This window comes from Stenomitos frigidus ULC18, assembly GCF_003003795.1.
Lineage (GTDB): Bacteria > Cyanobacteriota > Cyanobacteriia > Leptolyngbyales > Leptolyngbyaceae > Stenomitos > Stenomitos frigidus_A.
This window is the reverse complement of record NZ_PVWK01000160.1, coordinates 1-57099: the sequence shown is the minus strand read 5'-3', so window position 1 is coordinate 57099 and position 57099 is coordinate 1. Positions and strand designations below refer to the sequence as shown.

The window sequence follows — 57099 nt, the reverse complement described above, 5'->3', positions numbered from 1 at the left end:
GATCGCCTGGCTCAAGTTTTAGACCGCTAATCGGTAGCGCGAGACAGGGTAGGATAACGAGATGGTTTGCGTCCCAGAATAGTGCGATGGCGAGGGTCACTGGCAACGGTGGTGACAGGGGCAAAGCCAACCGACTGCAGTGCCGCTTCGACATTGAAGGTGTAGTAATCATCTGACCAGGGTTCTGTACTCTTCATGAGTGTGAACAACACGGGTGGCAGGTTCTGAATGACTGGTGACTGGGGATTGTTATCCACGATCGCCAGATATCCACCAGGATGCAGAAGCCGTAACGCCTCTTTAAAGATGGCGATGGTTGCCTGCCGGGGTAACTCGTGAATCACAAACTGCAGAGTGACTAGATCAAAAGAGCGATCGGGTAGACCTGTCGCTTCGGCGTTGGCATGCAGCCATTGCTTAATCTCACCCTTTTCATCGCGATGCTGAGCGACGGTCAACATGTGGGGCGATAAGTCTAAACCAGTGGTATAGACAGGCGCATCCTGCCGACCTTGATAGAAGCGATGTAATGCCAGAGTCGAAAGTCCAACAGAGCAACCGATGTCGAGTATGTCTTGCACAGGCTGCATGCTGTGTTGGGCAAGCACCTGATGGAAACTGCTGCGGAGCCTCTCCTGAGCCTCTTGCCAGGTTAACGGTTCATCTTTCCAGACTCGGAGTGCCATGGCATGAGTCGCCGATTCTGCCTCAAAGGCGGCTTCCCAACAGAGATTCCCCTGCTCATACGCATGGAACGGCACTTGATAATAGTCGGGATAGCGGACTTCAGTATTGATGACCTGTTCTGCCCGCTGCTGCAACCCTGCTGCTGTCAGTTCCTCGTAGCGCTTGCGCCAGGGAACGCCATTCTTTTCCGCTGTTTGAATGAGCACCTGACGTGCCTGCTGCTTCATCACTGTATAGACAGACTTGGTTTGAATCAAGCGGTTGACACAGCGAGAGAGAAAATCATCGCCTGCCCAAGCAGGTTTGCTCTGAAGACTCATGGCATCGCAACACAGTCGGAACGTTCCTCATTGTAAAAGGTTGCGTTGACACTTTTCCGCTGGTCGCTGTTCTTAGGCGGTTCGCGAACCGCCCCTACGCAATTCATCCCTCAAAGCAGCAATGCCTCTTACAAATATAGGACTTACGCATTTGCCCCCAAACCCCCAATTCTGGGGGCTTTAATAAACTCAGTTCCCCCAATCTTGGGGGGTAGGGGGCGAACTTCGACAACTTTTGTGTAAGTCCTGAAATAGAGTCCTTGAACCACTCCACGAGGACAATCGCGCTCATCGTTTAGAAAATCTGATGGTGGTCAGAACAAATTCTGCATAGCAAAAATCACTCATCTATTGACGTTATGTAACAAAAACGTTATATTGATTTACATAAGGCAACAAACTTAAAGAGGAACTGATTATGTACACCACCAACGAAAACGGCATTCTCAACAACTACGCTGCAGAGCCCAAGGTTTATTTTGCTGAGTATCCCTCTGCGGAACAGCAACAGCGTTATACCGTGCAAGCAGCGATCGCGGCTGGTCTAGTTGTCCTTAGCTTGTTGACTGCTTTTGTCGTGAGCTAGAGCGTTTAGGAGTACTCTTCCTGCTCCTGATTGCTGGCTACGTCTGTATCACTATTTGGCTTTCTTAGTTTTTGCCCCAGCTTTATCGCTGGGGCTTTTTGTTGGTCAGCGATCGTCAAGGCGGTTGTGGAGAGCGTCCAGTTCCACTTCAGTCAGAGATGCGGCTTACTGGTGCAGTGCCCTTTGACTTGATTGCGGCTGTAGTCACGATCGCTCTCATTGCTTTTGTCGTAACCTGGCAAAGTGCCGCATGCGCTTAACGCTAGTGTTGCCTCATCTGGGGTGTTGTCTCATCTAGGAATGCGATCGCATTCCTAGATGAGACAACAATCGGGCTTCCTTAACTCTGATGACACCCTTACTGTCGACTAACGGAACCGTCGTGGGGTATAGGTTTGACTACCAGAGGGCGTTGTTAGCGTGGCAGTCCCATTCTGAGTCGATGTGGTGTAGGTATTGCCATTGACAGTCGTGGTGTTTTGACCGCTATAGCCCGTGGTTGAGTTATAGCTGCTGCTGCCGCTGGTTGTCGCATTCACAGGCTGACCGTTTGCTCTTGTAGCGCTGGTGCTGCCGCTGTAAGTCGCGCTCCCCTGACCATTTGTTTGGAACTGTGCCTGACCGCTGCCATTAGCGCCATTTGGTCCGGTAAAAGAGCCTTGTCCGTAGCCAGTGGTGCCCCCTTGACGGTTGGGCACCACAAACCCGGAACCCGAAGCGTTACCACCCCGTACACCCGTCACTTGACCCGCAGAAGCAGGCAAGCTACTGAGCACGAAAGTCAGACCGAGCAAGGAAAGCGATAGTAGGTACTTCATGAGTGTCTCCTTATGACAATGAATGAGATGAACGTGGATAATGAACGTGAGTCGACTGTTAGAGATGAAACAGAGCTTTTACCTGGGAAAGTGGCAGATGCCACTGGGCTTCGGGTTGCCAGGTATCAACATCGAAGGTAGAACGCTGTCCATGCCAGTAGGCAGCCCATAGCCGTTGGCGAATAGCGGTATGCAACAGCGGTAAGGGCACGACTCGCCGATGGATCATGCGGAGTAAGCCACCCATTAGCAGCAGGTGGGCTGGATGAAACTTGGCGCCGAGTAAGAAGGCTTGTACTTCTGCTTCACCGATCGGGTCTGCACCATACCCCGTCAGCACATGCACGCTGTCGTGAAGCTGCTTGCGACGGGGACCTGTTTGGAACGGAGCTAACTTCTCCTGGTCGAGGAAGTCAGCCAGCGATCGCCCCAGTGTGCCAAGAGGCAAGTCGCGGAGTTGCTCGATCGGTACGACTGGCGGGACATTAAGACCCAGGCGATCGCCCATCTGATCGACAAGGTGCAGAAGGTAGTCAAGGAACGCGTCATTGGCGGTCGCTGTAGACGATGAATGCATAGGAGTTTGACCAAAGCGTGAAAGGGTTGGGAATAGGAGATTGAAGGCGAGCTTGAGTTCAATGCTTTGTAGCGCTTAGCGTTGGCGTTGTTGCCGCAGTGAAGACAGGTTTTGTCGAAGCTGCTGCTTTTGTTCAGCCGTTAAGATCTGGTCCAGTTGAGGACGGGTAGATTGCATCATCTGGCGCACTTGGGTTTTCTGTTCTGCTGAAAGGTTCATCGTGGCGATCGCGCCTTGGAAGCTGCTGCCTTGCACCAAAGCGGCTTTGAACTGCTGGCGCTGTTCTACGGTCAGGATTTGGTCCAGTTGAGTGCGCACTTGGGCATATACCTGCTTCAATTGCACTTTTTGCGTCTGAGTGAGGTTAAGCTGCGACAGATTAGGCAAGCCTGATGCTGCAAGCACCTGCTGCAGTTGCGCTTTTTGATCGGCAGAAAGGTTCATTGCGGCGATCGTCGCTTCCACGGATTGACCTTGTTTGATCGCAGTAGCAAACTGCTGACGCTGCTCCGGTGTGAGAATCGTGCTGATTTGACTCCGAAGCTGCTGACGTCGCTCTAAGCGATCTGCTGGAATGACTGCGGCATTAGGGGTGTTGGCAGGCAGCGGGCTTGGCGTTTGAGCGACTGCCAGGTTGGCAAGTATAGGGGTTGCAACAACAAGACTGCCTGCCAGTAGCGCAATCAAGTTTCGTTTCATGGGCTGTTTCATCGGTTGGCTCCTCAGTTCGATGCTCCCATCCTATGAGTCATAGCGGTTCCACACCTGAGGCAGGTGTCCTCATTTGAAGCGGGACATTTGTCCCACGCTGTAGCAGGACAGCGCACCCTTGTATCCCTTGCCTGAGAACGCGTAAGGTAGGTGGTTGTAGGATCAACGCAGCATGAAGCTACCCGCTCACCATCGAGATGATTCACTCCGCTTTCTGCTCTATTTGGAGTGGATACTATTGGGCATTGTGGCATTGAGCGAAATTCTGCCGCGATCGCCCTTTAGCCAACTGCCGCGATCGCCCTTGCTCAATCTGATTGGTCTCGGTGTGTTTGTGCTGATGGGGTTAAAGCTGCCGTCCCGCCCCACTGCCAAAGTTTTCTACACCGTGGTTGAAATGGGGTTGCTGCTGTTCCTGACAACATTCGGTGGCATTCGTTTGTTTACGCTTTTGTACGTGGTGCTGATTGTTCGCAATTGCTTGGTGTTTGAGGGGTACTACCGTTCAGTGGTAGCAACGATCGCGGTTGGGCTTTGCATCAGCCTACAGGCACAACGATTCCGGTCATTAGAACTGTTTCGCATCCCTATTTTTGTCGATCGCGGTGGCTTTCTGCTGTTGAGTTTTATCGTCATGTTTGGGCTGATTGTGATCTTTCTGCAAGCGCTTGTAAATGCGGCCTTATCGGAACGGCGTAGTCGAGAGCAACTGGCGATCGCGAACACACGCCTGCGCCAATATGCACTTCGCATCGAAGACCAGGCAACGCTGCAAGAACGGAATCGTATCGCGCGCGATATTCACGATTCGTTGGGGCATTCCCTCACTGCCTACAACCTGCATCTGGAGGCCGCGCTGCGCTTGTTGCAGTCAGACCCCGAAGAGGCAAAAGCGCTGCTAGTCGAAGCCAAGCAGATTGGCTCTACCGCACTTCAAGAGGTGCGACAATCCGTCTCAGCACTGCGGTCTGATCCCTTGCAGGGACGATCACTGGAGGCCGCGATCGCCACTCTCATCGAAGAGTTTCGCCGCTCTACAGGCATTACGCCCAACTGCCAACTGTTGCTTCACAAACCGTTGTCTGGCGATATTCAAAGTACCGTTTATCGCATCGTGCAAGAAGCACTGACCAACATTTGCAAATATGCTGCTGCCACTGCGGTCGATGTCACCATTCAAACGATCGTCGATCGCCTACAGGTTTCGGTGCAGGATAATGGTCAGGGGTTTGACCCGAACCAGACGACTACAGGCTTTGGCTTGCAGGGCATGCAGGAACGCACAGCAGCGATCGCGGGTCAGTTTGAACTCATTGCAGCACCCCAACAAGGCTGTCAAATCCGCGCCACCTTTCCCTTGCAGCCGCCATCCTGATGAGGCTTACTGAGCCCCAATAGCCTTCTTCATCCCTTACTCCTCACCCCTCACCTCCATGATTCGCCTGCTGCTCGTTGACGACCAAGATCTGATCCGTCGAGGGATGAAAGCCTTGCTGAAATCAGATGACACCTTACAGGTAGTTGGAGAAGCCGCCAACGGGCAAGACGCGATCGCTCTCGTCGCCGCCTTAACGCCGGACGTTGTCCTCATGGATGTGCGCATGCCTGTCATGGATGGCGTCGCCGCAACCCAAGCCATTTGTCAGCAGTTTCCCGGCACCAAAGTTCTGGTGCTGACCACTTTTGACGATCAGGAGTACGTCACGCAGGCGTTGCAAAAGGGCGCCTCTGGCTATTTGCTGAAGGATACGCCGTTTGAAGAATTAGTGCAGGCTATTCGATTTGTGCAAAAAGGGTACACCCAGATCGGTCCAGGGCTTTCTCACAAGGCGATCGCGGCTCCACCCGTGCCACCCAATCCACCCTTAGAGTTGACGGACTTAACGCCGCGAGAGCAGGAAATTCTACAGCTGATCGCCCAGGGTTCTAGCAACCGCGAGATTGCACAGGTTCTCTTCATCTCCGAAAAGACCGTTCGCAATCACGTGACAAATATCCTGAGTCGCTTAGGTTTGCGCGATCGCACTCAGGCAGCGATCGTGGCACTGCAAAAACATCGACTCAACTAAATGGACGCTGTCTGCTTGTTCTTGAGACTACGAAGTCGGTTATCATTCTGGACTATATTGAGCCTCAATCTCTAGCCCCCGCCTCAGGTGTCCATCTCATGCGAAAAAGCCGCTTCGTGTTTGCCCTTTTGTTTGTGCTGACCATCGCAATGCTCATAATCATGCCAGCGTTAGCGCAATTTGCTCCCGGCAAAATGCCTCCAGCGGCTGTTATGACGCGATCGTCAGAGACGATTGCACAAACACCTGCTGCACCTACCGCTAAACTACCCAACGTGGTGATTTTGGCCACGGGTGGCACGATCGCAGGCACAGGTGCGACTTCAACCACAACCGTTGGCTATCAAGCGGCCAAACTACCCGTAGCTGCGCTCATTAGCGCTGTACCTGAGCTGAAAAAAATCGCTAACGTAACGGGTGAGCAGGTGCTGCAAATCGCCAGCGAAAACATGACGAATGCGGGCCTGCTGAAGCTTGCCGATCGTGTGAATGCAGTATTGGCAAAACCGGATGTCGATGGTGTGGTGATCACTCATGGCACCGATACGATCGAAGAAACCGCTTATTTTCTCAATCTCGTGACGAAGAGCCAAAAGCCCGTTGTCATTGTCGGATCGATGCGTCCCGCTACAGCGCTGAGTGCCGATGGGCCCCTCAATCTCTACAATGCAGTGGCGATCGCAGGCAGTCCAACCGCTGTGGGCAAGGGCGTACTCGTCAGCCTCAACGACCAAATTTCGGCTGCCCGTGAAGTGACAAAAATCAATACAACCAGTCTTAACACCTTTCAGACTCCTGATCTGGGCTATCTAGGCTATGTCGAATTGGGCAAACCCTACTTTTACCGTACGCCAGCACGCAAACATACCACTGCCACCCCGTTTACAGTCACCACCAACACAAAGCTACCTCAGGTTGACATCATTTATGGCTATGGCAACAATAGCCCTGTGTTACTTAACGCAGCTATTGCTGATGGTGCCAAAGGTATTGTTTATGCGGGTGTCGGCGATGGCAGCATCTCGATGCAATTGGAGCCTGCCGCGATCGCGGCTCGTCAAAAAGGGGTAATTATTGCCCGGAGTTCACGCACCGGTTCTGGGCGTATTGTGCGAAACGGCGAAGAGAAAGACGATGAACATGACTTCATCGTGACGGATAATCTAAACCCCCAGAAAGCCCGCATTTTGCTGATGCTGGGTCTCACAATCACAAGTGACACCAAAGCACTGCAAGAAATGTTTTACACCTACTGAGTCACATAAATTGAATAAGGTTGTATTTCTAGTAGCGATATGGTGGCGCCATGTCCCCGACCGACTACTGGATAGCTCTGAGTGTAGCCAATTGGCGTGGCTTGCTCCTAGCAGCACGAAGCGACCTGGAGCAGCTATCCCAGCCTTTTGCTCCTCCCCCAGAGAGAGAAGAAACAACCAACACAGCGATATAGATCCGCCAAGATGTAGATGTCGATAGGTAGGTCGATCTGAGTAGATAGAGAAGCTTCGTTGCACTGTGCAACAAGCTTTTCAACTCTAACTTCTATAGCCTGGAGGAGCCTGCTATGAAAGATGTTTTAACTGCTTTACGTCCCCTTCGCTACTTTTTAACCCTTTGTCTTTGCGCTGTCTTACTGTTTTCTTACGTGACTCCCGTTTTTGCTGCACCCATCAAAAATGAGCCAAATGCAGCCGCAAACCAAGCTGCTAAAGAGTACGAACAAGAATCGCGTAATGCGATCGCTACGGATCATCCCCCCAACCTGAGCGAAACGCAAGCGAAAACTAGAGGTGGTGGCCTCAATGAAGTGCAAGGCAAAGCGGGCCTCAAAGAGATGAAGCGCCCCTCAAACTCAGGGAGCATCCCCTCGGTCGAGAAAGACATCAAAAACGTGCTTGAGAAAGTTCAGGACAAAGTTGGTGGTTAGTCAGCTGCTTGCTAGCTGAAGCCGCTTCGCTAAAAGTGCACGCAGTCGATCGCCGATCGACTGCGTGCACTGCTTTTGTAACATCTGAAACTAAAGATGCACTTCGGCTGGCTCGGCGTGGGCGTTGCCCGAGAAAGCCTAAAGCTGTGCTAAATAGGTAGGCTCACTTAAACGTAGGAGGCGTTTCAATGCGTAACCCATGCTACCCAAAACCTGGGTGCTTTAAAGAGACTGCCGAAGCTTATAAATAATCACGCTTCCCTATTCATCTAGGCTTCACTCTTTGTTCTGTGGAGGTTCGATGAAAGCGCGACTGTCCCAAAAAATAACGTTTAGAAGCTAAAACTTAGTTGTAGCGACGTTTGCGTCGAGCCACAATTGCCTTCCTTTTTTTCTTTTCAATTGGTGTTTCGAAGTGTCTATGCGACCGTAGATCAGCCAAAATGCCGGCTTTGGAGACCTGACGTTTAAAGCGCCGCAAAGCAGAATCGATGCCTTCGTTTTCACCGAGAACTACCTGAGTCATTCCTTTCAACTTCTCCCGAAAAATGATTGTATGAATGAGCTGCCGAACTTACGATGAGCAATCCACTGCTCTCAGACAAACCCGTTTAAGCGTTGGTTGCCTTCCCGGTTACAGGTCGAGTCAAGCCTTTGGAGGCGGCATCCTTAATAATCCATAGCACAGCTGACAAGAGGCTACTCGACCAAGCTTACCGACAGATCAATTCAAAGGGTACGTTAGCACAAAAAATTGCTTTCGTCTCCCCAAAACTCATTGATACGCAATTTGATTGATAAAAGAAAGATCAATCGTACTAAAATTCGTGCTCAGCGCTAAATTGAGCGTTTCCATCGCTTCGACGAGCCACTGCACACCATCACGGCGACAAAATTCATAGTGGTTGAACAAAATGGAAAAGCGCTTTTCCAGGTAAGGCTTTACCTTGCGACAAATTAGCACAATTTTTAGCAAGAGGCCCGTCGTTAACGTAGAGCCGATATTGGAGATTAGATCAACAAAGACAAAATGGTTGGGTCTCTGAGGGCTCTCAACCACCAGGAAGTTTAGCAACTGGCTACATGTTCTCACCAGCAGGAAATCGTTGAGTTTTTGGTCATCGCTTTCTGGCAGCGTGTTTTTTAACTGACTGTAGAGTTGATTGTTGAACTGTCGCCGACCATATTCTGGGTCTACGGACGCCGTAATGTACTGGTAAAGGTCATCCTTGAACGACTGGTAGGTGGGTGCCTGGTTGGTGTGAGTCAGAAACCGTTGCGCTAAGTCACGATAAGTGCCAGCGCTTTGAGATTTACCAGCAAACTGCTTCAGCGCGCGGCACAATTCTTGATCGCTCAATAAGGTTGGATTTTTGACGGGTTGAAGAATCCGGTGAGACGCCAGCAAGGGTGCATTACGGTCAATCTGCGATCGCCTCACCTGATAAGTTACGTATTGTGACAAATCAACTTCGTATTGACGCTGTGCCTTCGTCTGAAGTTGCCGAATCGTTTGTTGATGCTCATAAGGGCTGCCCTCAGTCAACAGACAGTGCTCATAGAGATAGGGATAGCGCTGAATGAGAGCACCGATCGGCTCATGAGCAGGCGGAGGGGTCTTTAGGTCAACCGCCTGGTTCATCACCTGCCCCAAGCGACGGAGCGTGACATATTGCTCACTGTCAACAAATCCCTTCACCAACTCGCGCACGCGTCTCACCGATCGCGATCGCGAATATTCAGTGACGGGTCGAGAGGGCGTTGTCTCAAAAATCGCGATCAGCTCTGGGATGGCAGCCTGAAGTTGGGGGCGAGTCTGCCAACGGTTGATCAAGATGTGACAGCAACGGTTGAGAACAAAGCGAAATTCTTGGTCAGCGGCTTTGGATGTAGCAATTTTGTTGATTGCGGCCGCAATGTCTGAGTCAGGATAGCCGACCCCATCAACGAACAACGCACGAAAGCGTTCTATCAATTGTGCAGGCAGCTCAGACTGAACAAGCCGGAGCAAGTGATCATACAACTGCTGCTCCTCTTGGTCGATCTGTCGATTAAAGTTGGGTGTCCAGGTACTCACGGCGGCTAGAACTCCCATGCCCAGGGATGAGGGTAGATTTTGACTGATTCAGGCACTGAGGGTACTGATCAACGTGTAAGGCTCTAATCTTAGACGAAAGAATAATACCATTGTTGCAGGTTTGGGCAATACATTCAGTAAGGGGCAATGCATTCAGTAGGTATCCCCAAGCGTTCTTCCAATCCCTAGTGGTCTCGATCGTACCCGTGGCATCAAGCTAGAGGCTGTGACTAGAATCACTCAACTTCATCTTAGAGTATAAATGTTAATCTGGCTTCAAGTCACAAAACGCAATATCCGAAGCCCTGCTATTGCCTCAGACAAGCTATCTGCGCGATCGTGGCTGACAGCAGAGATAGTAAGAAAAATGGTGGCCTGCCAGTAAATACACGTATATGCTGTGTATCTATCAATTACGCCTAATAAGAAGGCGCTGATCTGACGGGGCTACGTATTGTTTTTTAAGCGTTAATGTTGAAATTTAATCGTAATGGAGCATAGCATTTATCTCGCCAGCCGTTTTGTTTGCACATCGTTTCGCATCAGACTTAGTGCTTGAGAGGACGGATGCATCAGTCTTCGATCTGGTTCAAACGGCGGAGATTAAGCACGTCACTCAACTTTCTGATTTGGCTAAAGGTGCGCTCAAGCTGTTCATGGTCACGGATGTCAATGCCTAAATCAATAATCGCAGTTTGAGCTGGATACGTTTTTACCTGGGCATTACGGACATTGATATTATTATCGGTTAGGCGAGACAGAATATCCTTCAGTACGCCGACTCGATCAATTACTTGAATTTGGATATCTACTGGGTACGTTTGCGGACGCCCATGATCCTGATCAGCCGTATTCCAACTAACGGGCACCAGACGATCGCCGGGGATCGGCTCCACGTTAGGACAGCCTTGACGGTGAATTGAAATGCCTCGGCTGCTACGTGTGACAACGCCAATGATGGCTTCACCTGGAACCGGCGTACAGCATCCTGCGATGTGATGTAGTAAGCCCTCTACACCAATAATGGGTGCTTTGCTAGACGGCTGGACTGGTAAGAGTTTGGGAGACGTCGGCAACAACGGCAGCTCTTGAGTAGAAGCACTGAGGCTATCAGAGAGCTTGACTAAAGGTTGCTGTGCTTTAATCGTTTCACGCAAGCGATTGAGAGTGGAGTTGAGAGTGACTTCGCCGTAGCCAACGGCAGCAAGCAAATCTTCCACTGTATGATAGTTACATCGCTCTGCTGTCGCTTGCATGGGAGCTGACTTGAGCAGAGCCTCAAAGCCATTTTTACCCAGTTCGCGCTCTAGCATTTCACGACCACGAGCCACATTTTCTTCTCGGTTCGATCGCTTATACCACTGACGAATGCGATTACGGGCACCGGGAGTGACGACAAAATTAAGCCAATCGAGACTTGGTCGAGAGTTCTTCTGAGTAATAATCTCAACGATATCGCCGTTCTTCAGCGGCGTGTCGAGTGTAGTCATGCGTTCATTTACACGCACCCCAGCACAGTGATTACCGATCTCGGTATGGATACGGTAAGCAAAATCAACGGGAGTTGCACCACGACTAAGGGATACCACATCGCCTTGAGGCGTGAAGACGTAAACATCACCATCAAACAAATCGTCTTTGATGTTCTCCAGGTATTCCTGAGCATCTTTGAGATCGCTTTGCCAGTCCAACAGTTGACGCAGCCAGGTGAATTTCTCGTCGGTCGTTGTTAGTTGCGTCTTACTAGAGCTGCCTGCTTCTTTGTATTTCCAGTGAGCAGCAATCCCGTACTCTGCAATGTGATGCATTTCCAGGGTCCGAATCTGAATTTCCAGTGGTCTACCTGTGTTGCCAATGACAACCGTGTGTAACGACTGGTAGCGATTGGGCTTTGGCAAACCAATATAGTCTTTGAAGCGCCCAGGAATGGGGCGAAACATGTCGTGAACCACTGCCAAAGCACGGTAGCATTCGTCGTTGGCGCTGACGATCAGTCGAATCGCGGCTACATCGTAGATCTCGTTGTAGTCTTTTTGCTGCCGCTTCATCTTCTGGTAGATGCCATAGAGATGCTTGGGGCGACCGCTAATGTCAGCACAAGCAATTTTTGCTTGCTCCAAGCGCAGCTTGAGGCTATCGACAATTTGAGCCAGACCCGTTTCGCGATCGATCCGTTTTTCAGCCACCAGTTCTTGGATTTGCCGATAGGACTCAGGCTCCAAGTATTTGAAGGTCAAATCCTCCAACTCCCACTTAAAGCGCCCGATCCCCAATCGATTGGCTAAAGGCGCAAAGATTTCGCGCGTTTCGAGCGCAATTTGCCGACGTTTCGCATCGGGTAAATGTTCAAGCGTCCGCATATTGTGCAAACGGTCTGCTAGCTTGACGACGATGACTCGAATATCCTGCGCCATAGCCAGGAACATGCGGCGAAAGTTTTCAGCCTGTCGTTCTGTTTTGCTAGAAAAGTTGAATTTTGAGAGTTTAGTGACGCCTTCAACCAGTAGTTGAACCTCTTCACCAAAGAGCTCTCCGAGTTCTTCGGCCGTAACGCTAGTATCCTCAACTACGTCATGCAAGAACCCCGCAGCAATCATGACGCCGCCGCCGCCCAAATCGCGCAGTAGGCCAGCCACTGCAACAGGGTGCATGATGTAGGGTTCGCCCGACGCTCGGTATTGCCCTTTATGGAGCTCGTAGGCAAATTCAAAGGCTCTACAGACCAGGTCGTCAGTATCAGTTTTAGAGGTTTCGGACGCAGCAGGCGACGGCTGAGTCGATCGCGCCTGTAGACAGTCCTGCAACCAGGCAGGAAGATCAAACTCAATGGGAGATGCGGGAGCCGTTAGGTGCATGCTGTCAAGCTTAGGAGTCGGAAGGCTCGAAAGATTTGTTGTATTGGCTGATTCTACTGCACCGTGTGCTGCCTGATACAGGTCGGTTGTTTCGACGCATCGTCCCAAAAACTAACAAGTAGTTTCCAGTCTCACGACGAGCGAAACAGGTGGCTAGTTAACCTGAACCTAATCGGCACAAGCAGTGAATTTATCAGGTCGCAAAATAATCAGTAAACACTAAATTTGTTGCGATCTAAATTCTTTTCTAAAGGCATGAACATTAGAGCTAATTTGCGTTTAACTGTGATGTTCTTAACCTCCATTAGTGTCTATCCTAGCAAGAATGACAAAATTCTTTACACTAACTTACGAATGAGGCGGTGCAGGATGAAGAACGTGTTGCCGCTAAAGTACCAGCAGCCCTACGAGTCGTTTAAGCACCGTTTGAGGGAAATGGATCAGATTCTGGCTGTATCGAATGACACTGAGCTGGCGTTGAAGTCTAAAGCAATGGCATTGCAGCAGTTTTTCCGCGAGCAGATCTTGAGTTTACAGCTCGATGAACTCGCTCCAGCAGTACAGCATTGGGTGCAGTCGTACCACGTAGAAATTGACAAGCAACTGCGGTTGTTAGCCATGGACATCATGTTTTTGCAGGCAGCACGGCAATCGGTAACCGCTGAGCAGCGCCGACAACAGATCCGCGATCGCCTGACCACCTTACAGCGTTACTGTGATGGGCTGTTGGGAGAATAGAATTGTTTTGCGTTTTAAGTGTTGAGTGAGGTCTAAATCCTGACCACTGACTCCTGATTTCTTCACTTTAAAAGCCGAAATCCTTACGCTTGCTTGGTTAAATAGAAAGGATTGGTTGAATTGGGGAAAGCGCCAGTGCAGTGTCCGAAGGATAAAAAAGTAGATTTGGTCGATCGTCAGCTGGTGAAACAGTTAGCGGCTCACCATTGTTCGGAATGTGACGGGGTCTGGCTTGGGGGCGCCGATTATGCCGATTGGCAGCAACAGCAGCCGCCTGCGGAAAACTTATCTACGTTAATCGATCAGGCGCTGGAAATGGATTGTGCACGATCGCCCTTCGACTCAAGAGCAGCCCTTTGTCCCGAATGCAATGCGTACCTGGCAAGGGCAAAGGTGAGTGTGAAAACACCGTTTTATGTGGAGCGATGCCCAAACTGCAAAGGCATTTGGTGCGATCGAGGTGAGTGGGAGACGCTGCAAACGCTGGGGTTACATACTGTCATTGACCACATGTTCTCCAATGACTGGCAGACGCGCACACGGGAAAGAGAGCAATTGGCGCAAGAGCGACGTGCCACGATCGATAAATTGGGCCCCGCACTGGCTGCACAAATTTTTGAGTTGGCGGAAATCTTAGAAAAGCATCCAAACGGTGATTTTGGGGTGGCTTATTTGATGCGACGGTGTGATAAGTAGGGGCAGAAGGAGAAGGCAGCGATCAGCGGTCAGCCGTCAGCTATCAGCCGTCAGCGGTCAGCCGTCAGCCGTCAGCTATCAGCTATCAGCGATTCGTGGTCAGGAGTCAATGGTCAGCAGTCAGTCGCCCGGAGTCAGTGGTCAGTCATATCGTCTCAGCACTGTTTTGTGTGATCGCTAACAACTGATAGAGTAGCTGAACGCTGAAGGCTGAACGCTGAACGCTCATTCTTAATAACTCACTCATGACAAACGCTCTCTTTCAGGTCGAACATTTGCGGGTGGCGTATCCTCAGTCTGGGTCGGATGCGATCGCTTGGGCAGTGGATGATGTCTCGTTTAGCCTGAGCCCTGGGGAAAAGCTGGGTTTGGTGGGAGAGTCGGGCTGTGGCAAGAGTACGTTGGGGCGAGCGGCGATGCGGCTACTGCCAGAAGACACGCTTGTTGAGGGACGTGTAGCATTCGCTGGCCAGTCTGTCTTTGATTTTTCGCCAGCGGCCTTGCGTCAATTTCGAGGTGAAGCCGTTGCGTTGATTTTTCAAGACCCAATGACGCGCCTTGATCCGCTTATGACGATCGGGGATCACTGTTTAGAAACGCTCCAATCGCACCAACCAACGCTTTCTCGACAGCAGGCAAAAGCGCAGGCGATCGCCACCTTAGAAGCCGTCAACATTCCTGCTAGTCGCTGGTCGCAGTACCCGCATGAGTTTAGTGGCGGCATGCGCCAACGGGTGGCGATCGCGCTGGCGCTGTTGCTGAATCCCAAACTGATCGTGGCAGATGAACCGACGACGAGCCTGGATGTCACTGTTGCCGCCCAGATTTTGCGCGAACTGACCCGGCTCTGCGACGAGCGCCAGATGGCGTTGCTGATCATTTCTCACGATTTGGCCATGATTGGCGAATATTGCGATCGCATTGCGGTGATGTATAACGGCAAGTTTGTTGAAACAGGTACGACTCAGGCTGTCTTGCAGCACCCTCAGCATGCATACACGCGATCGCTTTTAGAGGCGGCGTTGCATTTGCAGGCGGTTGATGTGGTTAAGGGAGTGGGGAGTGGGGAGTGGGGAGTGGAGGAAGAGGAGAAGATAGACTTGATACCCGACACCCGGCACCCGACACCCCTGCTCCATCTTGATAACCTTAAGCAGCACTATACATTGGAGCAAAATTTCATCTCTCGTTTATTCTCGCAAGACGATCAGACGATCAAAGCGGTAGATGGTATCACGCTGGATCTGTATCCTGGTGAAACGTTGGGGTTGGTGGGAGAATCGGGCTGTGGCAAGAGTACGCTGTCACGGACGATTTTGCAGTTGATTCGTCCAACCGCAGGTAAGGTCGAGTTTTTGGGGCAAAATTTAGTCGGGCTGACGCGGGAGGCAATGCGGCAGCAGCGACGACACATGCAGATGGTGTTTCAAGACCCTCATGCCTGTTTAAATCCCATGATGACGGTGGGGGAGAGCATTGGAGATCCGCTGCGGATTCACCAGTTGGCTGAACCGAACGCAGCGAAAGGGCAAGTGTTGGACATGCTGGAGCGCGTGGGTTTGAGTCCGGCGAAGTCGTTTTACGATCGCTATCCAGCGCAGCTTTCAGGCGGGCAACAACAGCGGGTGGCAATCGCCCGTGCCCTGATTACGCGTCCACAACTGATCATCTGCGATGAGCCTGTCAGTATGCTCGATGCCAGCGTGCAGACGCAGGTTTTAGCGCTGATGCGAGACTTGAAGGATGAGTTTAATCTGACCTATTTGTTCATCACGCATGACCTTTGGGTTGCCAGGTTCTTTTGCGATCGCATTGCGGTCATGCAGGCAGGCAAAATCGTTGAACTGGGTTTCACTCACGACATTTTCACGCACCCTCAGCACCCTTATACGCAAGCACTCCTTCAGGCGGCACCGTTGTTGGCAAGGCAGGGCGATCGCCTTGGCTCATAAGAGGACTCACGCGTCTCCGTTTTTCCAGATCCGAATGGTGCCATCCCAACTGCTGCTGACCAGAGTTTGGCTGTCATGGGTCAGGGCGATCGCAGATATGACTGAGGTATGCCCAGACAGGGTGGCAAGCTCTTTGCCAGTGCGTGGTTGCCAGAGTTTGAGCGTATCGCTGCCTGTGACCAGAAGCTTGCCATCAGGACTGAGCGTGAGGGCAGTCACGCGACCAGATTCTGGCTGAAGGGTGCGCTTTTCGCGTTGGGTGCGCGTACTCCAAAGCTTGACAGTCCCATCCCAGCTCCCGCTGACAAGGGTTTTGCCGTCTGGTTCAAATGCCAGCGCTGCAACCGTTTGCACATGCCCTTTCAGGAAACGAGGTTCTCGTCCTGTAGCTGTTTTCAAGTTCACATCCCAAAGCGCTACTGTGCCGTCACTACTGCCGCTGGCAAGCCAAAGCCCATCAGGGCTGAACGCCAGCGCTTCGATGCGTCCCGCTTGTCCCGAAAGACTAGCCCGTTCCCGATTGGTCTCCAAGTCCCACAGCTTCATTGGATCATGGAGACTGCCGCTGGCAAGCGTCCGCCCATCTGGGCTGAGGACAAGGCTGAGAACGGTGTCGGTATGCAGGGCGATCGTGCCCAGGCGCTGCCCCGTTTGCAGATCCCAGAGTCGGATGCTTTTGTCTGCACTACCGCTAAGCAACACCGTCCCATCTGGACTAATGACAAGGCAGTAGATCACATCCAGGTGCCCGGTCAGGGTTCGCAGTGGTTGTCCCGTTTGTACATCCCAGAGCTTAATGGTGGTGCCGCTGCTGCTTGCCAAAAGCGGCTCGACGGGGCTGAGCGCGATCGCATACACCTTCCCTGGATTAAGCAGTTGGTGGATACAATGCCAGGTCGGTAACGCTTTGGGTGCTTTGCGTCGGGCTGGGGAAGCCTCCTCCCGCTGGGGCTTGGGCGCGATCGCCTGCGCAATGACCTGTACCGCTACTGATGCGGCTGAGCGGACAGTACCGGGTGTTTGAGCGGGTTGAGCCAGTACCGCGATCGGCTTGGACTGAGGCGACGATGCGGAATGGCGGGGCACGGCAGGAGAAGGGGAAACTTGTCCTTCTGACAACCCCCCTTCTAGATCGCGCAAGACATCGGTTGCAGACTGATAGCGCCGATTCACACCCGGTTCCAACAGACGATCGAGAATATGTCCCAGAGTCTCACTGACCGGTGTTTTCAAGTATTGACGCCAGATCCAGGTGTTATCGCTGGTGTCGAACAGATCGAAGGGCGATCGGTTGGTCAACAAATGAATACAGGTCACACCCAGGCTAAATAAATCGCTGGCAAAAACGGCTTTGCCCCGACTTTGCTCTGGTGCCAGGTATTCTGGGCTGCCGATCGTCGTCCCGGTGTTCACTAAGGCAGTGCCGATGGCAGCTTTTGCCGCACCAAAATCGACCAGTGCCAGGTGTCCTTCATGCGTTTCAGCCGATCCAGACAGTTGCCGTCTCTCGTTGAGCAGGCGACTCGCCTTTGCGACCAGTTGCTGTCGCTGAGCAAAGGGCAAATCGGCGTAGCTGGTAAACTGTGCTGCCATCTGTTGCCAGTGGGTATACGTGGCGATCGATAACGCTCTCGGTGGTTGAGTAAAGCCCTCACGCAGCCGATCGCTAAAGCGGCAATCGCTCACAAAATCGATGTACCCTTGTGCGGCTTCCAGTGAAAGCGCTTGTAATAATTCAGTCCACTCTGACGATCGCGACTGCCTGGCAACGTTTCCAGTCGCCATGCGAATAATGTTAGGAGGCTTGATATCGCGATGAATAACGCTGTGAGCATGGATAAACTCCAGCACAGGTAGCAGCCCCACTAACACTGCCCGTACCTGCACTTCTGTAAACACGCCGTGTTCGTGCAGCAGCTCTGCCAGGTTTTTGCCGTCCACAAACTCCTGCACCAGATATTGCTGTTCCTCCTGGCTAAAGTAGGCTAACAGCGCTGGAATTTGTGGGTGATTGCCCAGTTCTTCCAGGCGCATTGCCTCTCGTTCAAAGAGCTGGGCGGCTTTTTTTAAATGCTGAGCATCCTGGTTGGCTGGCAGAAACTGCTTCACCACACAGCGTGGCTTGGATGGTTTGTCTTCGTCGATCGCCAGAAAGGTTCTGCCAAACCCACCCTGACCGATCGGCTTGATCGGTCGGTAACGACCTTTGAGCCGCAGTGTTGCGCCACAGTTGCGGCAAAACTCTACACTGTCTCGATTTTGAGGCTTCCGACAATTTGGGTTGAGGCAGTAGCTCATACGATCGGGAGCAATCAGCGACTAGATGATTATGATAAGCGGTTACTGGGGATTGTGAGGGGAGAGGGGAGAGGGGAAAGGAGAGAGGGGTTAGGAGTCAGCAGTCAGTAGTCAGCATGCAAGAACTCAGAACCAAGTCATAACTCTTTTGCCCTCATTCCCTCATCTCTCATCCTGCATCCTTCCATACCGCGCCACTACACCTCCCATCGTTCCCTGATTCGTCAGCCATGCCCACATCTGATCGCCCAGGCAGAAGTGCCACCACTCGTTGAGGTGTTGCTGAAAGCCAGCGGCAAGCATGACCGATCGCAACAGTTGGCGATGCTGGTGAAACGCGCGATCGCGCAGGTCTTCACTCAACGCAAAATGGTCAGGGTATGAACGGGGTGAAAGCTCATCGATCGGTGACCCCATGTCCACTACACGATCGGTCTCGTCCACGAGCGTTAAATCGATCGCACCTCCGGTACTATGTGGCGGTGGTGTGGCGGGATTTGCGCTTGGCGCTGCCCAAAACTCGTAAACCAGTTCTAAAAGCTCCTGACGCTGCAATTCAGTCAGCTGATCCGGCTGCAAGCCTTTTGCCTGAGCGACTTCCCGCAACGTGTAGTCCACCATGTATTGCTGTACGGCGATCGGGCGATATGCATCAAAAATTTGTAGCCGCCAACCAGGATGGTGCTGTTGCAGCGTAGTCTGAGCTTCACTCAACCGCTGAATCACTCCGTCACGCAGGTAAAAGGGTGACTTATTGCCATACGGCGCACCTATTTTGGCATAGGGATGAGGGCACACAAAGGCAAAGTGGTCTTCAGGAATGGGTAGTAGGGGTTCATCACACTCGACAATCGCAACATGCTGGTAGGGTTTCATAGCAGCTTAAAGCTCTTCCCGTTCCAGTGGCTCAGGCTGCGATCGCAATGGTACCGGATCGTAACCGCCAGGGTGAAAGGGATGACAGCGACAGATGCGTCGTGCGGCTAACCAACCGCCTTGCAAGACACCAAAGCGATCGACCGCTTCCAGCGCATACTGCGAACATGTTGGCTGAAAGCGACACGTTGGCGGCAACAGCGGCGAGAGAAATACCCGATAGCCGCGAATAAGTCCTATCAATAAGAGTTTCATACTGCCAGTTTATCGTGGTGAAAGAAGACTCTTGACTCGACATCTATCGTCAAAGACTTTTGCCTTTATGCCGACTTGATAAAGCGAATCAGTTCGCGCGCCTGATTGAGAAATTGGCTATCTTCACTGAGCTGGGCGATCGCCTGTTGTGCCTCACGGGAAAGAGAAGCATGTTCGGATCGGTTGATTGCTTTGAACTCTTCCTGGGAACTGGCAAGACGAGTAAGATCCTGACGCAATGCCTCCCATTGACGTTGCTGCACACAAATCCAGGAAGTCGAATTATTCAAATCTAATCGCTGGCTCATTTCCTGAACCCTGCCTTCTAGCCCCATGACCCGTCCTCTCAATTCCAGAACATCTTCACGAGGATACTTAAAGCCACTTTGAATCATCGCTAAGCGCCTTGCCAAGAATTGATAGGTTCGGACAGTTGGACGCAAAACAGTCAGCAGAAGCGCAGCGATAGAACCAAAATAACCAATGGCACTCACTTGCCAAAGTGCTAGTAGATAGAGTGCCACTGCGGATAGAAGATGCAACAAAAGTGCAACCCACAAACTTCGTTGTGCAATCATGACCGCATACTGTTGCTGCTCAGCATTCACGCTAATACCTTGCTCAGTAGAAAGGGTCGCATCTACCAGCACTTCCTTTGCTTGAAAATAAACGTTCCATGGCACGATCGTAATTGCTAGTAACCAACTGAATATGGCAATACCAACGATCCAGTTAACCAAACTGCTGACAGGAGTTTGTGTCCAACTGACTAGACCAAAACCTGCTAAAACGAGAAGAACGACGGATGGTATCCAAACCAAGGTATTTTTCATGGCAGTTCTACCCTAACTATTAATCTCAATGCCTCTCAACAACACTGTCTTTCGAGTAGTTGGTCTCACCAAAAGTAAAATTGCCTATGCCTTTGGCAGAGCGAAGCTCTATGCAAGCAGGATTCTATAGGAAAGCATTTCCGGGCATGGAGATATTATGTTTCAACAATTGTGCAAAATGTGGTGACCGTGTGACACTACATCTGAGATCAGGGAAACCGGCAATTGCAACATTAATCAATCCATCTTGCCTTGTAAAGGCGTTCTCCTTTCAGCAAGATTGTTTGCTCAGCCTTCGATTGTTTGGATTCCAAAAGATGTATACGCGAACTCCACCAGTGTCCACCTTCAGCTTGCACATACGCTAGGCGCTTAGTAACTGGATGAACACTAATGCTTTTCACCAGTGTCAGTCGGTTCATCCTTGACTCACTTATAAATGTATTTGACTGTAGATCAAACAGAACGACATCAGTGTCCGTGGTTATGAATAATGTCGATCGATCAAAATTTGGAGAAAGATCATGTCCGCCCGGACTAGGTAATAGGAATGATTGCTTCAATCTTAGTTCTGGTAACTTCGATTCCCACCGAACTAGTTCGTACTGGCGAAGTTCATAGCGACCGAGCGCCCAGAGTACTGTATGAGCCTGATCCCAATAGACCCCATGTCCAGAGTACAACTCGGTTTTCCACAGTGGACGAGCAGACGTGTTAGCGTCAAACAGTTGGAGGGTGTGCCCACCGATGGGACTATCTGCACCAGCGACCACGATGCGATTATTTGGTAGCAAATCCGCAGAGTGTGCTCCTGGTACAGATGCATAAAATAGGGCTTTTCCAGTCGCTTGTTCAACCAGTGCAACGCCATTTGTTGAAGAGGTAATAAGAACTTTCCGCCCTTGCTCGATCGGTTTGCACTCATCAGTAGTGGCAAACTTGGTAACCATCAGTTTTGGAAGACCAGGACTAGTGGCAGCTTTCCATGACCAAATCTTCGCTGGCTTTTCAGCATCGGACGTAAGCTTAAGAGCGAATACCTCATCCCAGCCACACACAAAGAGCGTGTCGGCAGTATCGATATGGTTGGAAAGGGGAATGACATTCTTTTCTTGAGCGTTTGCAAAGGGTGGTAAGGACGGTGCCCCCACCAGGACACCAAACGTTATGACTGGAATACTTAGCCCCAACAGTAATTGCCATCGTTGGTGTAACAGGCTGGCTACTAACAAAACAGGCAACGGTACAAACAGATAGTCAGCCGTGGCATTAACTAGCAGAAGCGACCAGAGGTGATCAGAGAACCCCAGTCGTAAGATCAACCACAAAATAGAGAATCCGACGTAACTCCATCCAATCCAGAATAAGAATTTACGCATTGCTTGCCCCGAAGTTTGTGACGATCTGTCTTGAGCAAAGTGAGTTCAAGGCGCTTTAGTCCTAACGGCGTCAGTGAGCAGCCTCACAACCTATAAAATAGCAGGATTGCTCATTGACGCTAGCAACGCAAAGGATTGCGCGTTAGGATCTCAGCAAATCTCTAGGAGAAATGCGGTGGGCAATCCGTGCTTCTTTTTCTCGGATTTGCCTTCGCGCTAGTGTAAACAATTTGCTATTAATCAGAATCATCGCAACATTTTTCATAAACCTCTCAACATTGCTGATGAATGGCGCATGATCAATCATAATGCTTGCAACGTTTTGCTGAACGCTTCAACAGTCCTTCGCAATAGCGATCTGGTTTTTATAAACATCCCGACCATTTTCAAAAACCTTTCGTGTTTCTAGTCTTTGTTCTGCAAAACTACGGTTTTTACCAATACGTTTGTGTGAAATTACAACAAACTTCCTCAGAATCACGGTGAACAGCGCCATGTTTTCCTCGCTACCTTAAGGCAGTTCTTTCACAGACTGTTCTCTTTAAGGAAGGTGCACATGCCACGCCCGAAACGAAATTCACGCGTGTTAGCAAAATCAGAACGCCAATTGGAATCGTTGCAGTCGATCGAGCGTATGCTCGATTTTGGCAACGGGGTGACGGCACAGGCATACGCCGATGTGATTGACCAAATGCGGCAGAGACTTGCGTACTACAACACGCTGCTGTCAACCGTTGATGATGCTCAGCGAGACGTTGAACTCACCGAGCAAGCTCTCACCGATCTGTCTAAACGGCTGATGGTCAACGTAGCAGCGCGTTACGGTGAAGACAGCCGAGAATATCGCATGGCAGGCGGAAAGCCACGCTCCACTGGACGACGATCTACGTCCCGCAGCACGACTAACATGCTTCCACCTACACCTGTAACTGAAAGCAGCGCATCGATCGTACAAAACGGCACTAGAGTAACCGCCTAAGTTCAGTGGGACAAAATTAAAGCTAAAGGGCACTAATTTGTCTGGTGGTCGTCTATCTGCCTTATTCTAGCCATCAGTCCTCAGTCTCCTGCTTCTCATGCGCGTACTCTGTCTCAGCAATGGTCATGGTGAAGATGCGATCGCCCTCCGCATCTTGCGCGAACTTCAGCAACAATCCGAACCACCAGAACTTGCAGCGTTGCCGATCGTGGGTGAAGGTCATGCCTATAGCGATAGCGGTATTCCTCTCATCGGTTCTGTTAAAACCATGCCCTCTGGCGGCTTCATCTATCAGGATGGGCGACAGCTTGTACGCGACATTCGAGGCGGCTTACTCCAACTCACCCTGGCACAACTCCGCGCCATTCAAGCTTGGGCAAAAGAAGCAGCCACCCCCACACCCCACACCTCGTTCGGCGAGGCTCACGAGCCGCCACACCCCACACCCCACTCTCTCATCCTTGCTGTCGGCGACATTGTACCGCTCCTCTTCGCCCGCTTAAGTGGGCTTCCCTACGCCTTTGTAGGTACCGCCAAGTCAGAATACTACCTGCGTGATGAGGGTGGTTGGTTGCCGCGCCGATCGTGGTGGGACGATCGCCTCGAACGCTGGACAGGCTGCATCTACCATCCGTGGGAACGCTGGCTAATGAGCCATCCCAATTGCAAAGCAGTTTTTCCCAGAGACACAATCACGGCAACGAGCCTTAAGCGTCGAAACATTCCAGCGTTTGACCTGGGCAATCCGATGATGGATAGGCTGGATTGGGAGGGGGAAGGGGAAAAGGATAAAGGCTTAAGGCTTAAGGATGAAGAGCGGGATTTAGCGTTTAACCTGAAGCCGTCTGCCTTGACGATCGCCCTCCTGCCTGGTTCGCGTCCACCGGAAGCGTATGCCAATTGGGAAACAATTTTGCAAGCGGTGAATGGCATGATTGCGCAGATGCCGCGACCGCTGACATTTTTGGCGGCGATCGCGCCTGGACTGGAGACAGAAACGCTCCACAAAGCCTTAATGGCGTATCGCTGGCAGCAGGTGGCGGAGGGTTCTTACACCGTCGGTTTGGGCGATCGCAAATCCACTTTGGTCTTGGCGCAGCGTCGGTTTGCGGAGTGTTTGCATCGAGCGGATGTGGCGATCGCGATGGCAGGCACTGCAACGGAACAATTTATCGGACTGGGCAAACCTGCGATTATCATTCCTGGTAAAGGTCCACAGTTTACGCCTGGTTTTGCCGAGGCGCAGACTCGCTTGTTAGGGGCATCTGTGATGCTGGTGAAGGAACCCGATCGTGCTGCGGCTGTCATTCAATCTCTGCTACAAAATCCCGACGCGCTGCAAACGATCGCCGAAAACGGTCGTCGTCGCATGGGTGCACCCGGAGCCGCAAACCGGATTGCCCAATGCTTGATGGAGATGTCTGTGCAGTGAGAAACGCTTTTTAAGAAACGCCCTTGATGAGTTCCGGTATTCTGGAGATTGATGCTCACAGGTTGATCACCATGAAGATTACTCGCTGCCTACACACTGCACTGCTGGTTTCAGACTTGGAGCGATCGGAGCAATTTTACGGCTCTGTCCTGGGGCTAGAGAAAGTCGATCGTGTGCTTCGCTTTCCTGGAGCCTGGTATGAAGTGGCTGGCTTCCAGATCCATTTGATTGTTGCCGATGCGTTCACCATTGAACTGAACAACCCTGAAAAATGGGGACGTAATCAACACATTGCTTTTTCGGTCGCCAATTTGGATGCAGCCAAAGAACAGCTTCTAGCACACAATTGCCCGACTCAAGTAAGTGCATCTGGTCGTGCTGCCCTCTTTACTCAAGACCCCGATGGCAATGTGATTGAGCTCGGTGAGGTTTAGCAAGCTTGATCGGTGTGGTTTTAATGCAGCAGGACGATGTTGCCATTCGCCTCATGCAAGACGACATGCAGGATTATCAGCTGATGGCAAAGTGGCTTACTGATGAAGCGGTGTTGGAATTTTATGAAGGCAGAGATAATCCGTATCCGTTGGCAAGGGTTTTAGAAGCGTATCGTCCCAAAGTTTTATGGCAAGAGGACATCACACCATGCCTGATTCTGTACCAAACTGAGGCGATCGGCTACTTACAGTACTATCCCCTCACAGAGTCTGACAGACAGGAGTATGGCGACTACGACATTGGTGAAAGCATTACCATTTATGCCGTTGACCTATTCATTGGCGAGTCGCATGATTGGAATCAAGGCATTGGTACGAAAGCGCTGTCAGCCGCTTTGACCTACCTGTTTGAGCATCTGCAAGCTGATAAGGTGTTGATAGACCCACATGTCAGCAACGCCCGCGCCATTCGATGCTACGAAAAGTGTGGCTTTAGCAAGGTTAAGCAGCTGCCTGCCCATGAACTGCACGAAGGCAAGTATCGGGATTGCTGGCTCATGGTGGCAGATCGATCGCACCCGGCACAATGAAAATTATTGCCTATCTCTACAGCGACCCTTTACTCGAACCAACGCCCGATCGCGATCTGTGGGGTTGGGACATTGATCATGTCTATCAAGACTTGGCGATCGCCACCGTACCGAAAAAAGGAAAGGAGAGTGCGGCTCGGCAGCAGTGGCAGCAGCTTCTCGAAGACTGTCAGGCAGCACCAGCGGATTATCTGCTTATTCGGCGCGTGGAAGAATTGGGTGATTCTGTGCAGGCAGTGGGCGATCGGCTGGCTGAACTGGAAGCGTTGAACATTCGTCTCATTGTGACAGAGCAAGCAACCAGCACAATGCCTCCTGCTTTGGCTGACCAACCCATCCTCAAGGGGGCAGATTTACAGGCAGATTTGCTCAAGCTGTTGCAGCAAGTACAGCGCGAGCAACGGAGTCGTCGCATTCGTCAGGGACACGCTCAGAACCGCGTGCAGGCGTTACCACCACCGGGAAAAGCACCCTATGGTTATCGACGCAGCAAAAGTCGCTATGTGGTCGATCGCAGCACGGCTCCGGTCGTCAAAGACTTTTTCGAGCAGTTTTTGCTCTATGGATCACTGAATGGTGCGGTGCGTTATTTGGCGAAACGCTACGGTAAGAAAATCGCCGTCTCGACAGGGCATCGCTGGCTCACCAATCCCGTTTATCGTGGTGATCTGGCGTATCAAAACGGTGAACTGGTCAGCGATACGCACGCGCCCATCATCTCGCGTGAAGAAGCCGCTCAGGTCGATCGCCTGCTGCGACGGAACCGCCAAATGCCTCCCCGCACTGCCAGCGCACCACGTTCTCTAGCAGGATTAGTCGTATGCAGCGAGTGTCGATCGCCCATGACTGTCACCCGTGTCTCTGCACCCCGCCACGATCGCGAGTATCTCTACCTGCGCCCGACTGGATGCACCCAAACACCGAAGTGTGGGGCGATCGACTACGGCGCCATCCTCCAGCAAACCATTGAACGCATCTGCGAAGACCTGCCTCGCGCTGTAGCCGGTGGGGATCTACCCGATGTGGGCACAATAAAACAGGGTATCGGTGGCGCGATCGCTGCCAAGCAAACCATCCTCGCACAACTGCCGCCCTTGGTCACCAGCGGCGTTCTCGATCAAGAGACTGCCGATCTCCGCGCCTACAAACTACGGACTGAAATGGCTGTGCTCCAGAGCAAACTGGCACAGCTTCCTCCAGTAAATTTACAGGCAATCGCTCAGACTGTGTCTATCCCCCAATTCTGGCTCGACCTTTCTGAAGCGGAGCGTCGTTTCTACTTCCGCGAATTTATTCGCCAAATCGAACTGATCCGCAATGAGGAAACGTGGAAGCTGAAGCTGATGTTTATCTTTTAGAGAACAGAAGAGAAAGAGAGTTTTGAGTAAAGCGGCTTTCAGCTATCAGCGTTCAGCAGTCAGCTTTTACCTTCTATCATCTAGCTTCTGCTTCCTAATAACTAAAAACTAACAACCAACAATTACGAAGGAGACTCCCTTGCCTCGCCTTATTCGCCAAGTGCAACCGCCATTGGAATTTATTCCACCCAAGCTCAACCTGACGGTTGTGAAAGTGTTGCAATGGCTGTTGCCGCTGATTATGCGATCGCGGACGCCCTTGAGGCAGGTTGAAGCCCACAATGTCGAGGTCTTAGTGGATCTCTATCGCCAATTTCAGGCAGGGAAGATCCGACTGCTGCTAGCGTTTCGGCATCCCAGTGTGAATGACCCCTTTGCATTGGCAACCCTGCTCACAAACATTGTGCCCAACGTCGCCCGGCAGCAAGGGATCACGCTGCGACGTCCGATTCATGCCCACTTTATGTACGATCGCGGGATTCCGCTGTGGGCTGGTGCCAGGATGGGCTGGCTATATTCTCGTCTGGGTGGCACTCCCATTCATCGCGGTAAGGTCGATCGCGTTGGCTTGCGGTCTGCTCGCGATTTATTTGCCAATGGCTCGTTGCCGTTAGCCGCCGCTCCTGAAGGTGCCACCAATGGTCATACCGAAATTGTGAGCCCGTTGGAACCAGGACTAAGCCAACTCGCTTTTTGGTGCGCTGAAGATTTAGAAAAAGCCAATCGCTCTGAGACAGTTCTCATTGTGCCGATCGGCATTCAGTACCGCTATATCACCCCACCCTGGCACGCCATTGACCAACTGTTGACGGAGCTAGAGAAGGATGCAGGACTCACAGTGAATCCAAGCCATGCCGCTGTTACTGGCGAAGATGGCATTAACAAAGACGTTCTTTATGGGCGACTGTATCGCCTGGGGGAAAATTTGCTGTCGGTGATGGAAGCGTTCTACAGCCGCTTTTATCACCAGGATCTCGCGATCACTAAGGACTACAGCACTCCTGCTTCAGACCCGGCAGCGACGCCTTCCCATGCCGCCTTCGCCACCCGACTGAACGCATTAATGGATGCCGCCCTAAAAGTAGCAGAGCAGTATTTCAACCTGCAGCCCAAAGGTAGCGTCATCGATCGCTGCCGGCGCTTAGAACAGGCTGGTTGGGACTATATCTACCGCGAAGACCTGAAGGCGATCGACCAGGTTTCGCCCCTGGAACACGGATTGGCCGATCGGATTGCAGAAGAAGCCGACCTCCGGATTTGGCACATGCGCGTTGTTGAAAGCTTCGTTGCCGTAACGGGCAAGTATGTACTGGAAAAACCCACCGTCGAACGCTTCGCCGAAACCACGTTATTGATGTGGGGTATGGTGACGCGCATCAAAGGCGGCAACTCCTTCGATCGCCCCAAACTGGGTAAACTCAAGGCTATTTTGACGATCGGTCAACCGCTTTCGGTGTCCGATCGTTGGGACGACTACAAAAGCAGCCGACGGAACGCTAAGCAAGCGGTTGCCACCTTGACGCAGGATTTGCAAACGGCATTGGAGCAAATGGCAAGAAGTCAGGGAAACGCTAAAGGATAAGGGATGAAGGCTAAAACTCCTTACCTCTCTCCCTGATTGACTGACAAATCTTTTGCATCATTGCCCGAATCGCCCTCTCCCTAGCCCTCTTCCAATTTGGGAGAGGGAACCGGAATCAAATCACCCCTCATTTCGCCGTTTCCTTGGTGGCTGCGGTTTGGGGTTTGCTGCCAGAATTACGCACGTTCATGATCTTGCCGAGCAGGTCAAACCAGAAGGGGGCACCCATTGCGATCGCCAGACCACTAACAATCCAACCAAGCAGAATTTTGAGCGCATCGATCGGTCTCGATACAATGAGTTGGGAGATTTTGTTTGGAGTGAGGGTCCCTCGCTCAGAAAGAATGTCACAGGGAGTGCTGGTCGGCTTTACGTTGTTGGGTTGAGCTGGGGAGCCAGGAGGCGGAGGCGGAGGCGGAAGGGGGCACTCAAACTGTTTGGAAAAGTTCTCCGGTTTCCAACCAATTGGAAGCGATAGATCGTCGAGGGCTGTATCAGTCTGTTGCTTTAAATCTTTAAGCTCCTGATCTAATGGCTTGACTGGTGCTGAAGGATCTCTTGTAGGCAATTGTGCCGCTTGATCCGTGATGACTTTACGTAAATTTTCATCGTTGGATAAGCGGTTCACAATAAAAAAGGCATCTGCGTTGGTGGCACTTGCCAGTAATAATCCAATTAAGATTGCCACGCCTTTTGCATTGCGTTTGTAAACACCAGAAGCGCGTTCCATTGAGCGATCGAACCAAACTTCGACCTCTGTGCGAAACTGACTGACATCATGGCTAATCTGTTGCACTTTCGACTGCGCTCGTCTGGCAAGAATTGCAAAGCTATCTTTGATCGAGTTGGGTAGTTTTCCTAATGCTTGCTGGATCGTTTTATAGGTTTGATAGTTGTCATAAACTGAGCGATCTTCATTGGTTAAGCCCAACTTTACAAAGACGATATTGATGACAATATACCGTTGCTCATTGCTCAGTTCTTCCAGGCCCTTGTTGATGATTACTGTCCGTTCATCGCCACCAAACTGGTTGAGCACCGCACTTAAAACTTGTTGCCGTTGTTCTGCGCCCAATTGACCCAGCGCTTTATGAAGCGTGCGCCGCTGCTGCTTCAGCAAATTCATCTGTGGGTTCTGTCTGGCTCGATAGGTTTTGCGTCTGCGATTGGTTAATTGCTTTTCAACGGTCTTAAAGATATCTGGCACGATCGCGACAAACTGTTCTTCAACAGTCTCAGGATACGCCTGCACAATCTCTTTTTCGATCGCTTCGGGATAGGACTCTAAAAGCTGCTGCTCCAATTCAGGATTGACTAGCGCTTCTAGTGGCACTGCTTTTTCAAGCAGCGTTTTGTATGACTGAGCAACTTCTTGATAGGTGGTGCTGCTTGCATCAACCAGTTGAGCAATTTCAGATAAGCTTGGGCGCAACCCACCAGACAGGATTGCCCGCTCGTTATCTGCACCAAAAAGGCTCAATTTAAACGCTCTTAAACGCTTTGCGAAATAGACTAAATCTTCGTCATTGGTTGAAGCAGTCGGCGCCGATTCCGGTATTTCAGATGGTGCCGCCGCTGGATCAAACCCTTGAGACACTTCCATTGAAACCGGAGAGATGGTAACTGGCTCAGTCATTTGAGCAGTGGGCAATGGATAATTCGCAATATACGCATCCAGGCTTTCGCCCATACGCTCGACGCAGGTATTTAATGTTGTTGCTTCAACCGTATAGTCGTGAAGGATATCAGCATACTCTTCTACAAGCGTCGCGAAATTGGCATCATTGGTTAAGTCTTTTCGGGCTTTTTCAGCAATGAGCCGAATTCTGCCCTTTTCCCAATCACTCAACGGCGCTTCACCCTCTTGTACCTTAAAGCCTCCAACAATTCTGATGGCGAACTTTTCTAGCCTCACTTCGGTGAGCTTTCTCGCTAAGGTTGACATCCCCACCCGTTCGAGTAGCGAAGTTGAAAAGGTCTCTGGAGCAATGTAAGACGGGCCTGAAGATTGCTGAGTCCCAAACGCCCCCTTTCTGTTACCAGGAATCAACCAACGAGTAATTTCGCGTGCGCCTTTGGCAATGAAGCTTTTTGATTCTTGGTTAACGTTTTTTAGCAGTGGATCGTCGTAGAGGTTACTGACTAGAACTCTGACTTCTTCTGCTTCGGGAGTACTACTACCACCGGCCAGAAACACTTCGATCGAGTCTCTTAAATGTTTTGCTCGCCACTGGAACAGCGTTGTGAGCAGTTCCTGAAGCTCTGATGCGAGCAAGCTAAGAATCAAGTAGATGAAAATTAAGCCGATCGCAACATCTAAAACAAACGGTATACCCATAGAGACTGACCCCGTAACGAGAGAACCCATTCAAACTCAAGTTTGGCGAATGAGCCAAAGTACTATACAGCCCTATTGAAGGGTTTCTTCTTTACTTAAACAAAACTTAGTGCGTTAATTTGAGCCGATCTTGACGGTAGAGCCGCAGACAAGATGCCGCAAAGGCATGGGTCTTTCGCATAATCTCCTGTAGCAAGGATATAACGCGAAAAAGCCTTGATCGTGTCCTCTGCTGGAGGCATCTCCAGCAGCTAAACCCCGTATGTGTTCGTGAGGCTTCAACAGCTAAAAGGCTAATCCCTTTGTGGATGAGATGTAGTCTGGTAAACTTCTCAAACGTCCTCAGGACTGACGCAGAAAACGTCTGGCTACAACCCACAAGCTAAAATTCTATGAGTGCTTTTCGAGTTGGAGTCGCGGGTCCAGTGGGGTCGGGGAAGACAGCGCTGGTGGAAGCGTTGTGCAAGGCGATGCGCGATCGCTACCACCTGGCAGTCGTCACCAACGATATTTATACCCAGGAAGACGCGCAGTTTTTAGTCCGGAGTCAGGCACTATCGCGCGATCGCATTCGTGGTGTGGAAACAGGCGGTTGTCCACATACTGCGATTCGAGAAGATGCGTCGATGAATTTGGCGGCGATCGAAGACCTGGAGCAGCAGTTTCTTGATCTCGATCTGGTGTTTGTCGAAAGCGGTGGCGATAATCTGGCAGCGACGTTTAGCCCAGAACTCGTCGATCTCACCATTTATGTCATTGATGTAGCAGGCGGCGATAAAATTCCTCGCAAAGGTGGACCCGGGATCACCAAGTCTGACCTTCTCGTGATCAACAAAATTGATCTCGCTCCTCACGTCGGTGCCGATTTAGACGTGATGGATCGGGATGCCAGGAAAATGCGGGACAAGAAACCCTTTGTGTTTTCTAATCTCAAGACACAGCAAGGCTTAGAGGCCGTGATTGACTTTCTGACCACTAGCCTACCGCCAAGTATGCGTAAGCTTTCAGTGTAGAAGCCATGAGCTTAGGGTGGTTAAGGTGTCAATTCGTAGTGATTGGCCAAGGCTCAGTAGTTGGCTTTTGTCTGATCGCTGCTTGCTGATATACGGAGATTTCCAGAAAGCAGATTACCCATAACTTGCCTGCTTCAAAGAGTGATGCGAGACCTTGCAGTCCCTACAGTGTCAAAGCTTGCTCAGAAATCGCCTTAAAGCTCGTCGCCCATTGTCGAGTTTACTTCTTCGTCAGGCTAACCATTTGCTTCAGTTCTATGACTTCTAGCGGTTACCGATGTCGGTTTGTATATCCTGATACAAATACTGTGCAAGCGTAACTCTAATATCACTCAGTATTGCAACACGCCTCTATACGCAGGATGACTTAACAACCGTTGAGTGCGGCGATGGCTGCAGCTTAGCAAGTGTTCGATTGTGCATATGAGATTTTTACAGGTAAGGAGAATTGCTTAATGAAGTCGCGTCAGCCCCTGATCGTACTGGGTGGTATGAATCGTCGTCGGTTTATCCAGTATGGTTCACTTGCACTTGGCTCTAGTGTTGTTGCTGCTTGTTCTGGTGGCACTCCAACGGCTGAGACCTCTGCCTCTCCTGGTGCCAGCCCTGTTGCATCAACTGCAGCTGGTGACGGTATTAAAGTTGGGGTGATGTATTCCACCACGGGTTCGATCGCGATTGTGGAAAAATCGCTACAAGACGCTACGTTCTTGGCGATCGAGCAGATCAACGAAGGCAAAGGCCCCTGGTCTGGCAAGCAGGGCATTAAGGGCAAGAAAATTGAAATGGTGGTCGTCAACCCCGACTCCAACTGGGATTTATACAACCAGATGTCTAAGCGGTTGATTGACGAAGATAAAGTGGTCTGCGTCCTGGGTTGCTACACATCTGCTAGCCGCAAATCCGTGCTGCCTGTCTTTGAAGAAAAAGACAAAATGCTGTACTACCCAGTTTATTACGAAGGCAACGAGTGTAGCTCCAACGTCATCTACACGGGTGCTGCACCGAATCAGCAGATTACCGATTCCATCCCCTACTGCGCGAAGAACTTTGGGAAGAAGGGTTTCTTCATCGGTTCTGACTATATTTATCCCAAAGAAAGCAACCGGATTGCGAAAGCCGAGCTTGTGAAAGCGGGTGGACAGGTGGTTGGCGATGAGTATGCTGCACTGGGTACAACCGAATTCATCACCATCATCAACAAGATTAAGCAAGCGAAGCCTGACTTTGTGCTGAGCAACCTGGTGGGCGACAGTATTCCTGCGTTCTACAAGCAGTATAAAGATGCTGGCTTAACCTCAAAAGACACGCCCATTATGGCGTACCCCACCACCGAAGAAGAAATTCAGGCGATGGGTTCTGAATTTGCAGCCGGTCACTACACCAGCTTTAACTATTTCCAAACGGTGGATACACCTGAAAACAAAGCGTTTGTAGAACAGTTCAAAGCGAAGTTTGGACAGGATCGTGTCACGAACGGTGTGATGGAAGCGGCCTACCTCCAAACCTTCTTTATGGCACAGGCGATGGAGAAGATTGCGGAAGCAGGAAAGGAATTTACCACTGCTAATATCCGCGAGGCGACCCGTGGACAAGAGTTTAAGGCACCACAAGGTACCGTTAAAGTTGACCCTGACAACTATCACACCTATCTTTACTCCAGAATTGGTAAGTGGAAAGAGGATGGACAGGCTGAAATTGTCTTTGCGACGAAGGCAGCAGTGAAGCCGATTCCCTGGAGCCAAGCGCTCTACAAAGGACGGATCTGCAAGCACAAATCGCCTGACGATCGCAGCAACCCCAATGTGGAAACCAAGAAGGATCTTCCCGTTGAGTTTCTGAAGCAGGCTTAACACCTTTAGGTCTGAGTTTGGCTGGGTGCGATCGCGCCCAGCACTACGTTCACGGAAGCTGGTTTCACAGATGTCGTTCTGGTTGAGTAAGGGGATTCATGAACTTTATTTCGTCTCTGGTCTATCTGGCGCAGTCCTCGCCACCAGCGAAAAGCTTTGACTCGATCGCCTTTGCCAATCAGCTCTTGAATAGCGTTGGCATCATCGGTATTTTGCTACTGACAGGTTTAGGCTTGGCAATCACGTTTGGGGTCATGCGGATTATTAACCTGGCGCATGGCGAATTCATCATGCTGGGTGCATACACCACCTTTGTGCTCCAGAAGAACTTCAAGATGGATTTGTTGATGACTATTCCGTTCGCGTTTATTGTGACAGCGGTCATCGGCGCGATCGTCGAAATCACGATTATTCGAAAGCTCTACGGGCGGCCGTTGGAAACCCTGCTGGCAACGTGGGGCTTGAGTATTGTGCTGCAAGGCGTCGTCAAACTGATCTTTACGGCACAGCTGAAATATGTGAAAGCGCCCCCCTACATTAAGGGCAATCTTTCACTGTTCAAGGCCGGCGGTCAGTCAGTTGAAATTTCTTACTATCGGCTGTTCATCTTCTTTGTGGCGTTAGCACTACTGGCACTAACTGCCTTTTTGCTGTATAAAACATCGCTCGGTCGTCAGATTCGTGCAGTGACTCAGAACCGCGATATGACTCGTTGCCTGGGCGTCAATACGAGCCTGGTAGATATGGTGACGTTTGCCTATGGTTGTGGTCTGGCAGGCATTGCAGGTGCTGTCATTTCGTCCTTGAAGAGCGTGGCACCACCCATGGGTCAAGATTATCTGGTCGATGCCTGGATGACTGTAGTGACAGGTGGTGTGGACAAATTAGTCGGTGTGCTGGCCGGTTCGGTGCTGATTGGTTCCGCCAACTCAGCGATCGCTTACTTGCTCAACGACCCTGCTGCACGAGTGATTGTTCTGTTCGCGGTGATTGTCTTAATCCGCTACCGTCCAGAAGGTCTATTCACGGTTCAGAAGCGGGCTTAGAAAATCGCACCACGCGATTCAGTTTATTTTTCGCCATCAATGTAGGGGGATTTCAACGTGACAGAGGTAATGGGTCGGCTGCGACAATCAACCGTACCAGTCAAGTTACTGGCGATCGGAGGTATTGCCTTTTTGATTCTCGCCATTCTGCCGTTTGTCGCTGGTGAGTTTCAGGCAAACTTGATGGCAAAGCTTCTGCTGTTTGGTGTATTGGGTGTCTCGCTCGATCTGGTGTGGGGCTTCACGGGTATTTTGAGCTTTGCTCATGGCGTGTTTTTTACGCTGGGTGGTTACGCGATGGCGTATTACCTGAAGCTGAATCTGGCTGCCTCGGCGAATACCTATGGTGGTACGCTGCCTGACTTCATGGTGTGGAATGGGTTGAAGGAACTGCCCTGGTTTATCGCACCACTACAGTTTTTCCCGATCGCGGCGATCGCGATGGTGGCACTTCCCGCCGCCTTTGCCTACATTATTGGCTCCTTCATCTTTCGCTCTAAGGTGAGTGGCGTTTACATCACTATCATTACGTTGGCGATCGCCTCAGCGCTGACCACCTTCTTCGTGAGCCAACAAGCCTACACGGGAGGGACAAACGGTATTACGGATGTTTCGAGACTGACTTTATTTGGTGGTTTGGTCATTCCACCCATCGGTCTTTATTTCATGATTCTCATCTTCGCCGCTTTTGTGCTGGCGGGCAGTTATTGGTTAACACAGTCAAACTTTGGCTTGATTCTGCGCTCCATCAAAGAGAACGAAAAGCGCATCTCTTACCTGGGTTATGACGTTGCCAGCTTCAAGATTTTCGTCTGGACGTTATCAGCAGGCATCGCGGGTATTGCGGGTGGTCTTTTTGTGCCGTTGAACCGCTTTATTTCACCCGTCTATTTAGGTGTCGCGTTTGGGACGCAGGTCGTCATTTGGGTCGCGGTCGGTGGTCGGGGTAGCCTGGTGGGTCCCTTAATTGCGGCTATTTTGCTGGGTCAATTGCAGAACTCTGTAGACCGTGTGACGCAAGATTGGCAACTGATTGTCGGCATTATTTTGCTGGTTGTGGTGCTGTTTCTGCCCGATGGTCTGATGGGTCTGCTGCCAAAGCAGTTCAAGCTGGCAGATCAAACGAGCGTTGAGCCTGCACCCACTTCAAGTTCCACATCGGGATTTGTACAGGCGCGAGTGTTTGATTGGGCTACCCCACTGCAACAGGCAATTCACGGTTTAGCGCGATCGTTCACGTTGCTGTTAAAGACCGTGCGTGGTGCGGTTCGATCGTCCGCTCAAACATCCAAGAGACAGTCCAGGCTGAAATAAGCCTTGAACGAACCCGTGTTCCTCAAGGTCGGTTTACAAATCGCTATCTACATCACAGAATCGCGCTGACAGGGAATGTTAGGTTACGTTAACAAATTTGAACACAGTAAGGTCAGGTCTATGGATACACTTCTGTCTACCAGCGATTCTAAGGTAGAACCTCATGAAGCAATTTTGTCTGTGAGAGATGTGAGAGTCGTATTCTCAGGCTTTCAGGCGATTAAGGGCGTCAGCCTGGACGTGGGTGACAAGGAAATTGTTACCATCATCGGACCAAATGGCGCAGGCAAAAGTACTCTCATGGATGCGATCGTGGGCAAATCGCCTGTTGCGTCTGGGCATGTTTTCTATCAGGGGCAAGAGATCACCAATAAAAGCCCCCACGAGATCGCACACATGGGCATCGGGCGCAAATTCCAAAACCCTAATGTTTATAACGAACTGACGGTGTTTGAGAACATTCTGCTGGCGCTGAAAGGGTCACATGGCGTGTTTGCTTCCATCAAAACCAAGCTCACCAGTGTCAAGAAAGCCAAAATCGAATCGGTGCTCGATCGCATTGGTCTACTGGATAAAGCCTTTACCAAAGTGTCCTCGCTTTCCCATGGGCAAAAGCAATGGATTGAGATTGGCATGGTGCTGGCTCAAGATCCGACCGTGGTGCTGCTGGATGAACCGACAGCGGGCATGACCCCCGACGAAACCCACGAGACGGGCGAGATTATCAAAACGCTGGCGAACCAACACGCTGTTGTGGTGATTGAGCACGACATGGAGTTTGTGAAACAGATCGCGCAACGCATTGTGGTGCTGCATCAGGGTGAAAAGTTGACCGAAGGCTCCGTCCAGGAAGTACAGACAAATCCCAAAGTTATTGAGGTGTATTTAGGTCGTGAACGAATCGATGCCGCTGCTTAATCTGACCGATGTGACTGTTTCCTACGGTCAAACGCCTGTGCTGTTCAACGTCGATATGGCAGTTGAAAAGGGTGAAATTGCCTGTATTTTGGGTCGCAATGGCGTTGGTAAGACGACGCTGCTGCGTAGTGTAATTGGTCTGAATAAAGTGATGTCTGGAAGCATCGTCTTTGATGCTGACGAGATCACTAAAACGCCGACTTATTTACGTGCTCGGTATGGTATTTCGTTCATCCCTCAGGGACGTGAGATCATCCCTTATCTGTCAGTACTAGATAACTTGAAGCTGGGAATGACGGCAGCTAAAAATAAGCCGAAGAAAATTTCTGAAGAAATCTTTGAGTTCTTCCCGATGCTGAAACAACACCTGAAGCGCCAGGGTGGACTGTTGAGTGGTGGTCAACAGCAGCAGTTAGCGATCGCGCGCGGCTTATTGAGTAATCCCAAAATTATGCTGCTGGACGAACCCACTGAAGGCATTCAACCCTCGATCGTCCAGGAAATTGAAGAAACGCTGAAGCGCATCAACCGTGAAAAAGGCATTACGGTTGTTGTGGTTGAACAGAAAATTGACTTTGCGCGTCAGCTTGCCCAAAAGTTTTTCATTATGGAGAAAGGCTCGGTTGTGGCGAACGGCCATACTGCTGATTTGACAGACGCACTGGTACACAAATATCTTGCAGTTTAGCCATTTCACCTGTGATTGAACGTCTGGGCTATGTGATTGAACGTCTGGGCTAACAGTACAAAACTTGCTAAAGCAGTTTTAAGGCTTGCGCTGCAACGCGTTGAATTTCTTTAGTGAACGTTGCCCAGCTAGCCCGTGGTTGATAATCACCGGTGGGTGCCATGCCAAATGAGTGAGTTCCTTGCAACCCTTCTCTAGTGAGGGTGACTCAGTTTGTAGTCGATCGTGCTGCACAACGGCATGATCCTGCTTTTGCATATCCAAAGATCAGGGTTTCTCTCATGGTTGACTACGAATTTTTTGATCTTGGCGACTTTTCTCTCCAACGTGGTGTAACCTTGCGCGATGCCAAACTGGCATACAAAACCTACGGGACGCTTAATGCAGACAAGAGTAACGTCATTGTCTATCCGACCTGGTACTCCGGACAGCACTACGATAACGAGTGGCTCGTCGGTGAAGGCATGGCGCTTGATCCAAAAAACTATTTCATCATCATCCCCAACATGCTTGGGAACGGGCTTTCCACCTCGCCCAGCAACAATCCCCAACCCTACAACAAGAGCCGTTTTCCCAACGTTACCTTTTACGACAACGTGCGCGCGCAGCACAAACTTGTCACCGAAAAGTTTGGCATTGAAAAAATTGCCCTTGTCGTTGGTTGGTCAATGGGTGCAGGGCAGACCTACCAATGGGGCATCAGCTATCCAGAGATGGTGGAACGCATCTTTCCGTTCTGCGGTTCAGCGAAAACCAGCTTTCACAACATCGTCTTTTTAGAAGGCGTGAAAGCGGCTTTGCAAGCAGACGCTGCCTGGAAGGGTGGCTGGTATGATGAACCACCCACGACTGGGCTCCGTGCTGTGGGGCGTGTCTATGCTGGCTGGGGTTTGTCGCAAGCGTTTTATCGCGAAAAAGTATATCTCCAGATGGGCTATTCGTCATTGGAAGACTTTCTGGTAGCGTTTTGGGAAGGCTTTTTCCTCAAAAAAGACGCCAACAACTTGCTGACGATGCTGTGGACGTGGCAGAACGGCGATATTAGCCAAACGCCTGGCTTTGACGGCGATTTTGAGAAAGCGTTAGGAGCCATTAAAGCGAAGGCGATCGTGATGCCTGCCGAAATGGATCTCTACTTTCCACCTGAAGATAACGAATACGAAGTGAAGTATATGCCCAATGCCGAACTCCGCGTGATTAAATCGGTTTGGGGGCACTTTGCAGGCGGTGGCGTGAATGCCGTGGATACAAAATTCATTGACGATAGTATTAAAGAATTGTTGGCAAGCTGATTGGTCGATCGCGCGCCGCACAATCAACTCATGCACTTCTAATATCGTGATCGGTGCAACGCTCGCTTGCCATAGAGGGATGTCCCATTCGTATGCCGTATCGCCTTGGCTCTGCACCTGAGCCCGTGCACAAACGTTTGAAAGGCTGCAGGCAACGAAGCCCTCTCCTGTTAGAAAGCGTGGATCTACGGACTTAGAAAGAAACGCTGAGGCTAATCTTTGCCTTAATTTGAGTACTATATCGGATGGTTTTAGCAAGCAGAGAAACCAGAATTGATATAGATCTGAGGAACGCACTCGGGAAAGCTAGACAGCTATAGGGGGCAACTATGTTCGTTTAGCTTTTGCGTTTAGAAATGCGTCCTTACAGGCAGATTGCCTGACCCTGGGGGCTTATTAGGGTCAGGCATTTTTTTGACTATCTTTAGCCCTTTAAAGCGTGCTGCCTCAAACTGTTGCTTCTAGCCGCTTCAGACTTTGGGCAGGCATCATCCACTGAAATCGATCGTCCCTCGCTCGAAGCTGGCTCAGCCCGGAATAAATTTCATTGCTACCCCGTTCATACAGTAGCGTTTTCCCGTCGGTTGTGGCCCATCGTCAAACACATGACCCAAATGCCCGCCACAGCGGCGGCAATGCACCTCCACACGCGTCATAAAGAAGGAGGTATCGGTTGTGGTGCCGATCGCGCCTTCAATGGGCGCATAAAAACTGGGCCAGCCCGTACCGCTGTCAAATTTAGCTGTGGATGTGAATAACGGCAAAGCACACGCGGCACAAGCAAACGTGCCTTTGTCATGCTGCTGATTGAGAGGACTGGTACCCGGCAATTCCGTTCCCTGTTGGCGAAGCACCTGAAACTGCTCTGATGTCAAGATTTTGCGCCACTCTGGCTCTGGTTTAGTGATCTCAAAGCCATTGTTGGTCGTTTGAGCATGGGTCGTTGTCATCTCAGCTCGCGCCCTTCCCGGAAAATAGCGTGATAACCCGGCTGTGCCAATCATGGCTGTACCAGCCCATAAAAAATAGCGCTTCTTCATGTCTCTGTTTTGTTACTGCGTTGTCAGTTAATCCAGCCACGAAAGCACTGCTAAGGCTGAGCTACTATCATGCGCAAAGTACCTGAACCCATGATGAAAAACGTCTTAGAAAGCGTTCAGGAACCTCTAAGAAAACCATTACTTGGGCTGGTGCAAGCTGCTTTTGGCAGTGTAGAAACCCAGGTATAAAGCTGAGTATGACCCGAATCTAGTGCCAGCAGCTGCTGTTTATCGTCTTGGTGCTCTAGCCGAACGGTTAATCTGCCCGTCCTGATCCGGTCTGAGCGGAACTGTCCACGATCGAGTGCCAGCACAATCGAAGCCACCACCACCGCATCAAAAATTACCTCTGGTGAAGATTGCGATCCTCGGCTAAGATGGAACGCATGAACTAATCTAAAGGTTGGTCGTCATGAACATCTTTCGGCGCGTATGGGACTCATTTGGGTTTGAGGATCGCTACGACGAAAACGAATATGACTACGAGTACGAGGAAGAAGACGGTTCCGCCTATTATTCCTCTGAGACGATGGATGCCATGCAGCAACCAGTCATGCCGCCCAATAATGTGGTGGGGATGCCAAACCGCAAAATGGCGCATACAGAAATGTACTTGATGGAGCCACGCTCATTCGAGGAAATGCCTCAAGCGGTTACTGCGTTACGTGAACGGCGATCGATTATCTTAAACCTGAGCTTGATGGATGCCGATGCGGCACAGCGGTGCGTTGATTTTGTAGCCGGGGCAGCCTTTGCTATTGATGGGCATCAAGAGCGCATCGGTGAGCATATTTTCCTGTTTACGCCCAGCTTTGTGCAGATCAGCAGCTACCCAACGATCGCGCAAGCGGCACCGCAGCGAGCACCCATGCCACCTACCCACATTACCCCGCCTGCGCCAGCCTGGGGCAATATGACTCAGATGAGCCAGTGAAAAGGGTAAGTGAAGCAGCCATGAGAGCCATTTTATTAGCAGGAAAGCCGAAAGTACCAAATTCTACCGTCATTTTCGCCGGTAGATGATGTCATTCCAGCAAAGTATGCAGCAAAGACGCGTCCATCTTTGAAAAGAATCTTCTGCCGCCGATTTGTTGATTCCATTCCCATACCCCAACCTTGGCCGCTTGAGTTGTTAAGATGTAGCGTTCCTGGCTTTGATAGAGCTTGTCCTCGGCTCGTTTGCGTTCGGTAATGTCTTGGAAGTACCACACCCTCCCGTAACAGTCTCCTGAGGGCGATCGCCCCCCTCCCAGCGATGGCGATGAAGTCCATGCCTGGGACACCTTACAGGAAAAGCTCTCGTTCAGCGATCGCTTCGGCTTAACGCTGACCTTTGAGCCCGCTAATCAAACGACCTATTTGCAAATCATCCACCATCTCGCCAAGCAAGCGGGGATTCAGCTGGATTCAGAGGGGTTGGAATTCCAGGCGCTGCAATGGGCGACTCGACATAACGGGCGATCGGGCCGCAGTGCGCGACAGTTTATCAATTTTCTCACCGCTGAATTGGCGGGATTGAGGCGTGGGGAAGAAGGTAAAGAGTAAGAGTATCGTCGCTATCCTAAACTTCTGCATAATGGCTCTTTCTAAAAACTAATAACTAATGTTGCTTTTCAACAGCTACTAAAAACTTTTGTAATTACATTAGAAACCTTTAGAAACCCGCTGCAACAGCGGTGTTGTTCTCGCATTTCAGCCAAGTCTCTACAATCTTTTAGATAATTTAAAATTATCGTTCAATTGGCAAGATAGTTTTGATGGTTTCGGCGAGGCGTTTCTCAAACTCTAGCATCCCTCGTGGAGTATAAGAATACTGGATGTAACGCATATGTTTTACATCAAATGGTACATCTTCATTATTTTGCGTAATAAGGATGACGGGCTTTCCTAACACATGTCCAAGACCGATTTCATAGAAAACGTTCGGATTCCGCCCTGTACAATCCGCGATTATCACTTTTGCAGAACAAATAGCGCTCCAAACATCTAGCATTACAGAATGAGCAGTAAAGAAGTCATCTCCACGCGCAACACTTAAATTTAAATCGTCCGCCACTTTTACGATGTGATCATCATATAGGGGCTTCATTTCCGGCTTAAATGGCATTAAAACGAATAAATCAGCACTGCTAATGGATTTGTCTGGCAACCCAAAGTATGGTTTCACAATCATCGACCTATCGGAATCCAACTTAGATACTTCTGCCAGACTAATTCCAAGTGCGTTCTGAATATCTTCCCATTGTCGTGAAACTTTAATTTCACCCCTAATGGTGCGCCACCAACGATCTCTCTTTTCAGTTGTAAATTCTATAAGACCAGCTTCACGAAGTTCGTTGAGGCTACGACGGAGTATCCCTTGTAAGGTGCCGTCTTGATCAGCTTCTAGTCCACACTGAACACACAAACTCTCCCAATCAGTTGCAATACCATTCCGTAGCAGAAGGAGAATTTTACTTCCATGAAGATGACGCATCTATGATTTGTCCTTAAGAGTAATTGACTGCCTTGAAATATTCCACGCTGTGCGAAACTGATCCTATTTGCATTACTTATTTATCCTATACAATCTTCAAGCTGCTCGCTCCCAGATCGCCTAGTGGGATAACAACTTATTAATCAGTTCTAAGTAAGCCATTTAGCAAGGCTATAGAGTAAGGGCGCGATGAGTAAAGCAGGTAGAAACGACGCAACTTTGACTTTGGCGATATCGAGTAAATTCAAGCCGATGCCTAAAATCATGAGTCCGCCGACGCCGGAGGTGATGAGCACGTGGGGATTGGTGGTGGGGTTTGCCATAATTTGAGGGAGAAGACCTGCCAGCAGTGACAGTCCACCTTGATAGAGCAGAATCATGAGGCTGGAGAAGCCAACGCCAATGCCGTAGCTGCTGGTGAGGGCGATCGCGGCAAGTCCATCCATCGTGGCCTTAATGGTCAAGACCGTGTTGTCTCCGGTGATGCCATTATTGAGGCTGCCAATAATCGCCATTGGCCCAATGCAAAACAACAAACTGGCAGCGACGAAGCCTTCGGTGAAACTGCCTTCTCCTTTAAAGCGCGCTTTCAGCCATTCGCCCAGAGTGTACAAATGTTCTTCAAGCTGAAGTCCTTCACCCAGCAAGCCACCAAAGACGATCGCCAGAAGTGCCAGAATGATTCCATCGACTCGTCCAGTCTGAGCTTTGAGCAGACTACTCGCCATCGTTACACCGAGAAAAAGCGTTACGAGTCCCACCCCTTGGGTGATCACCCGCTGCATTGCGAAAGGTAAGCTTTTTCGTAGTAACAAGCCGCAGAGTGTGCCAACTAAAATCGTAGCCACGTTGATCCAGGTGCCGCTGGTTTTTGCCCACAAGTCAACCGGTGTGATCGGGGTAGAAGCCGTTTCCAGAAAGAGGAACATCAGTATAGTCAGCCGCGTTTTAGGTGCATCGTCAACCTAGCGCACTTTCAATCACTGGCTGAAGTGCGCCTAACAAAACAATGTCCCCTGCCTACAAGTAAGCAAGGGACATTGAGTCTTCCAAATCGGATCTATTCCCGCTTCTAAGCTGCGGCTTGAACCTGATCCAGCAATTTGTGTAACTTCTCGCCTTCAATCACCTCAGTTTCTAGAAGCTGAGTCGCGATCGTCTCCAGCAAGTCCTTGTTGAGCTGGATAATGTGTAGCGCGTGCTGATGCGCGGTTTCCACAATATCTTTCACTTCGCGATCGATCGCTTGTGCGGTTTCTTCGCTCATCACTCGGCGGGGATTGGGCGCACCATCACCGAGAAACTGCGCTTGTTGCCCCTGCTGGTATGCGAGTGGACCAAGCACCTTGCTCATGCCATAGGTCGTCACCATGCGCTCTGCCAGGTCGGTTGCCCGCTGCAAATCGTTCGATGCGCCAGTGGTAATACTGCCAAACACCACTTCTTCAGCAGACCGTCCACCCAGCAGAGTTGCAATTTGTCCTCGCAGCTCGGCTTCATCCATCAGGAAGCGATCTTCAGTCGGTAGCTGTAAGGTATAGCCCAGTGCTGCCATACCACGAGGCACGATCGAGATTTTCTCGACTTTGCCGCTCCCAGTCGTCAGAGAGCCGACCAGAGCATGACCGACCTCGTGATACGCCACGATTTTCTTCTCTTTTTCGTTGAGCACACGACTCTTCTTCTCCAGTCCCGCAACGACTCGCTCGATCGCTTCGGCAAAGTCTTCCTGAGCGACTGTCTCCCGCTTATTACGAGCCGCTAATAGCGCCGCTTCATTCACTAGATTTGCCAGATCGGCTCCCGCAAAACCAGGGGTGCGAGTGGCGATCGCCTTCAAATTGACATCCTCACCCAGCTTCACTTTTTGAGCATGGATTTTGAGAATCAGTTCACGTCCGGCTAAGTCTGGGCGATCGACCAGCACTTGACGGTCAAACCGACCAGGACGCAACAGCGCGGGATCTAACACTTCAGGACGGTTGGTGGCTGCCAGCACGATTACGGTTGCTTCACCTACAGCAAAGCCATCCATTTCAGCAAGCAACTGATTCAATGTCTGTTCACGTTCATCATTGCCACCGTAGAAGCCACCGCTGTTCCGCGACTTACCGATCGCATCCAATTCATCGATAAACACAATACAGGGAGCCTGCTTCTTGGCCTGATCAAACAGATCACGGACACGTGAGGAACCAACCCCAACAAACAACTCCACAAACTCTGAGCCAGAGATGCTGAAGAACGGAACGCCTGCTTCACCAGCCACCGCCTTTGCCAGCAGCGTTTTTCCAGTGCCTGGAGGCCCCACTAAGAGCACCCCTTTAGGAATGCGTGCCCCAATTTGTGTGTAGCGTCCTGGTGTTTTAAGGAAATCGACAATCTCCACTAACTCAGCCTTGGCTTCTTCTACGCCAGCGACATCAGCAAAGGTGACTTTTCCTGGTTCTCCTTCGACATAAACTTTGGCTTTGCTCTTCCCAATGGAAAGCACGCCCTGAGGGCCACCCGCACCGCCGCCGCGTCGAATAAAGAACTGCCAGATCGCGACAAAGATTAAGGGCGGAATGACCCAGCTGAGCAGACTGCCAATCCAAGCGTTCTTGGGTGGGGGCGCAGCAGCAAATTCAACGCCCTTCGCTTCCAGTAACTTAGGCAACTCCAAATCAAAGATCGGTGTGGTTGTAAAAACTCGACCAGGTTGCCCTTCCGCAGTTTTCAATTGAAATTGAATCTGGTTTTGACCGACCTGCGCCCGCTCCACTTCCCCTTCCTGCACCTGATGAATGAAGAGACTGTAGGGGACGCCAGGAATTTGAGGTCCGAGAAAAATAGGCAACGCAAAGTTGACGATCAGCGATAAACCAATCAGCGCCAAAAAAATATTACTGATCAGGCGAGGGCGAGGAGAATTCGGTTGTTCTTTAATGGGCATAACGATCAATAATCTCTAAAACGTGGAACACGGTTGCACCGAACCGCTAGTCTGGCGAGCCAAAGCACCTTTGAGTATGATAATCGCCAGCCGATCGACGCTTCAAGCAACGCCTTGTACGGATAACCAGCATGTTTAGCGCGTGTAATTATTTGCCAACAGACAGGGTTACAGCACACAGCCTACGAATCCTAACCGTTTGTGATCGGTTGGACATCCTCTTGAAGTTTGAGACTTAACGCATCCATGCTGTCTACCAATAGCGATCCAAGACAGTGATGAACGCCATTATCCTTCTCGACGGCTATCCGCTATCAACCAAAAGCTGACTGCTGATAGCTGACTGCTGATGCCGGATCGCTTCAGAGATCGGACAAACCACCATTAAGCGGTACGATGAAAAATGCAAAATGAGGAACTTTGACGCTGCTATGCCCAACGCGTATGTCATTGGTCTTGGAAAATCAGGAATAGCAGCCGCTCGATTACTCAAACGCGAAGGATGGCAGGTCACCGTTAGCGATTCTGGAAGCTCTGATAGCTTGCGCCAGCAGCAGCAGCAGCTTGCAGCCAACAACATCCCCGTCCATCTGAAGGAAGTCTTTGATCCTCATAGGGCAGAGCTGCTGCAAGCAGAGTCTTTACAGCGAATCGTCGTTAGCCCTGGCGTTCCCTGGGATCTACCGGGCTTAGTTCGCGCCAGAGACCTGGGCATTGAAACCATCGGTGAAGCTGAACTCGCATGGCAGCATCTGAAAGATTGTCCCTGGGTTGGCATTACAGGTACGAATGGTAAAACCACGACGACTGCCTTAATTGCTGCCATTTTTCAAGCCGCAGGGTTACATGCTCCCGCGTTTGGCAACATTGGCTATGCCGCTTGTGAAGTGGCGCTAGAGGCCAAGAAACCAGATTGGGCGATCGCGGAACTCAGTAGCTATCAAATCGAATCTTCACCCTCGATCGTGCCCCGCATCGGCGTCTGGACAACTTTTACACCCGATCATCTCAGTCGTCATAAAACGCTAGAACGATACTGCGAAATCAAGTCGCATCTGCTCAAGCAGTCCCGCCAACAGGTCTTCAACGGTGATGATCCGTTCTTACAAAACTTAGGCAATCAGCAGCTTGCCCCTGTGCATCCAGATGCCTGTTGGACCAGCGTAAACGGCAAGACAACGCTAGTCGGCAACCCCTCTCAAGGTCTCTACATTGAGGATGCCTGGGTGCGGACGCCTACTGAACTGATCATGCCCGCCAATCTGTTACGCATGCCAGGAGCGCACAATCAGCAGAACCTTTTGATGGCAATTGCAACGGCAAAACTGGCAGGCATTGACAAGAACGCGATCGCCCACGCGATCGCCACCTTCCCTGGTGTACCGCATCGCCTGGAGCACATTCGCACCTGGCAGGGCATCGACTTCATCAACGACAGCAAAGCAACCAATTACGATGCGGCTGAAGTCGGTCTCTCTGCGGTCAAGCATCCTGCCATTCTCATTGCTGGTGGCGAAGCCAAAGAGGGCGACGACAACGCCTGGATTGCGACTATCCAGGCCAACGCTGCCGCTGTACTCTTGATTGGTAACGCTGCACCTGCGTTTGCCCAACGCTTGCAGCAGGTCGGCTATGCCAACGCCGAAATTGTGAAAACGATGGAACGAGCCGTCACGCGATCGACAGAACTTGCCAAACAGTATCAAGTTCCTGTTGTGCTCCTATCACCCGCCTGCGCAAGTTTCGACCAATACCAAAACTTTGAACAACGTGGCGATCACTTCCGCGAGCTTTGTCAGGAGTTGCAGTAAAAGGAAAGGCTAAAGGCTAAAAATATAGGGAGTGGGGAGTAGGGAGTGGGAAAGGCTAAAGGCTTAACTCAAAACTCTCTTTACTCTCTCCGCTCTTACAATTCAAAACTCAAAACTCAAAACTTTTCTCCGTTAACCCCTTATCCTTCATCCTTTAGCCTTTCATCCCTCTCCTCCCTCGCTTCTGGCAGAATCAGCATGGCATCGCCGAAAGAGTAAAAGCGATACTGCTCTGCGATCGCGATCTGATATAAAGCCAACAGACGCTGCCGCCCAATCAACGCACTGACCAACATCATCAGGCTGGACTTCGGCAAGTGAAAATTCGTCATCAAACCATCGACCACCTGCCACTGATAGCCCGGATAGATAAACAGGTTGCTTTTGCCGCAAAAGGGCTGAATCATACCGCTTTGTACCGCTGACTCCAGCGATCGCACAACCGTCGTGCCCACTGCAATAATGCGTCCCCCTTTCGCCTTTGTTTGCTGAATTTTCGCGACCGTCTCTGGTGGCACTTCAATCCACTCAGCATGCATCGTGTGATCAGTGATCGTCTCTGCCTCTACTGGGCGAAAGGTGCCCACCCCCACATGCAGGGTAACAAACGCCTGCTCAATGCCTTGCGCTTGCAGACGTTGCAGCAACTCTGGGGTAAAGTGCAACCCCGCAGTCGGAGCAGCAACCGCACCAGGGCGATCGGCATAAACCGTCTGATATTGGTCAGGATGCGCCTCGGTTTGAGTAATATAGGGCGGCAACGGCATCTGCCCCAACTGGTTAATCCACTCGTCTAACAACGTTCCTGCTGGCACATCAAACTGCAAAATGCGCCCGCCCGTTGCGGCATCGATCGCCATCACCGTTGCGCTCAAAACGCGATCACTCGTACTTTCTTTAGCGTCTTGCCCGCTGAAGACGATCGTGGCACCTGGCTTCAACCGCTTACCAGGTTTGACCAACGCCAGCCAGCAATGCGTTGTACCAGCAGCACGATCGCCCCCTGCTTGTGGCTCTAGCAGCAGCACCTCCACAGGCATCCCACCCAGTTTGTGCCCGTAGAGGCGTGCTGGAATGACGCGAGTATTGTTAAGCACCAACAAATCGCCCTCTCGCAGCAGGTCAGGTAAGGTGCGCACGATCGCATGACCATGCTGCACCTGATCCTTCACAACCAGTAAACGCGCACCATCGCGAGGAACACACGGCGTTTGAGCAATCAGTGCCTCAGGTAAAACATAGTCGTAAGCGGCAAGCAGGCGATCGGACATGGCTGGAGGCGTTCGTTGTTAGTTGTCAATTGTTGGAAGGAGACAGGAAGCTGGGGAAGCAGAGGAGGCAGGGGCGGCAGAGAACTCAAAACTCAAAACTCTCTAGCGCAGCGGCACAAAGTGCTACTCAAAACCCAAAACTTAGAACTCTCAAGCTCCCCTCACTCCTTACCCAAATTGGGTGGAAACCCTCTTCACTTAGAGGGCTTTCCCCCTGGTATTTGATGATACGTTTGGTGGACTATAAATGATGTAGGCGTTTGACGGGTCTGGAAAAACTGTGATGGACTACCTGTATCATCTTTCAAATGCAACCCTCACTTTAAGGGTTGTTGAGTATTTGCACTACTCCAGTCGGTTTCCAGTACACTTCATGACTGTGATTCATCAAATCGACGGCTGGATTATCAAAGTAAAAATGAATCGCTGCCTGGAGCCTCACGAGCATGGCAACTTGCGCGCGTTCATGAATGAACTGGGTATTCCTTGCGATCCCGGTATTCGCGTACAAATGGCACTCTGGGGGTTGGAAACGGGGCAGTCACCTGTTGATGTGATGCATCGTTACCAGGTTGCAGTAGTTTCACATGGCACTCCCGATCGCGAAGAAATTGAGGAGTTTCGGCAACAGTTTGTACAAGGCTTAGGATATTGCCCGGAGACGCTGGCTTAGGGAATAATCATGGGCTTTGGCGTGAACGTCTGACCTGAGTTCAAGCCAGAAGGCTCCCAACTACGAGGATGTTTGCACAGTTTTCGTTTATGGCGTCACCCGCTCGTGATTGAAAATCACGGTTTCACCAGGTGAAGCCCACGAAAGGGACTAAAAGCGTTATAGGGCAGGCATTGACCCGTTTGTGGAGTTAAAAATTAAATTCGGTCATAAGCTGTTATGCATTTAAATTTTCAAAGTGATCTAAGCCAGTAAAGGGTTTCAGCCTCCTACAGCCGTTTTCATTTGCATTCACCACACCCTATACCCTACACCCCACACCCGTCTCGACAAGACTGTGGCTTACTCGATTGAGAACCGCTGTAAATACTCAGTTTGAATGATGAACAGCTTAGCTACAGTGCGTTCGCATAGCGTGTGCGCAGCACAGACGTCTCATTTCTTCTACGGAACGCAGATTTAATCAGGTGCAATTCTTTCTGTAGGGACGTTCCATGGAACGTCCCTACAGAAAGCAAATGGTTCAGATTAATTAATCCACGCTCCTACGGAGAGGCTGCGCCAACGCGGGCAAGATGCCCGCACCATCAATGACCCAAATAAATCCTTCACTTTCATCAACGGGCTTCGCTCCATGAGCCTGGTTTTGCAATCACGGGTGAGATAGCAACGTAACGGCGATGCTTGCCATACTTTTCAAACAACCTTTGAAGCTTGAAGGGGTAGATCCCTTTGTGAAAGGGTTTGGGGCAAGCGACGGCAGTTTTTGCGTCAAGCCGCTTGATGAGCAATGCTAGTTTCCAAGCAATCCGCTTAAAGCCCCAGTCGCCTTATTTTTGTTTGAAAATCGAATTGTTGCAGTAGACTGACTGGTAATCTTGATGAAGATGGCTGACTTGCGATCGCAAACTGAGCCCAAAGGCAGTTTCTGTGCGATAAGTAAGTTTCCTAAGCTTGAGCCTTGGGTATGTTGAGTTATGCAGCGTGATTAATTGCCACCAGGCAAGGCTGTACGTGTGTTAAAGGAGTGATGAGAAGCTGATGTCTACTGCGTTTCGATCTGCGCCCCGTTCTCGGCAACCCACTTCTAACCGTCGATCGCCGCTCTACCCAGTACCAGCCCAGCCTGCAGTACGGACTGTTTCAAAACGCTCCAGACCACCGCTAAAAGCAGTAGCACCGACAGCAGGCACAGCAGTCAGACGCCTGCCTTCTTCCCGATCGCTACCGTTGTGGTTGCGGTTGTTGATTCAAGCACAGCGCGGCTCTCTGGTCATTGCGTTTATTCTAGTGACAGCGACACTGATTGTTTATGGCAGCACTGTTTATACGCAGCAGCTTTGGAGCAAAGAATACCGCAAGCTGAAAACGCTCCAGCGCAACGAGCGAGAGATGATTGCTACCAATGAAGGCTTGAAAAATCAACTGGCGTTACAAGCTGATCAACCAGGTTCAGGACTCGTGCCCCAAACTCCAGACAACACTATTTTTCTTCAGCCGGCTCCACAACGCCCAGCCTTAGCCGCCCCCCCTAGCGTGCTCAAAGCTGAAGTAGCGCCCAACACCCCCCTGGGATATTAAGAGCTGTTGTTATGGCTAGTCCTCCTCGTTCTCTGTCATCGCAGCGTGCGCGTCGCTTACCAGTCAGCAATCGCCCTCGACGGGTCGATCGCACTGCCTTTATAGAGCTGCCTACCTTTCGGTTGCTCTTAGTTTGGGTTGCACTGGTGGGTGGGTGTGGGTTGCTGCTATTGAACCTCTTTCGTTTGCAGATTGTGCAGGCTCCCCAGCTGCAAGCACGGGCACAAGAACAGCAGATGGTCTACATGCGGCCGTTCATCCCACGTCGCCAGATTATCGATCGCACGGATACAGTACTGGCGTTGGATCGTCCGGTTTACACGTTATTTGCGCACCCGAAGCTGTTTAAGGAATCGAAGCAGGCGATCGCTGAGAAGCTCGCTCCATTACTACGGCAAGCGGCAGCTGATTTGGTCAAGAAGCTGGATCAAGCTGAAACCGGCATTCGCCTTGAATATTCTCTCTCTGAGACAGTTGCTGACCAAATCACCAACCTGCGAGCCGACGGCTTAGAACTCCTTCAGAGCCAGCAGCGGTTCTACCCCCAGCATGAACTAGCGGCAGATGTCTTGGGCTACGTCAATGATGACCACAAAGGGCAAGCAGGGCTGGAATTAAGCCAGCAGAAGTTGCTGGAGCGCCTGTCAAACCCAGTGAAATTGCGGCGCATGGGGGATGGGTCGTTGATGCCTGACCAGGTGCCTGGAGGGTTCCTGAATGTCGATGATTGGCAACTGCAACTCACATTAGATAGTCGCCTACAACGTGTGGCGATCGCAGCCTTACAGCAACAGGTCAAGAAATTCAGTGCTAAACGTGGCACTGTCATCGTGATGGATGTCCGTGACGGTTCCCTGCTCACGCTGGCATCGACCCCGTCCTACGACCCCAATCAGTACTTCAAATACTCGGTTGATCGCTTCAAAAATTGGGCGCTTTCTGATTTGTATGAGCCGGGATCAACCTTTAAGCCTCTTAATGTGGCGATAGCCCTGGAAACTGGTTCGGTGAAACCAGACAGCGTCTTCTACGATGAGGGTCAGATTCAGGTTGGTGGCTGGCCCATCCAAAACTTTGACTATTCGACCTCGGGCGGCAGAGGCAGCATTACGCTCACGCAAATTCTGGAATACTCTAGCAACGTTGGCATGGTGCACGTCGTGCAGCAGATTAAACCCAGCGTTTATTACACCTGGCTGAAACGACTAGGCATGAGTGAAGTGGTGGGTATTGATTTACCATCCGAAGCGTCCGGTCAGTTCAAAACTCGAAAGGTCTTCCTCGAATCGGCGATCGAACGAGCCACTACCGCTTTTGGGCAGGGCTTTTCGCTTACCCCGATTCACCTGGCTCAGCTCCATGCCGTGCTGGCAAACGGTGGCAAACTGGTTACCCCTCATGTTGTAAAGGGATTGTTTGACAGCAAAGGACAACCTTACTGGCAACCCAATCTCCCCATGCCTCGACCCATCTTCTCTAAAGCAACGACTCAGTCTGTGCTATCAATGATGGAAACGGTGGTCAGCAAAGGGACAGGTAAGAGTGCCCAAATTCCTGGCTACCGCATTGCAGGGAAAACTGGAACGGCCCAAAAAGCTAATCCTAATGGTGGCTACTTTGATCATGCAAAGATTACCAGCTTTGTAGGCATCTTTCCGGTCGAAGCACCCCGCTATGTCGTCGTTGCTGTTGTCGATGAGCCCAAAGGTGGCGATGCTTTCGGTTCAACCGTTGCTGCCCCCGTCGTTAAGTCTGTCATGGAAGCCCTCATTAGCCTGGAAAAAATTCCACCAAGCACATTAGCATCAGAGGAGACGATGGGGCGATGACAGGCAAGGGAGCAGAGGTGGCGTGAGCGATGTTTTGCGTGATTCACCCGTCTCTCCGCTCCATTGTCCGCAAAAACTCCAACGCCAGTCCGTCGCTATCGGCAATAAAAGCGACTTCGTAAACACGATCGCCGATCATTTGTTGCTCTGGCTGTAGCAGCACTGTGAGTGCTTGAAACTGATCAGGTTGCGCTGCTGCAGCTTTTGTGAAGCGATCGCTCAATGCCTCCAACCAACGAGTTAAATCATCTGTAACGCCAGTCAGATCAAACGATAAGTGATAGTAACCAACATAATGCTCATCGCCAAAGGCATCTGGCGCAGGCCGTGGTTCTGGAATTTGAATCAATTCGATCCGTCCGCCTAAGCCCTCCATCCAGCAAGCCAACGTGAAGCCTGTGGTAAAACGCTCTTGCACTTGAAAGCCAAGCTGTTCGTAAAAGGCGATCGCTCGAAAAATATTTGCCGTCCGAATCGAAACGTGATGCATAGCGGTTAGCCTGAGAACTTTTGCTCTAGACTAAGGACTTTAGACTAGGGGCTTTAGACTGGGACTTTAGACTCGCCGCAAATGTCTCGATGTTTGCGGTGACTAGTCAGCAGCTTTTTGCATCCAGAGTCTCCAGTCTAAAGTCTTCCGTTCAGAGTCTCCAGTCTAAAATCTCTAGACTGTAATCGGCCTATTCATCTCATAGGATCAATTCATGCATCGAGTCATGAAGCTGTTATTTATTCGTCATGCGCAGTCCACCGGCAACCAGGAAAAACGCATGCAGGGTCATGGCGACTATGCGCTTTCCCGCGAAGGCAAGCAGCAGGCAGAGAAGCTTGCCCGCAGCCTGCTAGCAGAAGGTTGGCATCCTTCTCATGTGTACAGTAGCCCACTCAAACGAACCGCTCAGACCACACAGATTTTGCTTGACCATTTTCAGACAGCACCCCTTCCGGCTGCCGTCAGTGATCTCATTGACAGCGCTGAGACCACCATTGACACAACAGAGAATGCGTCTGGAAGCATCACAGTAGCGTATACCGATACACTCAAAGAATTTCAAAACGGCATTTTTCAAGGGCTGACCTGGGCAGAAGCGATTCATCGTTATCCTGACCTCTGCCGTGAACTGGAAGCGTCACCCGATTGGATTCAGATTCCCGGTGCCGAAACGCCACAGGATGCCAGAAACCGCGCCAACCAGTTTATTCAAACCGTCTTCAGCCGACACCAGAATGGGGATCAAATTTGGATCGTGACTCATAGCTGGATTTTGCAACACTTGATTGCAGAGCTCATGGGGTGCGATCGCTCGTGGCGGCTACGAGCAAATAATACTGCCATCTTTGAGTTTTGGGTTGATCAATCGCGGTGGCATCGTTCCGATCAAAATCGCTTTAATACAGATCTCTGGCAAGTACGACGCTTCAACGATTGCCGCCATTTAAAAAACTAAAACGAAGACCAATTGCTGCTCAACTTGAATGAGCCGTCAATTCAAAGTAAGAAGTGCTTGACCAGCGTTGAGAGGCTGACCCCAAAGGCGATCGCATAACCTAATCGATCGTGAGTTCGAGTTGCGTTCGTTAAGTTTTTTATCGCTAATACTGCTTTTTTGAGTACCCTTTAGTCTCATATTCATGCGCTTATTGGTTTTCATTTCACGAAATTGGAGTATCTTGAATCAAGGGTCGCCATAGCATCCTTCCTCTCAGATCAGGGTCAATTTATAGCTTTCAATAATGACCAGCACAGTGAACGATATCGTCAAACAAGCTAATCAAGGCAGCGTTGCAGCAATTATTCAGGTGCTCAACGAAAAGCTTGCTGATTCGGGTGTACGAACACGTGCCATTTTTGCAGATAACGTGCTACAAATTCTCTGTGAAGCTGCTACAGCAGAACAGCTAGAACCATCAGAACTCATTAGGCAGATTCGACAGACCTTGGAGGCGATCTCACCCCGCAACATTCGTCGAGTCAACATCAACAGCCGCATCGTACGCGAACAACAGTTACTGTGGCTAGACGAAATCAGTCGTGATCCTGAAAGCCAGTTGCTGTGGTCACAAGAAATCACGCTGAACAAACCAAACATTTTTCGCCACATCCTCAATGAGTGGCAGCAGAACGTACCGCTACCAAAGTCGAATCTGCCCACACGTTCTGCAGGACAACAGCGCGAGCGCCATCAGTTTTGGCGCGGACTTGTAGGTGGCGCTAGTGCCAGTCTCTTGCTGCTCTTGGGTGGCTGGGCGCTGTATAGCTGGCTGGGAGCCCCCAAAACAGAAACAGCAGTGAAGCCAGCACCATCCGCAACCCCACAGGCAAGCAGTCCTCCTCAGCCAACACAGCCGCAGACAGCGGTTTCCACACTGCAGCCAACTACCAAACAAGACCCCTTTCCGATCGCCGTGCGGATTGCAGAACAGGCATCACAAGCCGGTTTAACGGCACAATCACAAGCACAGTGGCTCGAATTGGCAGCCCGTTGGCAGCGTGCCTCAGACTTGATGGCAGAGGTCACTGCAGAAGATAGCCGCTATGCGACCGCACAAGATCGAGTAGCCGCTTATCGGAAGAACAAAGAATTGGCGCTAGCTAAAGCCAATCAGCATACTGCCCCGTCTCCGGTTGAATCAGCGCCACCGCTGACAGACAGCACGCCGACACCACCGTAAACGATCGCCTTGCCCGCGATCGCACGTTCACTTCATCTACCCTCACTCAATGCTGACTCCCCGCACGGTTTGCGATCGGGGGCGACCTGCAACCGGAGCCTGTTGAATTTGGCGATCGCGAGCATGGTGTGCTTGAAAATGCTGCTGCCACATTTCTGGTGCATTAAGCGTTTCGCCACCGTGCTTTGTTAGCCGCTGTCTCACTTTACACAGCACAGGTGTATTGACACAGGCACCTGCTACGATAATCTGCCCCTTCGTGAGAGCAGGCAATTCTTTGAGCAAATCGCGCCCTGCGGCTTCAACGCCATATTTCAGGCTCTCCTGATCGACAGGATTGACAATGCGCATAATGAACTGGCTCATGCACTGAGACAGCACATCCGAGTCAATCTTGCCGGGGCGTTGTGTAATCAACCCCATGCCGAGACCAAACTTGCGGCCCTCGCTCAAAATCGTTCTCAGTACGGCTTTGCAGCGCGATGGCTCATGAGCAGGCGCAAAGCGATGTGCTTCTTCCACAATGATGAAGACAGGGTAGGGCAGAAAATTTTCATCGTCAGGCTGAATCAATTCCCGCTGGGTGTTCATCCGTGCCTGATTAGACTGTCGCAGTACCGCCGCACAAATCACCTGCTGCTCTTCCTGGCTGATTTCATTCATTTGTAGCACTGTCACCTGCCCTGGCTCAAAGAGATCTCTAGGCGCAACGGTGTGCTCAAAGGTGTGAAAGTACTGCGATCGCTCCAGTCGCTCCAGTTTCCACTCCAACGCCGGAGCCGATGAACCCGACTTTTCGTTGCCTTCTTCGTCGACCTGCATATCGGCTTCACGTACTGCTGCAATGAGATCCTGAATGCCCCAACGATATTCGCCCTGCTTATGCCGTTGAAGCAGCCGATAGGCCTTGTTGAGAATGGACTGCTGACGATCGCTCATATCTGGCAGCAGCGTCACAATATCGTAGTAATCCAGCGACGACACCCGAATCCGAATCGCTTCTGGCGTGAGAATTTTCACCTTCGGCGTGTAACCATCGCTTCCTTGAAACGCAGGATGTCCTCGCATCTCCGCCAATGTATGGTATTCGCCATGTGGATCGAAAATCAGCACGGCAGCGCGGTTATGCGGCAGCAACAGTTCCTCGATCAGCACGCCTGCTGTGTAGGATTTGCCCGATCCCGTTCCCGCCAGGATCGCCATGTGGGTACTCACCAATTCCTTCACATCGAGCGCCACAGGCACATCTGACTCCCGTAGCAGCAACGACCCAATGTGTGCAGCACCCACCTCACCCGGTTGCTTCTTGTTCAACACACGCCGGAGCATGGCATCGTCTGCCAGGTAAACCTTCGCCCCTGGGTTGGGTGTACGACGAGGGTTCATAAAGCCCAGATTGGGGTCGAAATAACCCACAACGTCCACCGTGATCTCGTAGATCTCAGGATTGTTGTAAGTAAAGCCAACCAGCGCCGCGATCGCTTCTGGACTAATCTCTGTATCCGCAAAAATACGATCCGGCAGGTGGTCAATCAAACAACGTGCCGAAATCTTGCCTAAAATCTGTAGCGCAGACTCGCGCTCCGGCGTAACGACCTCATAAAAAACAAATTCGCCGATCTTTACCGATCGATTGTCCGCTGTGATGAAGACATACTGGTTACCCGTCTCACCCGGTCCTTTCACCGTGCCAATCACGCGCGGCGAAGGCAATGCACCCTCTAAGCTCACCGCATTGGTTAGAAGCGAATTATCTAGAAGCGAATTATTAGCGTTCATTCACTGTCACTTAGCCAAAGCCGTTGACGTGTACACCCTAACGGTTATAGCAGCTTCCCGCGGTTGTGCGATCGCCCCGCAGCTTAACCGCCGCTCATCCAACGTATACATTCAATGGCAGCAGAAACACGGGAAACTGCGAGAGTGGCGTGTCGGGTAAGCAGAAACCAAAAACAGGAATTCACGGATACCTTCAGCAATCAGCTAGTTTACGCTAGAGCCAAGTAAAGCAATAAGGCTTACAAGCTTAGTCACGTAAGCCACTGAAGTCAATAGCATCAAAGCTCAGATTTCTCTATAGAGCTGCTAGAGATTAGACCAATGTGGGAAACCTAAGTTCTAGAGGAGTGGTTCGACAAAACGAACAAGCGCGAACGACGAATGGGCAATGACTAATCACGATTGTGTCATGGAAAGCGGTATGTCAGACAGAGCGATTGATTGTCATGACGAAATGTCGCTAAGGATTATGGATTAAATAAGGTGTAATACTTCCAGTTACATCAGTAAGCTAGAGAAGCAACCTGATGAACCAGAGAA

52 protein-coding genes and 1 pseudogene (1 of these 53 only partly in view) are annotated in these 57099 nt (G+C 50.9%); 31 read left to right on the top strand and 22 right to left on the bottom strand.

Annotated elements, in window-relative coordinates; translation table 11 throughout:
* Positions 1–30, top strand: partial view of a hypothetical protein gene (locus C7B82_RS34490; protein ID WP_281259068.1) — the end only. 96 nt of this gene lie to the left of the window's left edge; the window shows 30 of its 126 coding nt (coding positions 97–126); its start codon lies off the left edge, out of view; it ends in the stop codon at positions 28–30.
* On the opposite strand, the gene C7B82_RS30520 is transcribed toward C7B82_RS34490, so the two are convergent.
* Positions 27–1007 carry a class I SAM-dependent methyltransferase gene (locus tag C7B82_RS30520; protein ID WP_106261051.1) on the bottom strand — a complete coding sequence of 327 codons (981 nt, stop codon included), beginning with the start codon at positions 1005–1007 and terminating at the stop codon, positions 27–29. The genes C7B82_RS34490 and C7B82_RS30520 overlap by 4 nt on opposite strands.
* Before the next feature lie 418 nt (positions 1008–1425).
* Between C7B82_RS30520 and psb34 the strand changes: the two genes are divergently transcribed.
* Positions 1426–1593, top strand: a complete 168-nt coding sequence (gene psb34, locus C7B82_RS30515) for a photosystem II assembly protein Psb34 (protein ID WP_106261049.1) — start codon at positions 1426–1428, stop codon at positions 1591–1593.
* A 71-nt stretch (positions 1594–1664) separates the two neighbouring features.
* On the top strand, positions 1665–1853 hold the full coding sequence (locus C7B82_RS30510; protein ID WP_106261048.1) for a hypothetical protein: 189 nt from the start codon (positions 1665–1667) through the stop codon (positions 1851–1853).
* Between the two features lie 108 nt (positions 1854–1961).
* Here the strand turns inward: C7B82_RS30510 and C7B82_RS30505 are convergent, their stop codons facing one another.
* The 3 genes from C7B82_RS30505 to C7B82_RS30495 form a co-directional block, all read right to left on the bottom strand.
* Positions 1962–2411, bottom strand: coding sequence for a hypothetical protein (locus C7B82_RS30505; protein WP_106261046.1), 450 nt, complete (start codon positions 2409–2411; stop codon positions 1962–1964).
* 58 nt (positions 2412–2469) lie between these two features.
* Positions 2470–2988, bottom strand: coding sequence for a hypothetical protein (locus tag C7B82_RS30500; protein ID WP_106261044.1), 519 nt, complete (start codon positions 2986–2988; stop codon positions 2470–2472).
* Between the two features lie 75 nt (positions 2989–3063).
* Positions 3064–3699, bottom strand: a complete 636-nt coding sequence (locus tag C7B82_RS30495) for a hypothetical protein (protein ID WP_106261043.1) — start codon at positions 3697–3699, stop codon at positions 3064–3066.
* A gap of 172 nt (positions 3700–3871) precedes the next feature.
* Between C7B82_RS30495 and C7B82_RS30490 the strand changes: the two genes are divergently transcribed.
* From C7B82_RS30490 to C7B82_RS30475, 4 genes are all read left to right on the top strand, one after another.
* Positions 3872–5074: a sensor histidine kinase gene (locus C7B82_RS30490; RefSeq protein ID WP_106261041.1), complete on the top strand. Its 1203-nt coding sequence runs from the start codon at positions 3872–3874 to the stop codon at positions 5072–5074.
* Positions 5075–5132: 58 nt separating this feature from the next.
* Complete coding sequence (locus tag C7B82_RS30485; RefSeq protein ID WP_106261039.1) at positions 5133–5768, top strand: response regulator; 636 nt, start codon at positions 5133–5135, stop codon at positions 5766–5768.
* A gap of 98 nt (positions 5769–5866) precedes the next feature.
* The gene (locus C7B82_RS30480; protein ID WP_106261037.1) at positions 5867–7024 is read left to right on the top strand and encodes an asparaginase; all 1158 of its coding nucleotides are present in this window, start codon (positions 5867–5869) and stop codon (positions 7022–7024) included.
* 308 nt (positions 7025–7332) lie between these two features.
* The gene (locus C7B82_RS30475; protein WP_106261035.1) at positions 7333–7695 is read left to right on the top strand and encodes a hypothetical protein; all 363 of its coding nucleotides are present in this window, start codon (positions 7333–7335) and stop codon (positions 7693–7695) included.
* 346 nt (positions 7696–8041) lie between these two features.
* On the opposite strand, the gene rpsU is transcribed toward C7B82_RS30475, so the two are convergent.
* The 3 genes from rpsU to C7B82_RS30460 form a co-directional block, all read right to left on the bottom strand.
* Entirely contained in the window at positions 8042–8221 is a 180-nt protein-coding gene (gene rpsU, locus C7B82_RS30470; protein ID WP_106261033.1) for a 30S ribosomal protein S21, read from the bottom strand.
* A gap of 249 nt (positions 8222–8470) precedes the next feature.
* Positions 8471–9790, bottom strand: a complete 1320-nt coding sequence (locus tag C7B82_RS30465) for a hypothetical protein (RefSeq protein WP_106261031.1) — start codon at positions 9788–9790, stop codon at positions 8471–8473.
* Positions 9791–10344: 554 nt separating this feature from the next.
* The gene (locus tag C7B82_RS30460; protein WP_106261137.1) at positions 10345–12627 is read right to left on the bottom strand and encodes a RelA/SpoT family protein; all 2283 of its coding nucleotides are present in this window, start codon (positions 12625–12627) and stop codon (positions 10345–10347) included.
* Positions 12628–12996: 369 nt separating this feature from the next.
* Between C7B82_RS30460 and patD the strand changes: the two genes are divergently transcribed.
* From patD to C7B82_RS30440, 3 genes are all read left to right on the top strand, one after another.
* Positions 12997–13365: a heterocyst frequency control protein PatD gene (gene patD, locus C7B82_RS30455; RefSeq protein WP_181357794.1), complete on the top strand. Its 369-nt coding sequence runs from the start codon at positions 12997–12999 to the stop codon at positions 13363–13365.
* 135 nt (positions 13366–13500) lie between these two features.
* Positions 13501–14061 (top strand): TFIIB-type zinc ribbon-containing protein, encoded by a 561-nt coding sequence (locus C7B82_RS30450; protein ID WP_106261030.1) that lies wholly within the window; start codon positions 13501–13503, stop codon positions 14059–14061.
* A 245-nt stretch (positions 14062–14306) separates the two neighbouring features.
* Entirely contained in the window at positions 14307–16013 is a 1707-nt protein-coding gene (locus tag C7B82_RS30440) for a dipeptide ABC transporter ATP-binding protein (protein ID WP_106261028.1), read from the top strand.
* 6 nt (positions 16014–16019) lie between these two features.
* Here the strand turns inward: C7B82_RS30440 and C7B82_RS34050 are convergent, their stop codons facing one another.
* The 5 genes from C7B82_RS34050 to C7B82_RS30415 all read right to left on the bottom strand — a co-directional run bounded on the left by C7B82_RS34050 (position 16020) and on the right by C7B82_RS30415 (position 21654).
* Entirely contained in the window at positions 16020–18311 is a 2292-nt protein-coding gene (locus C7B82_RS34050; protein ID WP_106261027.1) for a protein kinase domain-containing protein, read from the bottom strand.
* 162 nt (positions 18312–18473) lie between these two features.
* Positions 18474–19187 carry a M15 family metallopeptidase gene (locus C7B82_RS30430; protein WP_106261025.1) on the bottom strand — a complete coding sequence of 238 codons (714 nt, stop codon included), beginning with the start codon at positions 19185–19187 and terminating at the stop codon, positions 18474–18476.
* Positions 19188–19193: 6 nt separating this feature from the next.
* Positions 19194–19442 carry a membrane protein insertion efficiency factor YidD gene (yidD, locus tag C7B82_RS30425; protein ID WP_106261023.1) on the bottom strand — a complete coding sequence of 83 codons (249 nt, stop codon included), beginning with the start codon at positions 19440–19442 and terminating at the stop codon, positions 19194–19196.
* Positions 19443–19507: 65 nt separating this feature from the next.
* A complete protein-coding gene (locus C7B82_RS30420; RefSeq protein ID WP_106261022.1) occupies positions 19508–20275 on the bottom strand; it encodes a hypothetical protein in 768 nt (255 codons plus the stop codon).
* A gap of 233 nt (positions 20276–20508) precedes the next feature.
* Positions 20509–21654 (bottom strand): DUF6528 family protein, encoded by a 1146-nt coding sequence (locus tag C7B82_RS30415; protein WP_106261020.1) that lies wholly within the window; start codon positions 21652–21654, stop codon positions 20509–20511.
* Positions 21655–22210: 556 nt separating this feature from the next.
* Here C7B82_RS30415 and C7B82_RS30410 point away from each other — a divergent pair.
* From C7B82_RS30410 to C7B82_RS30385, 6 genes are all read left to right on the top strand, one after another.
* A complete protein-coding gene (locus tag C7B82_RS30410; protein WP_106261019.1) occupies positions 22211–22633 on the top strand; it encodes a hypothetical protein in 423 nt (140 codons plus the stop codon).
* A gap of 97 nt (positions 22634–22730) precedes the next feature.
* Positions 22731–24065 (top strand): lipid-A-disaccharide synthase-related protein, encoded by a 1335-nt coding sequence (locus C7B82_RS30405; RefSeq protein ID WP_106261018.1) that lies wholly within the window; start codon positions 22731–22733, stop codon positions 24063–24065.
* A gap of 26 nt (positions 24066–24091) precedes the next feature.
* Complete coding sequence (locus C7B82_RS30400; protein ID WP_245940169.1) at positions 24092–24499, top strand: VOC family protein; 408 nt, start codon at positions 24092–24094, stop codon at positions 24497–24499.
* A gap of 23 nt (positions 24500–24522) precedes the next feature.
* Positions 24523–25089 (top strand): GNAT family N-acetyltransferase, encoded by a 567-nt coding sequence (locus C7B82_RS30395; RefSeq protein ID WP_106261016.1) that lies wholly within the window; start codon positions 24523–24525, stop codon positions 25087–25089.
* Positions 25086–26447 (top strand): recombinase family protein, encoded by a 1362-nt coding sequence (locus C7B82_RS30390; protein WP_106261014.1) that lies wholly within the window; start codon positions 25086–25088, stop codon positions 26445–26447. The genes C7B82_RS30395 and C7B82_RS30390 overlap by 4 nt, the downstream gene beginning before the upstream one ends.
* Positions 26448–26586: 139 nt before the next feature.
* Positions 26587–28029, top strand: coding sequence for a lysophospholipid acyltransferase family protein (locus C7B82_RS30385; RefSeq protein WP_106261013.1), 1443 nt, complete (start codon positions 26587–26589; stop codon positions 28027–28029).
* A 127-nt stretch (positions 28030–28156) separates the two neighbouring features.
* Here C7B82_RS30385 and C7B82_RS30380 read toward each other — a convergent pair whose 3' ends face one another.
* A complete protein-coding gene (locus tag C7B82_RS30380; protein ID WP_146141318.1) occupies positions 28157–30397 on the bottom strand; it encodes a hypothetical protein in 2241 nt (746 codons plus the stop codon).
* A gap of 362 nt (positions 30398–30759) precedes the next feature.
* On the opposite strand from C7B82_RS30380, the gene ureG reads away from it, so the two are divergent.
* From ureG to C7B82_RS30340, 7 genes are all read left to right on the top strand, one after another.
* A complete protein-coding gene (gene ureG, locus C7B82_RS30375; RefSeq protein ID WP_106261010.1) occupies positions 30760–31380 on the top strand; it encodes an urease accessory protein UreG in 621 nt (206 codons plus the stop codon).
* Between the two features lie 455 nt (positions 31381–31835).
* Entirely contained in the window at positions 31836–33233 is a 1398-nt protein-coding gene (locus tag C7B82_RS30370) for an ABC transporter substrate-binding protein (protein ID WP_106261008.1), read from the top strand.
* 98 nt (positions 33234–33331) lie between these two features.
* Positions 33332–34279 (top strand): urea ABC transporter permease subunit UrtB, encoded by a 948-nt coding sequence (gene urtB, locus C7B82_RS30365; RefSeq protein WP_106261007.1) that lies wholly within the window; start codon positions 33332–33334, stop codon positions 34277–34279.
* A gap of 57 nt (positions 34280–34336) precedes the next feature.
* Complete coding sequence (gene urtC, locus C7B82_RS30360) at positions 34337–35593, top strand: urea ABC transporter permease subunit UrtC (RefSeq protein ID WP_106261005.1); 1257 nt, start codon at positions 34337–34339, stop codon at positions 35591–35593.
* Positions 35594–35713: 120 nt separating this feature from the next.
* Positions 35714–36511: an urea ABC transporter ATP-binding protein UrtD gene (gene urtD, locus C7B82_RS30355; RefSeq protein ID WP_106261004.1), complete on the top strand. Its 798-nt coding sequence runs from the start codon at positions 35714–35716 to the stop codon at positions 36509–36511.
* Positions 36486–37199, top strand: coding sequence for an urea ABC transporter ATP-binding subunit UrtE (urtE, locus tag C7B82_RS30350; RefSeq protein WP_245940168.1), 714 nt, complete (start codon positions 36486–36488; stop codon positions 37197–37199). The genes urtD and urtE overlap by 26 nt, the downstream gene beginning before the upstream one ends.
* 281 nt (positions 37200–37480) lie before the next feature.
* Positions 37481–38491 carry an alpha/beta fold hydrolase gene (locus C7B82_RS30340; RefSeq protein WP_106260999.1) on the top strand — a complete coding sequence of 337 codons (1011 nt, stop codon included), beginning with the start codon at positions 37481–37483 and terminating at the stop codon, positions 38489–38491.
* A gap of 527 nt (positions 38492–39018) precedes the next feature.
* On the opposite strand, the gene msrB is transcribed toward C7B82_RS30340, so the two are convergent.
* Both msrB and C7B82_RS31755 read right to left on the bottom strand, forming a co-directional pair.
* Positions 39019–39531, bottom strand: coding sequence for a peptide-methionine (R)-S-oxide reductase MsrB (gene msrB / locus C7B82_RS30335; RefSeq protein WP_106260997.1), 513 nt, complete (start codon positions 39529–39531; stop codon positions 39019–39021).
* Between the two features lie 116 nt (positions 39532–39647).
* Positions 39648–39857 carry a hypothetical protein gene (locus tag C7B82_RS31755; protein ID WP_146141317.1) on the bottom strand — a complete coding sequence of 70 codons (210 nt, stop codon included), beginning with the start codon at positions 39855–39857 and terminating at the stop codon, positions 39648–39650.
* Positions 39858–39943: 86 nt separating this feature from the next.
* Between C7B82_RS31755 and C7B82_RS30330 the strand changes: the two genes are divergently transcribed.
* A complete protein-coding gene (locus C7B82_RS30330; RefSeq protein ID WP_106260995.1) occupies positions 39944–40465 on the top strand; it encodes a cell division protein SepF in 522 nt (173 codons plus the stop codon).
* A 91-nt stretch (positions 40466–40556) separates the two neighbouring features.
* Here C7B82_RS30330 and C7B82_RS32865 read toward each other — a convergent pair whose 3' ends face one another.
* On the bottom strand, positions 40557–40814 hold the full coding sequence (locus C7B82_RS32865; protein WP_181357805.1) for a hypothetical protein: 258 nt from the start codon (positions 40812–40814) through the stop codon (positions 40557–40559).
* Positions 40815–40845: 31 nt separating this feature from the next.
* Between C7B82_RS32865 and C7B82_RS30320 the strand changes: the two are divergent.
* Positions 40846–41076 (top strand): annotated as a pseudogene (locus C7B82_RS30320) (DUF815 domain-containing protein); the annotation flags it as partial.
* A gap of 184 nt (positions 41077–41260) precedes the next feature.
* Here C7B82_RS30320 and C7B82_RS30315 read toward each other — a convergent pair.
* The 3 genes from C7B82_RS30315 to ftsH4 form a co-directional block, all read right to left on the bottom strand.
* Positions 41261–42007 carry a hypothetical protein gene (locus tag C7B82_RS30315; protein WP_106260992.1) on the bottom strand — a complete coding sequence of 249 codons (747 nt, stop codon included), beginning with the start codon at positions 42005–42007 and terminating at the stop codon, positions 41261–41263.
* A gap of 149 nt (positions 42008–42156) precedes the next feature.
* Positions 42157–42936 (bottom strand): DUF554 domain-containing protein, encoded by a 780-nt coding sequence (locus C7B82_RS30310; RefSeq protein ID WP_106260991.1) that lies wholly within the window; start codon positions 42934–42936, stop codon positions 42157–42159.
* A gap of 143 nt (positions 42937–43079) precedes the next feature.
* The gene (gene ftsH4, locus C7B82_RS30305) at positions 43080–44942 is read right to left on the bottom strand and encodes an ATP-dependent zinc metalloprotease FtsH (protein WP_106260989.1); all 1863 of its coding nucleotides are present in this window, start codon (positions 44940–44942) and stop codon (positions 43080–43082) included.
* 410 nt (positions 44943–45352) lie between these two features.
* On the opposite strand from ftsH4, the gene murD reads away from it, so the two are divergent.
* Entirely contained in the window at positions 45353–46753 is a 1401-nt protein-coding gene (gene murD / locus C7B82_RS30300) for a UDP-N-acetylmuramoyl-L-alanine--D-glutamate ligase (protein ID WP_339375262.1), read from the top strand.
* A gap of 140 nt (positions 46754–46893) precedes the next feature.
* Here murD and queA read toward each other — a convergent pair whose 3' ends face one another.
* Positions 46894–48024, bottom strand: coding sequence for a tRNA preQ1(34) S-adenosylmethionine ribosyltransferase-isomerase QueA (gene queA, locus C7B82_RS30295; protein WP_106260986.1), 1131 nt, complete (start codon positions 48022–48024; stop codon positions 46894–46896).
* 283 nt (positions 48025–48307) lie between these two features.
* Between queA and C7B82_RS30290 the strand changes: the two genes are divergently transcribed.
* From C7B82_RS30290 to C7B82_RS30280, 3 genes are all read left to right on the top strand, one after another.
* Positions 48308–48697 (top strand): hypothetical protein, encoded by a 390-nt coding sequence (locus C7B82_RS30290; RefSeq protein WP_106260984.1) that lies wholly within the window; start codon positions 48308–48310, stop codon positions 48695–48697.
* A 1041-nt stretch (positions 48698–49738) separates the two neighbouring features.
* Positions 49739–50278, top strand: a complete 540-nt coding sequence (locus tag C7B82_RS30285; RefSeq protein ID WP_106260983.1) for a hypothetical protein — start codon at positions 49739–49741, stop codon at positions 50276–50278.
* 11 nt (positions 50279–50289) lie between these two features.
* Entirely contained in the window at positions 50290–52107 is a 1818-nt protein-coding gene (locus C7B82_RS30280; RefSeq protein WP_106260981.1) for a peptidoglycan D,D-transpeptidase FtsI family protein, read from the top strand.
* A 43-nt stretch (positions 52108–52150) separates the two neighbouring features.
* On the opposite strand, the gene C7B82_RS30275 is transcribed toward C7B82_RS30280, so the two are convergent.
* A complete protein-coding gene (locus C7B82_RS30275) occupies positions 52151–52597 on the bottom strand; it encodes a VOC family protein (protein ID WP_106260980.1) in 447 nt (148 codons plus the stop codon).
* A gap of 226 nt (positions 52598–52823) precedes the next feature.
* On the opposite strand from C7B82_RS30275, the gene C7B82_RS30270 reads away from it, so the two are divergent.
* On the top strand, positions 52824–53555 hold the full coding sequence (locus tag C7B82_RS30270; RefSeq protein WP_245940167.1) for a histidine phosphatase family protein: 732 nt from the start codon (positions 52824–52826) through the stop codon (positions 53553–53555).
* A 286-nt stretch (positions 53556–53841) separates the two neighbouring features.
* Positions 53842–54780: a hypothetical protein gene (locus tag C7B82_RS30265; protein WP_106260977.1), complete on the top strand. Its 939-nt coding sequence runs from the start codon at positions 53842–53844 to the stop codon at positions 54778–54780.
* 42 nt (positions 54781–54822) lie between these two features.
* Here C7B82_RS30265 and C7B82_RS30260 read toward each other — a convergent pair whose 3' ends face one another.
* Positions 54823–56559: an ATP-binding protein gene (locus C7B82_RS30260; protein WP_106260975.1), complete on the bottom strand. Its 1737-nt coding sequence runs from the start codon at positions 56557–56559 to the stop codon at positions 54823–54825.
* Positions 56560–57099: the final 540 nt, after the last annotated feature.

What these genes read in the sequence shown, in the direction of transcription:
- C7B82_RS30370 (WP_106261008.1), top strand. Translation starts at nt 31,836, where the DNA reads ATGAAGTCGCGTCAGCCCCTGATCGTACTGGGTGGTATGAATCGTCGT.
- C7B82_RS30465 (WP_106261031.1), bottom strand. Translation starts at nt 9,790, where the DNA reads ATGGGAGTTCTAGCCGCCGTGAGTACCTGGACACCCAACTTTAATCGA.
- C7B82_RS30485 (WP_106261039.1), top strand. Translation starts at nt 5,133, where the DNA reads ATGATTCGCCTGCTGCTCGTTGACGACCAAGATCTGATCCGTCGAGGG.
- C7B82_RS30395 (WP_106261016.1), top strand. Translation starts at nt 24,523, where the DNA reads ATGCAGCAGGACGATGTTGCCATTCGCCTCATGCAAGACGACATGCAG.
- C7B82_RS30260 (WP_106260975.1), bottom strand. Translation starts at nt 56,559, where the DNA reads ATGAACGCTAATAATTCGCTTCTAGATAATTCGCTTCTAACCAATGCG.
- C7B82_RS30490 (WP_106261041.1), top strand. Translation starts at nt 3,872, where the DNA reads ATGAAGCTACCCGCTCACCATCGAGATGATTCACTCCGCTTTCTGCTC.
- C7B82_RS30265 (WP_106260977.1), top strand. Translation starts at nt 53,842, where the DNA reads ATGACCAGCACAGTGAACGATATCGTCAAACAAGCTAATCAAGGCAGC.
- C7B82_RS30290 (WP_106260984.1), top strand. Translation starts at nt 48,308, where the DNA reads ATGGACTACCTGTATCATCTTTCAAATGCAACCCTCACTTTAAGGGTT.
- C7B82_RS30460 (WP_106261137.1), bottom strand. Translation starts at nt 12,627, where the DNA reads ATGCACCTAACGGCTCCCGCATCTCCCATTGAGTTTGATCTTCCTGCC.
- msrB (WP_106260997.1), bottom strand. Translation starts at nt 39,531, where the DNA reads ATGAAGAAGCGCTATTTTTTATGGGCTGGTACAGCCATGATTGGCACA.
- C7B82_RS30430 (WP_106261025.1), bottom strand. Translation starts at nt 19,187, where the DNA reads ATGAAACCCTACCAGCATGTTGCGATTGTCGAGTGTGATGAACCCCTA.
- C7B82_RS30475 (WP_106261035.1), top strand. Translation starts at nt 7,333, where the DNA reads ATGAAAGATGTTTTAACTGCTTTACGTCCCCTTCGCTACTTTTTAACC.
- murD (WP_339375262.1), top strand. Translation starts at nt 45,353, where the DNA reads ATGAGGAACTTTGACGCTGCTATGCCCAACGCGTATGTCATTGGTCTT.
- C7B82_RS30440 (WP_106261028.1), top strand. Translation starts at nt 14,307, where the DNA reads ATGACAAACGCTCTCTTTCAGGTCGAACATTTGCGGGTGGCGTATCCT.
- C7B82_RS30410 (WP_106261019.1), top strand. Translation starts at nt 22,211, where the DNA reads ATGCCACGCCCGAAACGAAATTCACGCGTGTTAGCAAAATCAGAACGC.
- C7B82_RS34050 (WP_106261027.1), bottom strand. Translation starts at nt 18,311, where the DNA reads ATGAGCTACTGCCTCAACCCAAATTGTCGGAAGCCTCAAAATCGAGAC.
- C7B82_RS30390 (WP_106261014.1), top strand. Translation starts at nt 25,086, where the DNA reads ATGAAAATTATTGCCTATCTCTACAGCGACCCTTTACTCGAACCAACG.
- C7B82_RS30270 (WP_245940167.1), top strand. Translation starts at nt 52,824, where the DNA reads ATGAAGCTGTTATTTATTCGTCATGCGCAGTCCACCGGCAACCAGGAA.
- C7B82_RS30275 (WP_106260980.1), bottom strand. Translation starts at nt 52,597, where the DNA reads ATGCATCACGTTTCGATTCGGACGGCAAATATTTTTCGAGCGATCGCC.
- rpsU (WP_106261033.1), bottom strand. Translation starts at nt 8,221, where the DNA reads ATGACTCAGGTAGTTCTCGGTGAAAACGAAGGCATCGATTCTGCTTTG.
- urtB (WP_106261007.1), top strand. Translation starts at nt 33,332, where the DNA reads ATGAACTTTATTTCGTCTCTGGTCTATCTGGCGCAGTCCTCGCCACCA.
- C7B82_RS30415 (WP_106261020.1), bottom strand. Translation starts at nt 21,654, where the DNA reads ATGCGTAAATTCTTATTCTGGATTGGATGGAGTTACGTCGGATTCTCT.
- urtD (WP_106261004.1), top strand. Translation starts at nt 35,714, where the DNA reads ATGGATACACTTCTGTCTACCAGCGATTCTAAGGTAGAACCTCATGAA.
- C7B82_RS30310 (WP_106260991.1), bottom strand. Translation starts at nt 42,936, where the DNA reads ATGTTCCTCTTTCTGGAAACGGCTTCTACCCCGATCACACCGGTTGAC.
- C7B82_RS30330 (WP_106260995.1), top strand. Translation starts at nt 39,944, where the DNA reads ATGAACATCTTTCGGCGCGTATGGGACTCATTTGGGTTTGAGGATCGC.
- psb34 (WP_106261049.1), top strand. Translation starts at nt 1,426, where the DNA reads ATGTACACCACCAACGAAAACGGCATTCTCAACAACTACGCTGCAGAG.
- ureG (WP_106261010.1), top strand. Translation starts at nt 30,760, where the DNA reads ATGAGTGCTTTTCGAGTTGGAGTCGCGGGTCCAGTGGGGTCGGGGAAG.
- yidD (WP_106261023.1), bottom strand. Translation starts at nt 19,442, where the DNA reads ATGAAACTCTTATTGATAGGACTTATTCGCGGCTATCGGGTATTTCTC.
- C7B82_RS30380 (WP_146141318.1), bottom strand. Translation starts at nt 30,397, where the DNA reads ATGGGTTCTCTCGTTACGGGGTCAGTCTCTATGGGTATACCGTTTGTT.
- C7B82_RS30505 (WP_106261046.1), bottom strand. Translation starts at nt 2,411, where the DNA reads ATGAAGTACCTACTATCGCTTTCCTTGCTCGGTCTGACTTTCGTGCTC.
- C7B82_RS30480 (WP_106261037.1), top strand. Translation starts at nt 5,867, where the DNA reads ATGCGAAAAAGCCGCTTCGTGTTTGCCCTTTTGTTTGTGCTGACCATC.
- C7B82_RS30520 (WP_106261051.1), bottom strand. Translation starts at nt 1,007, where the DNA reads ATGAGTCTTCAGAGCAAACCTGCTTGGGCAGGCGATGATTTTCTCTCT.
- C7B82_RS30500 (WP_106261044.1), bottom strand. Translation starts at nt 2,988, where the DNA reads ATGCATTCATCGTCTACAGCGACCGCCAATGACGCGTTCCTTGACTAC.
- patD (WP_181357794.1), top strand. Translation starts at nt 12,997, where the DNA reads ATGAAGAACGTGTTGCCGCTAAAGTACCAGCAGCCCTACGAGTCGTTT.
- ftsH4 (WP_106260989.1), bottom strand. Translation starts at nt 44,942, where the DNA reads ATGCCCATTAAAGAACAACCGAATTCTCCTCGCCCTCGCCTGATCAGT.
- C7B82_RS30340 (WP_106260999.1), top strand. Translation starts at nt 37,481, where the DNA reads ATGGTTGACTACGAATTTTTTGATCTTGGCGACTTTTCTCTCCAACGT.
- queA (WP_106260986.1), bottom strand. Translation starts at nt 48,024, where the DNA reads ATGTCCGATCGCCTGCTTGCCGCTTACGACTATGTTTTACCTGAGGCA.
- C7B82_RS30315 (WP_106260992.1), bottom strand. Translation starts at nt 42,007, where the DNA reads ATGCGTCATCTTCATGGAAGTAAAATTCTCCTTCTGCTACGGAATGGT.
- C7B82_RS30285 (WP_106260983.1), top strand. Translation starts at nt 49,739, where the DNA reads ATGTCTACTGCGTTTCGATCTGCGCCCCGTTCTCGGCAACCCACTTCT.
- C7B82_RS30495 (WP_106261043.1), bottom strand. Translation starts at nt 3,699, where the DNA reads ATGAAACAGCCCATGAAACGAAACTTGATTGCGCTACTGGCAGGCAGT.
- C7B82_RS30280 (WP_106260981.1), top strand. Translation starts at nt 50,290, where the DNA reads ATGGCTAGTCCTCCTCGTTCTCTGTCATCGCAGCGTGCGCGTCGCTTA.
- C7B82_RS30400 (WP_245940169.1), top strand. Translation starts at nt 24,092, where the DNA reads ATGAGTTCCGGTATTCTGGAGATTGATGCTCACAGGTTGATCACCATG.
- C7B82_RS30420 (WP_106261022.1), bottom strand. Translation starts at nt 20,275, where the DNA reads ATGAAAAATACCTTGGTTTGGATACCATCCGTCGTTCTTCTCGTTTTA.
- C7B82_RS30405 (WP_106261018.1), top strand. Translation starts at nt 22,731, where the DNA reads ATGCGCGTACTCTGTCTCAGCAATGGTCATGGTGAAGATGCGATCGCC.